The 57,671-nt window shown below is 43.6% G+C and carries 41 protein-coding genes and 1 pseudogene (1 of these 42 running past the window's edge); 24 read left to right on the forward strand and 18 right to left on the reverse strand.

Translation table 11 applies throughout. The annotated features are described in order from the left end of the window. The coding region (locus CH376_RS12085) for an SDR family NAD(P)-dependent oxidoreductase (protein ID WP_125232019.1) at window positions 1-339 on the forward strand (339 nt) is incomplete at its 5' end. A gap of 17 nt (window positions 340-356) precedes the next feature. On the opposite strand, the gene map is transcribed toward CH376_RS12085, so the two are convergent. Then, window positions 357-1,115, reverse strand: a complete 759-nt coding sequence (gene map, locus CH376_RS12090) for a type I methionyl aminopeptidase (protein ID WP_100787084.1) — start codon at window positions 1,113-1,115, stop codon at window positions 357-359. Window positions 1,116-1,332: 217 nt separating this feature from the next. Between map and CH376_RS12095 the strand changes: the two genes are divergently transcribed. Beyond that, window positions 1,333-2,355, forward strand: a complete 1,023-nt coding sequence (locus CH376_RS12095; protein WP_100787085.1) for a cyclic nucleotide-binding domain-containing protein — start codon at window positions 1,333-1,335, stop codon at window positions 2,353-2,355. Here the strand turns inward: CH376_RS12095 and amt are convergent. From amt to CH376_RS12110, 3 genes are all read right to left on the reverse strand, one after another. Further along, a complete protein-coding gene (gene amt / locus CH376_RS12100) occupies window positions 2,352-4,457 on the reverse strand; it encodes an ammonium transporter (RefSeq protein WP_100787086.1) in 2,106 nt (701 codons plus the stop codon). The genes CH376_RS12095 and amt overlap by 4 nt on opposite strands. A gap of 379 nt (window positions 4,458-4,836) precedes the next feature. After that, complete coding sequence (locus CH376_RS12105; protein ID WP_100787087.1) at window positions 4,837-5,931, reverse strand: MltA domain-containing protein; 1,095 nt, start codon at window positions 5,929-5,931, stop codon at window positions 4,837-4,839. After that, the gene (locus tag CH376_RS12110) at window positions 5,931-7,544 is read right to left on the reverse strand and encodes a 7TM diverse intracellular signaling domain-containing protein (protein WP_100787088.1); all 1,614 of its coding nucleotides are present in this window, start codon (window positions 7,542-7,544) and stop codon (window positions 5,931-5,933) included. Before CH376_RS12110 ends, CH376_RS12105 begins: the two co-directional genes overlap by 1 nt. 427 nt (window positions 7,545-7,971) lie before the next feature. Here CH376_RS12110 and CH376_RS12115 point away from each other — a divergent pair, with 427 nt between their 5' ends. Both CH376_RS12115 and CH376_RS12120 read left to right on the forward strand, forming a co-directional pair. Then, the gene (locus CH376_RS12115) at window positions 7,972-8,583 is read left to right on the forward strand and encodes a TetR/AcrR family transcriptional regulator (RefSeq protein ID WP_100787089.1); all 612 of its coding nucleotides are present in this window, start codon (window positions 7,972-7,974) and stop codon (window positions 8,581-8,583) included. After that, window positions 8,552-9,055: a PaaI family thioesterase gene (locus CH376_RS12120; protein WP_100787090.1), complete on the forward strand. Its 504-nt coding sequence runs from the start codon at window positions 8,552-8,554 to the stop codon at window positions 9,053-9,055. Before CH376_RS12115 ends, CH376_RS12120 begins: the two co-directional genes overlap by 32 nt. Window positions 9,056-9,284: 229 nt before the next feature. Here CH376_RS12120 and CH376_RS12125 read toward each other — a convergent pair whose 3' ends face one another. Continuing rightward, window positions 9,285-10,217 (reverse strand): cation diffusion facilitator family transporter, encoded by a 933-nt coding sequence (locus CH376_RS12125; protein ID WP_100787091.1) that lies wholly within the window; start codon window positions 10,215-10,217, stop codon window positions 9,285-9,287. Window positions 10,218-10,457: 240 nt separating this feature from the next. Continuing rightward, on the reverse strand, window positions 10,458-12,977 hold the full coding sequence (locus tag CH376_RS12130; RefSeq protein WP_100787092.1) for a SpoIIE family protein phosphatase: 2,520 nt from the start codon (window positions 12,975-12,977) through the stop codon (window positions 10,458-10,460). 369 nt (window positions 12,978-13,346) lie between these two features. Here CH376_RS12130 and CH376_RS12140 point away from each other — a divergent pair, with 369 nt between their 5' ends. The 4 genes from CH376_RS12140 to CH376_RS12155 all read left to right on the forward strand — a co-directional run bounded on the left by CH376_RS12140 (window position 13,347) and on the right by CH376_RS12155 (window position 20,835). Then, entirely contained in the window at window positions 13,347-14,351 is a 1,005-nt protein-coding gene (locus CH376_RS12140; RefSeq protein WP_100787094.1) for a hypothetical protein, read from the forward strand. After that, window positions 14,345-14,776 (forward strand): hypothetical protein, encoded by a 432-nt coding sequence (locus tag CH376_RS12145; protein WP_100787095.1) that lies wholly within the window; start codon window positions 14,345-14,347, stop codon window positions 14,774-14,776. The genes CH376_RS12140 and CH376_RS12145 overlap by 7 nt, the downstream gene beginning before the upstream one ends. Before the next feature lie 27 nt (window positions 14,777-14,803). Continuing rightward, a complete protein-coding gene (locus CH376_RS12150) occupies window positions 14,804-16,528 on the forward strand; it encodes a GMC oxidoreductase (RefSeq protein WP_100787096.1) in 1,725 nt (574 codons plus the stop codon). A 116-nt stretch (window positions 16,529-16,644) separates the two neighbouring features. Next, window positions 16,645-20,835 (forward strand): adenylate/guanylate cyclase domain-containing protein, encoded by a 4,191-nt coding sequence (locus CH376_RS12155; protein WP_100787097.1) that lies wholly within the window; start codon window positions 16,645-16,647, stop codon window positions 20,833-20,835. Between the two features lie 134 nt (window positions 20,836-20,969). Here CH376_RS12155 and CH376_RS12160 read toward each other — a convergent pair whose 3' ends face one another. The 3 genes from CH376_RS12160 to CH376_RS12170 form a co-directional block, all read right to left on the reverse strand. Further along, a complete protein-coding gene (locus tag CH376_RS12160) occupies window positions 20,970-21,680 on the reverse strand; it encodes a class I SAM-dependent methyltransferase (RefSeq protein ID WP_100787098.1) in 711 nt (236 codons plus the stop codon). 268 nt (window positions 21,681-21,948) lie between these two features. Then, window positions 21,949-23,520, reverse strand: coding sequence for a GMC oxidoreductase (locus tag CH376_RS12165; RefSeq protein WP_100787099.1), 1,572 nt, complete (start codon window positions 23,518-23,520; stop codon window positions 21,949-21,951). A 49-nt stretch (window positions 23,521-23,569) separates the two neighbouring features. Continuing rightward, window positions 23,570-26,986, reverse strand: coding sequence for an alpha/beta fold hydrolase (locus CH376_RS12170; protein ID WP_100787100.1), 3,417 nt, complete (start codon window positions 26,984-26,986; stop codon window positions 23,570-23,572). A gap of 408 nt (window positions 26,987-27,394) precedes the next feature. On the opposite strand from CH376_RS12170, the gene rsgA reads away from it, so the two are divergent. The 4 genes from rsgA to CH376_RS12195 all read left to right on the forward strand — a co-directional run bounded on the left by rsgA (window position 27,395) and on the right by CH376_RS12195 (window position 32,450). Further along, window positions 27,395-28,468: a ribosome small subunit-dependent GTPase A gene (gene rsgA / locus CH376_RS12180; protein WP_100787102.1), complete on the forward strand. Its 1,074-nt coding sequence runs from the start codon at window positions 27,395-27,397 to the stop codon at window positions 28,466-28,468. Between the two features lie 114 nt (window positions 28,469-28,582). Beyond that, window positions 28,583-29,161, forward strand: a complete 579-nt coding sequence (locus tag CH376_RS12185) for an RNA polymerase sigma factor (protein ID WP_100787103.1) — start codon at window positions 28,583-28,585, stop codon at window positions 29,159-29,161. A gap of 9 nt (window positions 29,162-29,170) precedes the next feature. Continuing rightward, complete coding sequence (locus tag CH376_RS12190; RefSeq protein ID WP_100787104.1) at window positions 29,171-29,737, forward strand: ClpP family protease; 567 nt, start codon at window positions 29,171-29,173, stop codon at window positions 29,735-29,737. A 247-nt stretch (window positions 29,738-29,984) separates the two neighbouring features. After that, window positions 29,985-32,450, forward strand: a complete 2,466-nt coding sequence (locus CH376_RS12195; protein WP_100787105.1) for a hybrid sensor histidine kinase/response regulator — start codon at window positions 29,985-29,987, stop codon at window positions 32,448-32,450. Window positions 32,451-32,475: 25 nt separating this feature from the next. On the opposite strand, the gene CH376_RS12200 is transcribed toward CH376_RS12195, so the two are convergent. The 4 genes from CH376_RS12200 to CH376_RS12215 all read right to left on the reverse strand — a co-directional run bounded on the left by CH376_RS12200 (window position 32,476) and on the right by CH376_RS12215 (window position 38,007). After that, entirely contained in the window at window positions 32,476-33,795 is a 1,320-nt protein-coding gene (locus CH376_RS12200) for a phthiocerol/phthiodiolone dimycocerosyl transferase family protein (RefSeq protein ID WP_100787106.1), read from the reverse strand. A 19-nt stretch (window positions 33,796-33,814) separates the two neighbouring features. Then, on the reverse strand, window positions 33,815-34,906 hold the full coding sequence (locus CH376_RS12205) for a fatty acid desaturase (protein WP_100787107.1): 1,092 nt from the start codon (window positions 34,904-34,906) through the stop codon (window positions 33,815-33,817). A 122-nt stretch (window positions 34,907-35,028) separates the two neighbouring features. After that, window positions 35,029-36,138, reverse strand: a complete 1,110-nt coding sequence (locus CH376_RS12210) for an AraC family transcriptional regulator (protein ID WP_100787108.1) — start codon at window positions 36,136-36,138, stop codon at window positions 35,029-35,031. 165 nt (window positions 36,139-36,303) lie between these two features. Continuing rightward, complete coding sequence (locus tag CH376_RS12215; RefSeq protein ID WP_100787109.1) at window positions 36,304-38,007, reverse strand: B12-binding domain-containing radical SAM protein; 1,704 nt, start codon at window positions 38,005-38,007, stop codon at window positions 36,304-36,306. A 133-nt stretch (window positions 38,008-38,140) separates the two neighbouring features. On the opposite strand from CH376_RS12215, the gene CH376_RS12220 reads away from it, so the two are divergent. Together CH376_RS12220 and CH376_RS12225 are read left to right on the forward strand one after the other, a co-directional pair. Continuing rightward, a complete protein-coding gene (locus CH376_RS12220; RefSeq protein WP_100787133.1) occupies window positions 38,141-39,400 on the forward strand; it encodes an esterase/lipase family protein in 1,260 nt (419 codons plus the stop codon). A gap of 85 nt (window positions 39,401-39,485) precedes the next feature. Further along, window positions 39,486-39,965: a GyrI-like domain-containing protein gene (locus CH376_RS12225; RefSeq protein WP_100787110.1), complete on the forward strand. Its 480-nt coding sequence runs from the start codon at window positions 39,486-39,488 to the stop codon at window positions 39,963-39,965. 197 nt (window positions 39,966-40,162) lie between these two features. On the opposite strand, the gene CH376_RS12230 is transcribed toward CH376_RS12225, so the two are convergent. Together CH376_RS12230 and CH376_RS12235 are read right to left on the reverse strand one after the other, a co-directional pair. Beyond that, window positions 40,163-40,603 carry an ABA4-like family protein gene (locus tag CH376_RS12230; RefSeq protein ID WP_100787111.1) on the reverse strand — a complete coding sequence of 147 codons (441 nt, stop codon included), beginning with the start codon at window positions 40,601-40,603 and terminating at the stop codon, window positions 40,163-40,165. Between the two features lie 2 nt (window positions 40,604-40,605). Next, the gene (locus CH376_RS12235; RefSeq protein ID WP_125232020.1) at window positions 40,606-41,652 is read right to left on the reverse strand and encodes a hypothetical protein; all 1,047 of its coding nucleotides are present in this window, start codon (window positions 41,650-41,652) and stop codon (window positions 40,606-40,608) included. A 2-nt stretch (window positions 41,653-41,654) separates the two neighbouring features. On the opposite strand from CH376_RS12235, the gene CH376_RS12240 reads away from it, so the two are divergent. The 4 genes from CH376_RS12240 to CH376_RS12255 all read left to right on the forward strand — a co-directional run bounded on the left by CH376_RS12240 (window position 41,655) and on the right by CH376_RS12255 (window position 44,529). After that, window positions 41,655-42,305, forward strand: coding sequence for a TetR/AcrR family transcriptional regulator (locus tag CH376_RS12240; protein WP_100787113.1), 651 nt, complete (start codon window positions 41,655-41,657; stop codon window positions 42,303-42,305). Window positions 42,306-42,383: 78 nt separating this feature from the next. Continuing rightward, entirely contained in the window at window positions 42,384-43,676 is a 1,293-nt protein-coding gene (locus tag CH376_RS12245; RefSeq protein WP_100787114.1) for an alanine racemase, read from the forward strand. Window positions 43,677-43,803: 127 nt separating this feature from the next. Further along, a complete protein-coding gene (locus CH376_RS12250; RefSeq protein WP_100787115.1) occupies window positions 43,804-44,253 on the forward strand; it encodes a GNAT family N-acetyltransferase in 450 nt (149 codons plus the stop codon). 75 nt (window positions 44,254-44,328) lie between these two features. Then, a complete protein-coding gene (locus CH376_RS12255) occupies window positions 44,329-44,529 on the forward strand; it encodes a cysteine-rich CWC family protein (RefSeq protein ID WP_100787116.1) in 201 nt (66 codons plus the stop codon). A gap of 46 nt (window positions 44,530-44,575) precedes the next feature. On the opposite strand, the gene CH376_RS12260 is transcribed toward CH376_RS12255, so the two are convergent. Beyond that, entirely contained in the window at window positions 44,576-46,924 is a 2,349-nt protein-coding gene (locus CH376_RS12260; protein ID WP_100787117.1) for an ATP-binding protein, read from the reverse strand. A gap of 485 nt (window positions 46,925-47,409) precedes the next feature. Between CH376_RS12260 and CH376_RS12265 the strand changes: the two genes are divergently transcribed. The 4 genes and pseudogenes from CH376_RS12265 to CH376_RS12280 all read left to right on the forward strand — a co-directional run bounded on the left by CH376_RS12265 (window position 47,410) and on the right by CH376_RS12280 (window position 54,580). Continuing rightward, window positions 47,410-50,631, forward strand: a complete 3,222-nt coding sequence (locus CH376_RS12265; RefSeq protein ID WP_100787118.1) for an efflux RND transporter permease subunit — start codon at window positions 47,410-47,412, stop codon at window positions 50,629-50,631. A 185-nt stretch (window positions 50,632-50,816) separates the two neighbouring features. Further along, a pseudogene (locus CH376_RS12270) lies at window positions 50,817-52,196 on the forward strand (TolC family protein); the annotation flags it as partial. Between the two features lie 72 nt (window positions 52,197-52,268). Beyond that, a complete protein-coding gene (locus CH376_RS12275) occupies window positions 52,269-54,029 on the forward strand; it encodes an acyl-CoA dehydrogenase family protein (RefSeq protein ID WP_100787120.1) in 1,761 nt (586 codons plus the stop codon). A 53-nt stretch (window positions 54,030-54,082) separates the two neighbouring features. Further along, complete coding sequence (locus CH376_RS12280; protein WP_125231971.1) at window positions 54,083-54,580, forward strand: hypothetical protein; 498 nt, start codon at window positions 54,083-54,085, stop codon at window positions 54,578-54,580. Window positions 54,581-54,652: 72 nt separating this feature from the next. Here CH376_RS12280 and CH376_RS12285 read toward each other — a convergent pair whose 3' ends face one another. Then, on the reverse strand, window positions 54,653-55,108 hold the full coding sequence (locus CH376_RS12285) for a PaaI family thioesterase (protein ID WP_100787122.1): 456 nt from the start codon (window positions 55,106-55,108) through the stop codon (window positions 54,653-54,655). 491 nt (window positions 55,109-55,599) lie between these two features. Beyond that, on the reverse strand, window positions 55,600-55,962 hold the full coding sequence (gene lfb1 / locus CH376_RS12295) for an LIC10280 family protein (protein WP_100787124.1): 363 nt from the start codon (window positions 55,960-55,962) through the stop codon (window positions 55,600-55,602). A gap of 245 nt (window positions 55,963-56,207) precedes the next feature. Here lfb1 and CH376_RS12300 point away from each other — a divergent pair, with 245 nt between their 5' ends. Beyond that, window positions 56,208-57,245 (forward strand): SPFH domain-containing protein, encoded by a 1,038-nt coding sequence (locus CH376_RS12300; RefSeq protein WP_243394801.1) that lies wholly within the window; start codon window positions 56,208-56,210, stop codon window positions 57,243-57,245. Further along, window positions 57,242-57,671, forward strand: the 5' portion of a protein-coding gene (locus CH376_RS12305) for a diacylglycerol kinase catalytic domain-containing protein (RefSeq protein ID WP_100787126.1). The gene runs 494 nt beyond the window's last position; only the first 430 of its 924 coding nucleotides appear in the window; it begins with the start codon at window positions 57,242-57,244; its stop codon lies off the right edge, out of view. The genes CH376_RS12300 and CH376_RS12305 overlap by 4 nt, the downstream gene beginning before the upstream one ends.

Below are 57,671 nucleotides of genomic sequence, written 5' to 3' on the forward strand. Positions count from 1 at the left end.
TACGCAGCGAGTAAGGTTTTTGTTTTGTATTTTACGGACGGATTGAGTTACGAACTCAAAGGAACCGGAGTCAGCGTTCACGCCGTTTCGCCAGGACCGATTCGAACTCCTTTTTTCGGAAAAGCTTTTCCGAAAGGGTTTCAATCTCCGGATCTATTCTGGCTGACTCCGACCAAGGTGGTAAAGACAGCTCTTGCCGGTATGGAAAGAGGAAAGACGATCATCGTAGTAGGCTGGGTAAATCGTATTCAGCAAATTCTTACTTCGATTCTTCCGCGAAGAACGGCCGCGTGGATCGGATCGATCGTTTTTTCCATCGGAAAAAAAAGAGAAAATTAGAATTTTAGAATATTCTTTTAAACTCCGTTACTCGCGGTGAGAAGGATGGGTTCGTTTTCGGTCACCACGATCGTATGTTCCTGTTGTGCGACGTAGCTTCCGTCTCTGGTTACGAGCGTCCATCCGTCCGAAGTTTCTATCGCGATTTCGGATTTGGTCGAGATAAAAGTTTCTATCGCAAGCACCATTCCGGATTTCAATTTCTGCGAATATTTTTTGTCTTCGTAACAAGGGATATATTTCGGAGCTTCGTGAAGACTTCCTCCCGTTCCATGTCCCATTAAATTTTTGATAACGGTGAAGCCGTATGATTTTGCTTCTTCGTGAATCGCTTTTCCTATGTCGCTGATTCGATTTCCTGCTTTTGCTGCGGAGACACCTTTGTAAAGCGATGTTCTGGAACAATCGACGAGCGAGGTAAGAATCGGATGTCCTCCTCCCAGAATGAAAGAACTTCCGTTGTCTCCGAAATATCCACCGAGCTCGGCGGATACGTCGATGTTAATGAGATCGCCGTCTTTTAGGATTTTTTTTACGGAAGGAATTCCGTGCGCGATCTCTCGATTTACGCTGATACAAGTCGCACCGGGAAAGTTATAAGTGATCGAAGGGGCCGATCTCGCCCCGTATTTTTTAAGAAGATTCAGTCCAAAGTCGTCCAGTTCTTTTGTGGACATTCCCGATTTTGCGAAAGATTTCATTTCCTTCAACACGAGCCCTACGATTTTTCCGATCGTTTTCAATCCGATCAGATCTTTTTCAGTTTCAATGGACATTATCTTTCTCCGATTCGATTTTTTTCGTTCGATTATTGTAGTCAATGGATTCTCCGTTCGCTTTTTAAACGATTCCGGAAAATCCCCATGTTATCATTCGAAAACAATTAATCCAAAAGGACTAATTGCCGTTTGGTTCTTCTTTTTTTTCTTTTCATTTAAGAATCCTTTCAATCCTTTCGTCTCTTGATTCTAAATTATAAAAGAATAGTAGCAAATGCCTCCTGAATCACCTAACTTACTCAACCACATTCAGCCGATCGAATACAACAAAGGTCAGATCATTTTCCGTCAGGGAGATCCGTCCAAAGACCAGATGTTTTTTATTTCTAAGGGTTCCGTCGTCTTATCCGAAACCGTAGACGGAAAAGAACGCGCGATTTGTCGCATTAACGAAAATAACTTTTTCGGAGAAATGGCTTTGTTGACCGGCGGGAAAAGAACTGCGTCGGCGATATCCGCGGTCGACGGGGTTCGTTTGATTTCGTTGGACAGCAGCATCATCGAAAACATGATTCATAAAAATCCGAAGTTTATGTTTCGGATGCTTTTAACCGCGGCGAGTCGTCACTACCGTGAAGAACTCAATTTTACCCAATTACAACGTTTTGTAAAAATTGATCCTTCCAATCTGGAGTTTGCTAACGACTACGAAAATTGCAGAATTCATAACCTCGGCGTAATCAGCAGAATCTACGGCCATCTGAGCAGTTATTTTCCTCCCGGAAAATATCTCTTTCGTTCCGGCGAACCCGCTTCGGAAAAACTTTGGTTCGTTCTACAGGGTAAATTAGTACTTTGTAAAGTTGCAAGAGACGGGGCGGAATCGGAAGTCAGAGATTATCATCCGGGGGACTTATTGGATCTTTCGTCGCTCATCGGTTCCAATCCGAGAGTTTTTTCGATCAAGTCCGTCGAAGATACGGCCGTGGTTACATCGATCGATAGAAACCTTTTGTATCGAGTTCTGACCTTAAATCCAAAATTATTCTTCAACGTGTTTAAGACGATCGTCTATGATTTTACGATTCTCAACAATTGTTTTAAGATGAGTAAAGTGGCGGAAGCGAACTTCGGCAACGGAGTCGTTCACGTTCCGGAAACGGAAGAAGTCAAAGGTGAAAGCGGAGAAGGGCTGGATCACCTTGCGGAACAGGCTTCTTCCGCCGCTGTCGACGCGCAAGAAGGCGCGGACTCCGAACCGCAAACGGCCGGAGCTGCGAACAAGGAAAATTCTTAAGGTCTGAATCCGAAAAAGAGTTCCTCGGACGGAAGATTTTTCCGTCCGGTTAGAATGAATGTGCTGATCTTACCTTTTCCCTTGATTTCCACATCTTCCCTTTTTTCCATCGAAAATTCTTCTGAGATCAAATCGGCAGTGGAAGGGGTCACTTGGATTTGTCCGCTCAAGCCGTGTGATTCCATTCTACTTGCAACGTTAACCGCATCGCCCCAGATATCGTAGATAAACTTTTTGGTTCCGATCACTCCGGCCACGACGGGTCCAGTATTGATCCCGATCCTCATGTCGAGTTTAAGATTGCCTTCTCGAATTCTAAACCTTTTGAGCATGTCCATCATTTCCCAAGCCATATGAGCAATTGCTAATGTATGATCCTTTCTTGGTTGAGGAAGCCCGCCCACGACCATGTATGCGTCTCCGATCGTCTTGATCTTTTCGAGACCGTATTTTTCGGCCATAAGATCGAACGCGGAAAATACCTTGTTCAAAATTCGAACGACTTTTTCGGGATGAAACTTTCCCGCGATTTCCGTAAAACCTACGATATCGGCAAACAGTATGCTCGCCTCGCTAAAACTCTGAGCGATGACCGAACTGTCTTTTTTTAGTTTATCTGCGATGGATTTAGGAAGTACGTTTAACAAAAGTTTTTCGGCTCTTTCCTGTTCCTTTTGTACCTTGGCGTACGCTTTTGCCAGTTCCTTTCTCGCTTTTTCATTTTCGTCCAAAGTGATCCGGACCGTACCAAGAACTTGATTGTATCGATCCGCAATTTGACCTACTTCGGTAAAGGGTTCGACGGGAACGTTGTAACTCAAGTCTCCGGTTTTTTTCTGATGCTCCATCACTAAAAAAAGATCGATCAATTCGGTTGTCGCCCGATGTTCGGAAATGTTTAGTCCTTGGTATTCTTCTTCCGGATCGACCCTTAACTGAAAGAATCGATTGATCGTACGAAAAATGAGATAAGAAGTTCCGAAAGCAAAGGCTCCGATCGAAACGATTCCTAATAGCTGGATTTGGATCTGCTGCCATCGTGTAAGACCCGAATTAAGAATTTCAAGATTCCCGAAAACGCCAACGCAGATCGTTCCGAAAATCCCCATTCCTAAGTGGACCGGAACCGCACCGACAGCGTCGTCAATTTTAAATTTTTCTAATATATCTTCGATCGGCGATACGAGAATTCCGGCAAGAACCCCGATCAATCCGGCTTCCATCGCATTGACTACGTTCGCACAAGCGGTGATCGCGACAAGACCGCCTAAGGAGCCGTTCAAGGGAAGGACGGCGTCGGGATAACCTTTTCTGAACCAACCCACAAACAATCCGGAAAACATCGCGGCGCCAGAGGCAAGAACCGTGTTTAAAAGAACGGTTGGAACGTGTTTATCAAAAGCGAGAGTGCTTCCTCCGTTGAATCCGAACCACCCGACCCAGAGTATGATTCCGCCTAACATCGCTAAGGGGAGATTGCTTCCTGTCACCTTTCGGGGAAGTTCTCCATCCACGAATCTTCCGGTCCGTGGACCCACCACGAGTAAGAATGCGAGCGCGACCCAGCCGCCAACACTATGAACGACCGAAGATCCGGCGAAATCCCTAAAACCTAAAACCGATAACCAGCCGTGAGTTTCAGACTGATAAAGTCCCGCCCAAACCCAATGTCCCGCAATCGGATAAATGAAACCGGATATAAGAATCGTAGAGATGATATAGGAAACGAATTTGAGTCTTTCCGCGATCGCGCCCGATACGATCGTGGCTGCGGTTCCGCAAAACACCAACTGAAATAAAAAGAAGGCCGGACTCCAGATATCATCGGGAGGAAAGACCGGTAAAAACCAAGACATGCCGAAAATTCCTTTCCAAGAATTTCCGAACATAAGACCGAAACCGATAAACCAGAATAGGACCGTTGCGATTCCGAAGTCCGCGATGTTTTTGATCGCGACGTTGATCGAATTTTTAGCTCTTGTCAAACCGGATTCTAAGATTAAAAATCCGCCTTGCATCAAAAGAACAAGTCCGGAGCAGAGTAAGATCCACAAAACGTCGGTAAGTGATTTTTCAGTCGAGCCCATAAACATTAAATGCATGCATACTTCCTGTAAAATTGAATCCCAAATTTTTTCGCTCTTAGAATTTTCCCAAATTCGTTATCTCATAGAGAGAAGCAGGTATACAGACGTATCGAGTTCTTCAGTCGAATCGAAAAGATAACTTAGGGGACAGTCTTTTTATTTTTATAATCGGTCCGTTACGAATCTATTTTTAACTTTAATAATGATAGAATTAGAACGATTCTTCTCTTGGAATAAGAAACAGATCTGCATAACGTTGTAAAACGATTTATTAGAATTCTTTTCAGAATGATTGTTACGTCTTTGCGGGACAAAGACTATGATCAAAATTGAATGCACTTTTTAATACGAAGAGCGCATTTGATACAATTTGCAGTTTCTTTGAATAAAATGTCTACTTCTTCGGCAGGATTAAAAAGATTCTTCCGGGAGTTTGAATTCGTCCCGCCTGCTCTTCAGCTTTCTTGCCGGTTCCCAAAAAGTAATCCAATCGTCCGTGTCCGGTTATCTTCGATCCACGATCGTGGACAAAAACCAAGCGGTTCTCTTCCGTTACGGCGGGAGACTCAAAGGAAATCAGCGCGGGAATGCCCAACGGTATATTCGGGTCCATCGCGACCGATCTTTTCGGAATGAGTTCGATTCCCCCGCTTCCTCTAGGCGCAGAAGTCTCTTTTTGAAAGAAAACATAACGCGGATTTTTTAGGATTGCGGTTCTCACTTCTTGGGGGTGATCGACGATGCAGTTTCTCAGATCGGACGGGATCAAGCTCGGACAAACGCCGTTTAGAGATTCGGAAGGACTGATATATCTTTTTCCGTTATCGGAAGAATACGTTATGCGAAATGGATTTTGTCCGGGAATACGGACGATCGCCGATCCTTCAAGCTGAGCCAAATGAAGATCCACGATCTTGACGTAGCCGATCGATTTTGTTCTATTCTTCCAAGAGGATGGATCTTCCAATTCGATTCTACTATCGTAAGGAATAAAGTTGCCGTTGAGAATTTTCCCCACGATTTTTTCCGAGCCTTGTTTTTTTACGATTAGGTCGGAAGGTGTTTCTAAAATCGGTTCGGAAAATTCCGCGTCCGGTCGGTATTTGGCTTCAATAATAACTTCGTAATATCCGGTTATTTTGCCTTCGTTCGGATCGGCGGTTTCCAAAAGTAAGAACGATTTCTGAAATTCGATTTTTCTTTTTTTAACGTCGCGTTCTTTCAAAAGGGTTTTTAATCGTTTTAAGGAATTCAAAAATTCTTTTTTATTGTAGGAATTTTTATGAAACTTTATTTTCCAATCCGCGGGCAGTCTCTCGAAATAGGATTTCGATTCTTGAAAAGCTAGTTCCAGCGTTTTGAAGTCTTCGGTTCTTTGTAGTATCGGCGTTTTTTTTACGGGAATAAAACCGGATTCTTCCAATTCTTTTGAATCCAATTTTGGAGAATTAGAAAGAAAGAATATGCAAAAAAATAGAAATACTCTCATCAAATGGATTCCGGATATAGCATCAACTTGTATTCCGATGGTGTCATTCCGGTTAAGGTTTTAAAGGATTTTTCCATTTCTCTTGCGGAAAGAAAACCAGATCTTCTGGCAATGTCCAGATGTTTTAGATCCTTTCTTGTTTTTAGAAGATGTTTGGCTTCTTCGACCCGATGATGATTCGTATAACTTTCAAAAGACTGAAATTTGGTGGAGGTCTGAATGTAACGTTCAAGGTCTGCAGGAGTGATTTTTAAAATACTCGCCAAGTCCTCTTTCGTTAACTCCGGGTTTTTGAAAATCCTTTCAACTTTAAAAAGATGGTCTATGCTGAATTCTATGGACGGCGCCTTGTTGTCCGATTTCGGATCCGCAATCTGATCCGGCTTTCTTAACTTTTCCTGTAATTGTTGGATGTCATAGGCTCGACTCAGGGTTTTTCTTCTTACGAATTTTTCGCGATCGGACAGGCTAATCATCACGACAATATATACCGTTGGAAGCGCGACCACATACGCGTGAACCGTGAGTTCGTTGTATTGAATCACGTCCATGAAATAAAGTAGGGTGATCATCACGCTTCCCACTATCGGAATCATACAAAGAGCGATTTTTCTCGCGGGTCTAAACGAACGAAATACGATGGTCGTGCATACGATGATCAACGAGCAAGAAACGATATATGTCCAAGCGAATATTTTTACCGCAAGCGGACGATACGGAAGAAAGGATGTATAGATCGCAAGAAATAGGACGAGGAAGGATCCTCCGAGCAATAATCTTTTGAAGAATTTAGGAAGGGACGACGGTGAAAGAAATTGATACATGAAATATACAGAACAGGCGAGTGCGAGTAACGCGAAAAGGGGCGGTGTGATATTCTGAAATTCCGGAAGCATAGGCCAAAGATATTTATATCCGCTTGCAAAACACGCCCATCCTTCCAGGGAAACGAATATTAAAAATCCGACGATATATAAATAAATCGGATCCAAAGTCTGACGATAGACGAAACCGGTGAGCAAGGTTATAAAAAGGCTCAGAACTAACGTAAAAAGGATGATTAGATTTCTATAATAGTTTCCTTTTTCATATTCCAATCCGGATTCCAAAAGCAGGGGAAAATTGATAATCGAAGAGGTTTGGACCCAGAGATAGTAGATCTTTTCGGCGCTTTGATCTTCCGAAGGCTCTAAATGAAAAACGGGATAATAATCGTCCACGGATCTTTCGGAGTATGGAAATCGATCCCCGGAAATCTGGATGGATGATTTGGAAAACATCGCGGCTGCGTCCAAAGTAACTTGAGGGATTCTGAGAAAACATCTGGATCTCGGATATTCTTTGATGCTGAATCTTATCCAAATCTCTTCTTTGATAAAACCGAATTTTAAAAACGCTCTTTTGAGTTCCGAATACGAAAGATCCGTTTTCGGTTTTGACGGAATCGAATTGGAAGGATTCTGATTCGTTGCAAATTCGATCTTGCCGAATTCGCATATTTCCATCGGAGGATTTGAATATAATAAATTCGGCGATAGGAAAGTTAAAAATAATAAAAGAGGAAGAACCCGAACTCTTACTTTGTTATTTGATTTTGTGAAGCGACAGAACATTCTAATAAAAATCTTATTTAATTAAAGTTCTGCGAAAATTGGAAACGTTTGAAAACGGCGTTAGTCTATGTTTTCGTTGCATTTGTCTTAGCCGAGAACCCAAGCGGTCTAATATTATCAAGAGCGGTAATTCCAGTCAAGAGTTCCAAATAATTAGGCGGACTTTTTCTATTCTTCTTAAGATCGAAATCGGATTCGTTGGATTCGAAATTTTTACTCATTCTATAATTCTAATTTTTGCTAATCCGATTTCGATTAAGCGAAGTGAAAATTTAGCACCGTTTCGTCGAGCCTTCGGCAATTCTTTTGACTGAAAAAAGAATCGATTTCCACACGGAGTTTTATCGCTTTCGAACGAAAATTTTCATAGTAATTTAGTACGAAACCGTTGACTGCCTACCTACCAGTAGGTAGGTTTGGTCTAAAGATGAAACTCGTCGGAGATACGAAAGAAAAGATCGTTAACTTGGCGAGAGGTTATTTTCAAAGCGTTGGATTTCAATCCTTCAGCTTTCAAAATCTCGCGGACGATCTCGGAATTAAAAAATCCAGCGTTCACTATCACTATTCTTCGAAAGAGGAATTGGGTTTGGAACTTTTGGAAATCTTCTACAAAGATTTTGAGGAATACACTGAAAATCTCAAAGAAAGACCTCCGCGAGTTCGTTTGTTCGGCCTGTTTAAACTCTACGAGGCTTATACGGGAGAGAACGGAAAAATTTGTCCCTTCGGCGTAGTTGGAAGCGAATACCACGTTCTTAAGCAACCGATTCGGGATAAAGCGCTCGTTCTCCACAACCAGCATCGCGATTTTCTCATTCAAACGTTAAGCGACGGAGTGAAAGACGGCTCCTTCGTTCTTGCGTTAACTTCGAAAGAAACTGCGGATTTGTTTATGTCCGCGATTCAAGGCGCGATGCAGATAGCAAGAATTCGCAAGGATAGGGAATATTTTCCCAGAATAATCAAAAGTCTTAAATCGATGATTCAAATAAAGGAGCATAAAAATGCCGGCCACCGATACGATTACAAAAGTTAACGACGAACTCGACAAGATGTCCGCGAAAATGGCGAAAGAATTCGGCATCAGCCTCGAGGTTCCACCGAAGTCTTTTAAGGAAATGAAAGGAGAATTTCTGGAAATAGAATCGAAGAGAATTTTGGTCCGCTTTCCGTATGACGCGCGTTTTGCGAATCCTATCGGAATGTTTCAGGGAGGAATGCTCTGTACCGCATTGGACAACACATTCGGTCCGCTTTCTTATATCACTGCAAAAAGACCTTGCGTTACCACCGATCTCTCCACTCAGTTTTTTAGATCCTTTGCTCCTCAGGACGAATACATCGAAATAGAAGCAAGAGTCGTCGCGAAATCTCCTGCGATGCTCACTATGCTCGCGGAAGTTCGAAATCCGAAAAAGAAACTCATCGCGACCTCCACGACGAGCATGTTGATTTTACAGGATTCTATGTTGAAACGAATGAGCGGGAGACAAGATCAGGAAGAATAGAATTTAGGGTTTTGTCCTAAAACCAGAAAATTGTGGGAACTCTTACGTTCTCGCAATGATGGGGAACAATCCGAAATCATACAAAAAGCCTGATGAGACGTAATTTGTAGGAACTCACACGAAGATCGGAATTTAAAAAACAAGGTCTTTTCCGCTTTGTGAGGGTTTTAGGACGTACTCTTTAAAGCCGCCGTTAAAATCCGAGCCGATAGGAATCGATCGCAGTTATTTAACTGCAATCCACCTGGGCGCAGTTGTCCCTTTCTTCTTCGGTTTCCAAGGTTGCGTGGGCGATTTTAAGTTCCTTCAGAATCGCTCTCGCTTCCGATTTGATCATTCTCCTTCTTTCGGAAGTGAGATCGTTTTGTAAAACAAGATGGGCCGTGAGCGCGTTTTCGGTCGTGCTCAAAGACCAGATATGAATATGATGAATATTTAATACTCCGTCGATCGATTTGAGTTGTTTTTCCACCGCCTCCGAGTGGATCGAATCCGGAGCCGAATCCAAACTCAAACGCAGACTTTCCTTAAAAAGAGGAATGTTTCCGTATAAAATGATAAGACCGATGATAAGGCCGGTCACGGGATCGATCCAAAAAATTCCTTTCCATTGAATCAAAAGACCGGAGACGATAACTCCCAAAGAAACCAAGCCGTCCGCGAGTAAATGCAGATAAGCTCCCTTTAAGTTTAAGTCATTGTCCTTATTCTTATGAAATAAAAAAGAAGTGGAGAAGTTTACAAAAACCCCCGCAAGCGCCACGACCGCGATCATTCCTCCGGAGACGGGACTCGGTCTGGAAAGTTTTTCGATCGATTCGTAAACGATAAAAGCAAAGGTTCCAAAAAGAAGAATGGAGTTGAGAAGGCTGACTAAGATCGAAGACTTCTTCAAGCCGTATGTAAAACCTCGGGAAGGAGCCCTTTGTTGAAGTTTGATCGCAATCCACGCGAGAAATAAAGAACTGACATCCATTAGATTGTGTCCGGCATCCGATAACAAAGCGAGAGATCCCGACCAAAGTCCGATCCCCGCTTCGATCGCCGCGTACAAAAGATTGAATGACATCGCGATCACTAAGGCCTTGCTCGAGCTCCTATGATGGTCATGGGTGTGATGAGAATGATCGTGAGAATGGTGATGCGCGTGATGATGACCCATGTTTATTCCCGAATTAAATTTCTATTCCCAGATTAGAAGTTCTACCGGTATGTAAATAGAAAAATAATTTTGTTGTTGAGAATGGATTCTCTCATAAAAATTTTTTCGAATTTTATTTTTCGAGAATTGTTTCTATTAGACTTTTCTAAAAGAAGCTCAAGCTCTTTGAAATTGATTTCCTATTATCAGAAAAATTCTCTTAAAAATCGCGTCCCTGATTTCCGTTTTTCGAGCGAGGAATCAAAATGAAATCGACTTCGTATTATTTTTTTGGGTTTTCGTCGTGCTTAGGATTTCCTCCAGCTTGACGATTCTTTCCGCGTTGTTCAATCCTCGGTAAGCTCGAATGAGGTTTCTGAGATTTCGGACGTTTTTCGGATCTCTGATTCTCAGACGTTCTCCGACGTCCACGGATTGATTCATATCTCCGGCCTTTCTCAACATTCTCGAAGTATATCCTAACATCGCGTCGTCCGAAGGAACCGCCTTCAAATATTCGTGCGCGCAAAAGGAGGCTTTGTCGTATTCTCTCAAACGAAAGTAAGCCAAGCTGAGTTCTTTCAAAGCCGCCGGATGCGCTTGTCTCCCTTCTCTGAATTCGGCAAAGAATTTATCCAAAGACTTTTTATCTTTTTTTGCGAGTTTGATTTTTACTTTTTTAGGAACGGTTCCGTTCCATTCGATTCTCATGATGGAAAGATCGTCCGTAAGAACTCCTTCTCTTTCTAGCTGCGAATTGATTCTTTCCAAGTCGCCTTTGGATTCTTCTACGATGCGAAGAATTCTGGTCTCATCGTAGTTCATATTTTTTTTGCCGTCTATGTTTTCCAAAAGGATATCGTCTCTTCCGTCGGATCCGTTAAAGAGTACGTCGCCTGGCATAAACTGGAACGTCTGAACGGAAAGAGTTCCTTCCACGAGTTGTGATCCGAGTTTTCTGTAAAAAACGTTCTCACCCAAAAAAGAAGCGATTCCGTCTCTATAAAGAATGGAATAGGGATGCTCCGCGTTCATATAATAAGTGAAGCCCGTGTCGTCTTCGATAACTCCGAGAACGATCGAGACCAACATGGAACCTTCGAAACTTTCGAAAACTCTATGCAATTCTATGAATGCGTTTTTCAACCATCTTTCCGGATAAAGATCCTTCATAAAAGCGCTGAAGCGGGTTCTTTCTATGATCGATTTAAAAACCGCTCCCAATACCAAGGCGCCTCCGGCTCCTTGCATTGATTTTCCCATCGCATCCGCGTTAAAAAAAACGGTGACTCTTCTTCCCTTGAGAACGATACTTTCCGTTTTACAGAGATCTCCTCCGATTTCGTTTCGGAGATTCTTAAAATGAAACTGTTTCTTTTGTTTGATAAAAAATTCGATCTTAACGTTTTCACTCTCGGCGTTGTTTTGTCCGAGCGGATTGATGAGCAGGGAAGTAAGAAAATAATCCCCGTCCTGCTGATCCTTCAGTTTGCTCATCTTATCCAAAGTGTCCGTAAGTTCGCGCGTTCTCTCCTCGACTCTTTGTTCCAGATTTGCGTTGAGCTCCTCCGTTTTTGCGTGAAGTTCGCTGAATCTTTCCGCGAGAATCGTCGCGATTCCCATAACGTAAAAGAAAAATCCGTATTTGCTGAGCGCGAGTCCGGTATTAAAAAACAAAGAATCTAAAACGTCGAAGATCGCGGTGAAAGTGATGACTACGGTTCCTAAGAATAATCTTTTCGCCGCGGGAAGTTTCAGTCGAATCCCTTTGATCAAAACGTAAAAGTTTACGGGAACGGCGTAAAAGATCGCTCCCATCTGCCAAAGCCGGAGCACATACTCGGAAAAATACATCGGCGCAAAAAAAGTCGGTATCGCCAAAAGAACGTTGAAGACGGAATAATACCGGATGGCGGAAATCGTCTTTCCGTAGAAAAGCTGACTCATGAAAGTGAAATAGCTGGAGATACAAATATAGAGGGCGATCAATTCGATCCTTTGAATGAGCGTGGAATCGATCGGATATTCGAAGACCGCCGACGATCTCGTGTAGATATAAAGTCCAAGCAGAAGCGCGAAAAGACCGAAGGAGAAATTATGCCTTTCCTTTCTTCGTTTTAAAAAGAGAAAAAGATGATAAAGTCCCGTGGTGATATAAATTCCTATCAGAACGAGAGCGATGCGGTCTTGTTCTTGATATATTAAATTTTTATAATATCCTATTTCGTAGCCGGAAGTAAGATAAAATCCTGTATGATCGTATTTAGGATCTCCGGACAATTTGATCACAAGCCGGTTTCCTTTTTGTTTGAGAATTTCCCGACCGATTTCGTAGACCTGTCCTCGAACGGTTCTGTGGAAAACCACTTTGTCCTTCGATATCTCACCTTCTTTTGCGATGAGCTTTCCGTTGATGTAAATTTCGAACGTTTCTCCGATTTCTCCGAAACGGATTCCAGGTTCCAGAGGGCTTTCCAGAAAACGGTTCGGTAGATCGAATTCGGTATAAAAAGTAAACGTATGAAGCGAAGAATTATGAGCGTAGAGTTTATTCACCCAAATCGGAAAGGTTCGAACATTCTTCCAGCCGGAATCGGGAACAAAATTCTCCTTTAAAAAATCGTTTTCAAACCGATCTAGAATTTTCCATTCCTTTGATTGGCAGCGTTCCTCCGAGTCGCAACTCTTAAAAAGATCGATCGAGTTTTGAGAATACGAAGTTGATTGAACGAAAAGTAGAAGGAAAAAAATATATGCGAAAGTTCTAAACTGTTGATTCATTTGTTTTTTGAAAAAGCTCCTACGCGCGAGCCGTTAAAAGTTCGGACTTCGAAAAAAAGATTCCAGACTTTTCTAATCGGAATGGTTACGGTATTTCGACCTCGGAAACGAATCGTTAAAGATCCATGGGAGAATGAAACGTTACATCGCATTTACAAGCATATTTTTTACCGGGAATTGTCCGGCATTTTTTCCCATTCTTTTTGAAAGACCGCGGTTTTTCTTTTTTGCAAGGCCGGATCAAAGTTTTGGATTCTCTATTTTTGAAATCTTCAGAATTCGATCTTTTCTCAAAAAATGTCAGGAAAGAGGGCAAGGATATAAACTATTGTTGCAATTGTTGTTAAAAGGTGCATTTATTGTCGATTTATGTTTGGGAAGAAATTGACTAAATCGATTCTTATCGTTCTTTTTTTGTTATGTCACGGCCTCGGCGCGTATCAGGAAGACGGTCACTTTTATACGGTTCAAACCGTTTTAAATAATTTTCATACTCCTTCTCCTTTGACGAAGGAGGAAACCGCGCTCGTAGCCTTTTGCGCGCAACTTCCGGATGAAGTGCCGGAGCTGGACGCGATCGGCGTTTATAGAAAGTTGGCGATCGATCATCCTTTTCAATATCTACTTTGGGTTTTTACCGATCAAGGTTCTCGTTACACGCTCGGTAGAATGGCCGAAGTGCAGCAGCTTCTCCACGGATTGACCGGCGGAAATAGCGAACATCTCAGAAATGTCGCGATCGTCACTCTGGATCGTTTGAGAAACGAGCTTACGTCAAAAAAAGAAAAACAACCGGAGAAACTTTGCGCGTTGGGATTCGCTTTTCATCTTTTAGGCGATTCATTCGCACATCGTAAATTATATAATTCTAATAAAATGTATCCTACGGGAAGAGGACACGCGTCCGATATGACTCTTCCCGATCATCCGGTTCACAGCGACAATCGAGTTTCGGAATGGGAAAAATACGCGCAGGGGATTCCCAACCTGTTCCGTTCCAAACTTAAAGAGATCGTCGTTAAAGACGACTTTCCGAAAGTGAGAGAACTTACCGGAAACGACAATCCCTGGCACTGTATTTTCGGAACGAAGTGCGAAGACAATATGCGGAAAATATTATTGAATCGTCTGAGAATTTCGAATTCTTTTCCGAAATACGATCCCATTCAGAAGGATCGGTACAAAGCAAATAATTGTCAGGAGTACGTGCAAAAAGTCGTAGCGTTGAGAGATATTCCGATCACCCCGAATTGTGAAGGATCCTGGAAAACTTACAAGACAGCTTCCCTTGGAGTCTGGAAAACCCTCGGTTATTTTCAGAACGAGGATTCCCGAAAACAAATCGAACTTTATAACGGAGACGACTTATGGTAGAAGCAACGAACGAGGATCCTCGTAAAAAAAGAAAACGTAAGGTAAAACGAAACTCGATTTGGGGCGAGATTCTGATCGTTTTCGCCGGGCTGCCCATTTTGATAGTTTGGGTCACGCTGCGGACGTTCGTATGCTGGGGAAATCTGGGTTTCTTCGGCGAGTTGTTTTGCAGAGTTTCCGGCTTTATAAAACCGATACTTTTGATTTCCACGCTCGTTCTTTTGGCGATCACTGTTTTTGATCTTCATAAGCTCGGAGACGAATTGGAGGATCTGCCGAAATGGGCCTGGAAACGGAGTTACAAAGGATTTCGCTCTTTGGATAACTGGGAAAAATTTCATTTTCTATTTTCTTTTTTCTCGTTTCTGGGAGCGTTGATCATCGGATTTTATCTTTTGCATAAATTTGAGTTTAGTTTATTTTAATATATTAATATAATCATCGGGGTTGTAATGAAAAAATTCGAAGCGGTTGTGATTGGCACCGGTTTCGGCGGAGCCGTAAACGGTTGTAGATTGAGTAAAAAATGGCCTGGACAGGTTTTGATCCTGGAACGGGGTAAACGTTATCCAAAGGGCTCTTTCCCGCGGTCTCCGCACGATATGGCCAAAAATTTCTGGAACGTTCCCGAAGAGAACAAAACTAAAATACGTCCGGGAAAGTTGTCCAAGCTGAATCAGACGGGTTTGTTCGATATAAGAAATTATCCGAATATGGACGTGGTTTTATCCGCGGGACTCGGCGGCGGATCTTTGATCTACGCTAACGTTTTTTTGGAACCGCCCGATCATATCTTCGACGAGAGATGGCCGGCGACCGTAAAAAAGAAAAGCCTCACATCGTATTATAAAATCGTAAAGGAAGTTTTGGGTTCGAGACCGATTCCTCTCAACGACGATCCAAGAAGAAGAATCGTTCGTACCGAACTCTATCAGAAATTCGCGAAGTCTCAGGGAAGAGAATCCAAACTCGCCGATATCAACGTATTTTTCGGAAACGATTTTAAGAAGCCGACCGAAATCGGTCTTCAGGAAAAAAACCGTTACGGGGCGGTACAAACTTCCTGTACGTATTGTGCGGAATGCGATATCGGATGTAATTCCCATTCTAAAAATACCTTGGACCTGAATTATCTGTTCGTCGCCGAGAACAAATACAAAGCCGATATCCGCACGGAACATCTCGTTCAAAAAATCGTACCGGTTTCTTCGGAAGGAAACGACGATCCTTCCGCGCACGGAGAACACGGTTATAGAATCTATTTTTTGGATCTATCCTCAACAAATCGAGGACTCGAATCCGTCCTTACAAAGAGGGTCGTGGTTTCCGCGGGCACGTTAGGAACCACCGAACTTCTTCTCAAATGTAAGGAAGAATACAAAACCCTTCCCGATATTTCGGAACACATCGGAAAACAATTTTCCGGAAACGGGGACTTTTTATCCTTTGCCACCAAGGGAACACAACCCGCGGATCCGAACTACGGACCGGTCATTACTCAATACACGGATTATAATCTTTTTAAGAATTTCGATCCGAAAAAGGCGTTCGTTCTGGAGGATGCGAGTTATCCGGTCTTTGCGGCTTATTTTGCCGAAGCGGCGATTCCGTTTATTTTTAGAATCGGATTTTTCTTTCACATGATCGGCGAACTTTTCAAACGTTTTTTTACGGGAAAAATATTCGGAAAGGTCGGTTATCTCATGAGCGAAGTGATGAAAGGGGACGTTTCTTACACGTCCTTGGTTCTTCTTTGTATGGGAGTGGATCGTTCGGATGGAAGAATGGTTTTGGACAGAAAACGCGGAGTCCAAGTGCAGTGGCCTCAGAAAAATAGTATGCCGCTTTACGAGGCGATTTTGGAAGTAACGAAGAATTTTGCTTCTTACATAAAAGCCAAAGCGCACTTTGCGATGCCGACTTGGGCGTGGCCGATACGAAATAACGTCTCCGTACATCCGTTAGGCGGTTGTATCCTCGGAAATTCCAAGGCAAACGCGGTAACGTCGGCCGAGCCGAAGACGTTCGGCCAGGTTTTTTCCTACCAGGGGCTTTACGTAGCCGATGGAAGTCTTTCTCCGACTGCGATCGGAGCGAATCCTTCGATGACGATCGCGGCGCTTTCGGAACGGGTCGCCGAAGGAATTACGGGGATCAAGCCGACGCCAAAACTTTAATAAAAATTACAATTCTGCAAGTTAATAGACAATACCGCGAATAAATGGTCAAAATTCTTCGTCTAACAGCCTTGCGGAATTGATAAAACAAAAATAACATTCGATTTAGGATTATTATGAATAGTGCAACGGAATCCATCAAAGACACACTGGAACTGATCAGACCTTATCTACCGTCTGCAGTTGTCCGAAAATTGGCAGATTCCAACGAGTCGAAACTTCAGCGTTCTCAGACTTTCGAGGGCGCAGTTCTCTTTTTTGACGTGGTGGGTTTTACGCCGACAACTTTGGCGCTCGCGGCGAAGGGAACGAGAGGCATCGACGCTTTACAAACCGTGCTTTCCAATTATTATACCGCTCTCTTAGAACACTTGAATCAGTGGGGAGGAGCCGTGTATCAATTTGCGGGAGACTCCGTTCTCGTAAGTTTTGAAAAGAAGGAAGACGAAACGGATTCCGACGCGGCGTTACGAGTTGCGAATTGTGCATTAGGAATTTTTAATTCGATTTCCGAATACAGTTCCAATCAACTCCTGGGGGAAAACGTAAATCTTCCGGCGAGGGTCGGTCTCGGCTACGGAGAATACAACGAGTTCATTCTTGGAGATCCGGACCGTTTTTTAAGAGCGGTGATCGCCGGGAATCCGGTTGATGATTCCATTTCGGCCGAAAAATTAGCGTTAGGCGGAGAAATCATTCTCAGCTCTAAACTCTGGGACTTGTTGCCTGATTCGAAAGCCGGCGAAAGTATCAACGCCAATTTCGTACGTCTGATCGATTGTGAAAGGATCGACAATAACTACGTTCCTCCTTCTCGATCGGCCTCGGATAGAATTTCATCGGAACGTTTTTTCAAACGTTGCAAACGTTTTATAGTTCCTGAGTTATATCAAAGAATTACAAACGTTCACAGGGCTTTTTCCGGAGATTATCGGGAAGTGGCCGCCGCCTTCGTTCACATCGATTCTCCTTTGGAATCGAGTACGGATTCTAAAAACTTTAACGACTTTTTTGTTTATGTTCAGAGTATCGTCGCCGCTTGTTCGGGAACTTTCGTTCTGACGGATTTATCCGATAAGGGCGCGCTCTTTTTGATTCTATTCGGCGCGCCTGCGGCGTTGGAAAATAAGGAAGCCCTGGCCGCGCGTTTTGCGATTCGTCTAACGGAGGGAGCGTCCGTCTTTCCGGCTGCAAAAAATCTTCAGACCGGAATCTCGACGGGAATGGCTTATTGCGGCGATTTGGGCGCTCCCTTTAGAAAGGACTTTACGGCGATCGGAGAGATGATGAACATCGCCGCCCGTCTTTCCACGTTAGCCGGTCAAACCGGAATTCTGATCGATTCGCAGACAAAAAGCAAATTAAGTAAGAATTTCACCTTTCATGAAATCGGAGACATCGAACTCAAGGGCGTGACCGGAGTCAAAAAAGTTTTTCAACTCACGGGAGAGCAGAAAAATATCCCGGGTTTACTCATTCAATACAGAGATCCGATGATCGGAAGAAAGGAAGAGATCGATCGTCTTCACAAGATGCTCGATACTTCTATGGAAAAAGGCGGGGTCGTCTGCAGAGTTATCGCCGACGCGGGATTGGGAAAGTCAAGATTGACCAATACGTTTATCGATCAGGCTTATGATCGAGAAGTCGAGATTCTGATAGGGTATTGTTATCCTTACGAGAAGTTTACCCCATTCTACCCGTGGAAAGAATTACTCAGTTTGTTTTTGGGAATTTTCGAAGACGATTCGATCGAAACGAGAGTTACAAAGGCCGAAAAAGCATTAGAAAAATTGAATTCGTTTGATATCGCCTGGGCCAAGGCTCTCGTCGCGCTGATGGGAGTTCCGGTGGAAGAGGATCCTTTGACAAGGGAGATCGACAGGAAGCAAAAGAACGAAAGACTTTTCGAAATCATAATTTCATTATTGCAGGAGCGCGCCGAGAGAAAACCGCTTCTACTGATCTTCGAAGACGTTCACTGGATCGACGAACTTTCCAGCCGTCTTTTGGAAAAATTGGCCGCGAGACTTCCGTCGATGAAAGCGATGTTGATCCTGGTTTCGAGACCTGAGGGACAGTTTGCGGAAGAATCGGTCGCTCCGAACGAGGAACTCATTCGTCTGAAAGAGTTCAAACCGGAAGAAGCAAGGGATTTTCTCGTTCATAAATTCAAAATGGATACGAGCCAGGAAGAATTTTTGGATCAGATTCTCAATCGATCCAGCGGAAATCCGTTCTTCTTGGAATCGATCGTTCACAATTTGATCGAAGAAGGGACTTTGAAAAAATTGGAGAATGGAACCCTTTCTCCTTCGGAAACCACGAGGGATATTCAAATACCGAATACGCTCAACGACGTGCTGCTCGCCCGCGTGGATCGTCTGCAAGAACGGGAAAAGATCGTCTTAAAAACGGCGTCTGTGATCGGACGTCTGATCAATGTGCAGACGCTCAACCACCTTCTTCCCGTGGAATTCCGCTCCGAGATTCAGAACATTCTTCAGAGCTTGGAAGGATTGGATCTGACTCCTCTGGAGATTACGGATCCTCTAACGTATATTTTCAAACATATAGTAATCAGAGACATCGTGTACAATACGCTTCTTCATTCGACGCGGGAGGATTTACACAAACGAATCGCCTCCTTTATTGAAGAGGAAAACGAGGATAATATCGTAGAGATGGCGGATATTCTTGCGTTTCACTATCAGCAATGCGCAGACTACGAAAAGGCCTCCAAGTATTCTTTGATGGCCGCTCGTAAGGCGAGAAGCAGATATGCGAACCGGGATGCGATCTATCACTACGGTCAAGTTTTGGAAATGATCACTCAAGCCGGTAAAAACAAAAGTGATCTGTATTACGAAATCACGCAGGAGTTGGCGCACGTTCATAGACAGCTCGGGGAATATTCCAAAGCGGAAGCCCTTTTCAGAGACTGTTTGGAAAACAAGTCCACTTTCAATTTGATTCGTTCTTATACCGGTTTGGGTCAGGTTTATCAGGAACAAGACGACATTCCTCGCGCAATGGATGCGTTGGAAACGGCGCTTCGTTTCACCGGAATTCGGGCGCCAGGAAGCAGACCGGATACGATATTTAAAATCGTATTACAAATTCCTTTCGTTCTTCGGTTCTCTCTTTTGGGGCCTTCCTACACTTCTTCGAACAAGGCGGAAAGATTGCGTTTGAGATGTATCATCTTGGTTACCCTCGCCAAATTGTATATCATGAAGGATATCAAGAAGTTCGGCTGGTCGGTTTTTACCCAGTACAACGCCACTCAGAGGTTCGACGATCCGGTTCGTCAATCCCTCGCCGAATGCGCGTTAGGTCAGGTTTTCTTCGGTTTAAATCTTTTCGGACCTTCCAAACACTTTTTGAGCAAAGGAATGGAACTCGCCGAAAAAACCGGGGATCCTTACGCGAGGGCGATCGGCTTTCTCGTTCATGGAATCTATTATATGATGCAGAATCGTCCGGACTTGGGTCTTCCGTATCTTCACGATTCGGTTGCGATCTATAGACAAGTCGGCGAAAAGTGGGATCTGCTTTCCGCGCTTTCTTCGGGCGGATTTCTTTATTATTTCCAATCGGATTTTAGGACCGCTAAAAAATACTTTGACGATATAGGCGAGTTGGCGAGCGATCTCGGCGCCCAGCTTCAGTTGAGATGGACTCGTATCTGGTCTCCGTATTTCGGATATCTTCTCGGAGAAGTGGATCCCCTGGACTTGGAAAAAAGACTGATGGTGGAAGCGGAAAGAGCCGCGTCCGAAAACGACGTGATGAACGAACTTTCCACGATCAATAAACTTCTCAAGCTGACGATCTACGAGGGTTGGGCGGAAAAGGCCGCTTATTGGTCGAGAAGAAGTTACGAGGGATTTTTAAGATGCGAAGTTAAATTTCCCCAACTTCAAATCGGAAACGTTTATCTCGCTGAGGCCGCGCTTTTTGCCCAAAGAGAAACCGGCGATAAGAGTCTGAACAAAATGATTCAATACGGTTTAAAAAACGGATTGAAATTGGGAAAATCCTTACCCTATCTTTACGGCCCGGCATTGGTCCTCAAAGGAAAATTAAAATTTTATTCCGGAAATATTCAGAAGGCGGAAACGATCTTTAAAGAAGCGGAACTTTTTCTGTCCAATACCCTCAATCGCTGGGAATACGCAACCGCGTTGTATGAAATCGGTCAACTTCTCAAGGATCAAGGACGTATCTCGGCGGCCAAAAGAATTTTTCAGGAACTGGACGCTAAAAGGGATTTAAAAAGATTGGAAGCGGATTCGATCCTCTGAAATTCCGAAATCGAAAAAATATTCAATATTCTGAATATTTTGTTTTTTGAATCGACTTGAAATCGGACTTAGGTCCGATTTCAAGGGGTTTTTTTGAAAATATTTTTAAAAAAAAGAAGAATCGAATTCTTACTTTATTTCGCTTTTTTTCCGGCAAAAAATGCGATCGCTCCGATTACATATAACTCGTAGTCCTTAAAGTTCTCTTTGAGGGCGGCTTCTAAATCGGCAAAAGTGTCTTGGGTATTGTGAAAGACTCCTCTTCGGTTTAAATTATTCATTCCTCTGCGGGAAAGGTAATGGGTTTGACCCAGATCGTGCAATGCCGTGGATCCGAAAATCACCCCGTCCGCCGTTCGGATTTTCAGAAGATTTTTAAATGCAGTCGACGCTTTTTCGCGGATCGCTCCCGGAACACAATGAAACAAAAAACTCATTCCGATGGAATCGAATTTTTCTTGGGTATTGATCGGCTCTAGGATATTGGCTCGATACGCGTTGAATGTGCCGGCGAGATGGGATAAACGTCTTCGTGCTTCTATAAGGCTGTTCGCGTTTAAGTCCATCACCGAAATGGTCGGCTTTGCAACCGGAAATTTCGCCTTTTGCAGGAGATAGCCGGTTCCGACTCCGATGTCGAGATGATTTGCGCTAAGATATTTATTGTAAAGTTGAACCATGTTCTGCGGAGGACAACGCCAGAACCACCGGCTAATGATGTGCAGAACCACGAGGTCATAAACTCTTAAAAAGCTAGTCGTATAGACCTGTTGTCCTTCGATCACTTCTTGACTGTATTTATCCTCAGACAATCCGAGATCGATATAAAGCTGATTTTGTTGCATTTACGTAAGTTCCTTTTTCTTACTTTTGTATTGACAGATGTTTGCTTGGATCTCGAAAGTCGACTCAATTGAATCTTCTAAACTCGCCTTTCGTTCCATTTGTATTTTTATTTTTCTGAATATCGAATGAACCAAGGAAAGTTCCGTTTCCTTGGACAAAGTAATATCAATATTTCTAAATTAGAATTTTAGAATGCTCTAATTGTGTCAATTGTTAAATCGGAGCATTCTAAGGTTCTTTTGTCCGGATCTCGCACCGATCTTGTTTCTAAAGATTGGAACAGATTGCGGCGGCGGTATGTTCGGCGACGGCCGAGATGGTCATTACCGGGTGAAATCCGATCGACGAAGGGATGACGGAGCCGTCGGCGATGAACAGATTCTTATAGCCGAAAACTTCTCCTGTTTCGGAAACAACTCCTTTATCCGGATTTGCTCCTAAATGACAACCGCCCATCGAGTGTACGGAAAGAATTCGATTGAACAAAAGAAATGTCGCGAGAGGCCCAAATTGTCCGCCGTAGGCGTCTCCGATTTGCTGCATGGAAGCGGTCATATTTTGGATCAGAGTTTGATTCTCTTTTGAATACTTCCATTTTACGTCGATGTCCTTTCCGCAACGAACGATTCTTCCGTTTGCGTTGTCCCTTCCGATCGCGAAGAGATTGCTCATGTATTTCGGATCGCCGGCTCCGGGAGCTCCGGGTGGTAAGGGTTTTGAAATCCATCCATTCTTAAAAATTAAAGGAAGAATCCACCTCAGACTTTTCCAAAAAAGAGGACCGATCATTCTCAAGAACCAATTCGGTTTAGCGATTCCTAACGACGCGAGAACCGTCATCACAGGTTCGTTGAACGTAGGCGCCGCCATCGTGTATTGAAATCCGTTCGGAAAATAATTGATGACCGTTGTAACGTCCGGTCCGTCCCAAGGTTTGAGATCCGTTTTGCTGGATTCGATTCCGCCTAAGAAGTCTCCGTTTCCGGAATATCCTTTTCCGAGACGTTTACTCAGATTCGGAAGAGTTTTGTAGTAATCTCTGCTGTTAAAAAGAATTCGGTTGGTCCCTAAGGTTCCCGCCGAAAGAACTACTCTTTTACCGCGGACGGATCGTTTTTCTCCTGTTTCCGTGTTTTCATAATAGACGATATATCCTCCCTGCGGGTCGGGGGCGATATGCGAAGCCAAAGAATCCGTCTGAAACACGGTTCCGTTTTTTTGAGCGTCGGCAATATAATTAAAATCTAATGTATTCTTAGCTCCGTGATTACAGCCAAATTCGCATTCCGCACAACGTTGACACGTGGACTGACCCGGTCTTGCCGCTTTTAACCAGCTTACCGCTTCGTCCGGATCAAAATGAGGATGGCGATTCAGGTCCGCAGCGGCTTTGAATTTATTTCTTTTCGGAAGATCCCATTCCTTAGGAACCGGTTTTACGTCGAGTTTGGAAGCGACCTTGTCGTAATAAGGATCTAGATATTTGCGATTGAAAGGAGCGGGCCATCTCGGATCTTGAAAGACCGCGTCGTCGGGTCGAATATGGATGTTCGCATAGATCAAGGAACCGCCGCCCAATCCGGAAGCCGTTACCGTCCCGAGTCCGCTGAAAAAATTAAGTTCGTAAAGTCCTAAGGATTTTTTCTTTTTGGGATAACGCCAGAGGAGATTGTTCACGTTCTGTACGTCTCTGGGAAACATCCCCGGAGAATATTTCTTACCGCGTTCCAAAACCAAAACTTTCTGACCTTTTTCCGACAGACGCAATGCGCTGATGGAACCGCCGAATCCGGACCCGATCACGACCGCGTCGTATTGTTGCACGTTGTTGTTTGACATTCTTTCTTCCGTAAGAGATAATTATAAAATTCTAATATATTCGTTCGTTTCAGTATTTTTTCAAAGCCTGAAGGATGAGCGGATATACGTCTTTGTGGGCGTTTTTCCCGAAAATACAATCGATATGTCCGTAGCCGGGTATAACGTGACGTGCATACTGGGACGGATTGAAACGATCGATCAGAGTTTGATAAGTTTGTTCGGTGCTTTCCGGAAGGTAACACTGGTTCTCCGCGCCGTGGATAAAGGTGATCGGAAGATTCAGACGTTCCATGTGTGTAACGTAATCATCGGCTCCCGTCGCAGTCACGACTTTATGTGCTCGGATCATCTTGGATAAGTGTTCGAACGCCTTGATGTTCGCGACCCCGAACATTTCTCCGAGTCCGTATCTGTAAGTCTCTTCATTCAAATTATCCAATTTGTATAAACTTCCATAAAGAAACGAGATTCTTCTACTCACCGGATTTACGTCGTGTGAAAAGAAGGACTGCGGTTGAAGCGCGAGAGCCGAATTGAAGAACTTATCCAACCAATCCGCGTGGTCGGTCGTATAAGCCGTCAGATCCTTGATTCCGATCAGATCCATCAACTCGGCCGTGTGAAGTCCCACTTTGATATCCATCGAGGTCGGAACTTCGACGTTAGCCGAAATCTGAGAAAGTACGACGGAGCGAACTCCCTCCAGCCCGGCGAGCAAGGCCATCGTAAACGTAGTCGCTCCGAAACAATGGGCAACCACTTGAATTTTATCCACACCGGTCAATTCCCGAACCTTTTTCACGGCTGCGGGATAATCCTTCGTCGCGATCACGTCTCCCGTATTCGGAAGAGGCGCCGAAGGAAGCGCGATCGAAGTTCTGTAATCGAACATCCAAACGTCGTATTTGTTTTCGAAAAGGTATTCGAGAAGATTGGTTTCGATCGTATCGATGCTGAAGATCAAACTGGAGACTCCGAGACCCGGAGACAAAAGAACCGGACCTTTGTTTCCGCCTTTATATCTCAGAAGTCTAAGATCGGCCCCATCGTCCGCTTTGAAAAAATAAGTTTCCGGAGTCGAAACACGAAGAGGTCTTTTGGTTCTAGGGCGCGCGTCTTTGTCCCAAGGAACGATCGCGCTCGCGACTCCTCCGTAAACGTCGTAGAGAGCCGCGGTAAAGAAGGCGCCGAATTTCGCCATTCCTTTGATAGAATCCGCAATCGATTTGGAATTGATGACTTTCATCGTTGTCATTTGTTTTGCGAAATCTTCGGGAAGAATGTGGAGAATTCCCTTTGCGTAAACAGGCGACGTTTCCGTTTCACCGTCGTAGATCGTAACAAAAAGCGTGCTCGTGTCCCTCCAGATGTTTGTGATCCCGTCGTTCTGAACCCATTTGGCTCCCACAAAAAGATAACGTTTGGATTCTTCGGTTTGGAGAATCATCTTATAAACCATGTTTCTAGTTTCGATTCGATCTTCTCTGTTTACAAAGAGCAGAAAATCCCCGTTTGTAACCGTGATCACGTCTTTGGAAATCATAGGAGCTCTTACGGTTCCGAATAACGTGGCCTTGTGTTCAGGATCCGAAACCATCCTTTCCAGGTCATTGCTTCGAATCGTAAGTAAGAATTCAAAGGAAGTTTTTTCGTCCTGACCGATCTGAAATCCTCTTTCGTAATCCTCTTTCGATTGAGTGGAATAAAATCCTTTCATACATTCGGTGAATTCGATTCCTAATGTGGAATCGTCCGCAACGTCCGTATTTTTCGGATGAGAGGGAAGGCTGTAATCGATCTTGCGTCCTTTTTTAGAGACGAGCTTTTCGCAGGCTCTTTCGGAGATCGCACAGATCGTAAGAAGCGGATTGACTCCCAGCGATCGGGGAATCACAGATCCGTCCATCACATAAAGTCCGTTATGCGTCGCTTTTCCGTTTTTTCCCGAAAATACCTGACAGTTTTCGTTTACAACCGAAGACGACGCATCTTCTCCCATCGGACATCCTCCGAGAGGATGAACCGAGATCAAATCCTGATCGGTCAATTTATTCCATACGGGATTCTTAATATAGGTTCCCTCAAGAGGAATGGTGGACTCTTTTAAAATTTTGCTGATTTCTTCAAAGATCGGTTTTTTGCCGACATTCGGCCAGGAAATTCGGAGGCGATCGTCTTTTAAAAACATCTTTCCGTCGTTGCCGTCGTGCGCCATCACAAGATAAGTCTGCGTATTACGAACGGCGCCGTGGAACGGACCGAGGATAAAACTTAAGAAAATTCTAATCTTTTCAAAGATCCAGCTTACAAAACCTTTTTTGGTTTTAACTCCGGTGAGTTTGGAACCCAACGCAAACACCGCGGGCAATTGGGCGCGGATCGCACCCGGAATCGATCCTTCTTCTATGATCATTCCGTCTTTGAGTTCTGGAGCGCCTTTTCGAGTATCGATCACTCCCGTGATACAAGGACCGACCGGACCGTTTCCATTCTGTTTCTTACTTCCGAAACCGATTCCGTTGATCTTTGCGGTTCCATTATAAGAAAAACCTAACATATCTCCGTTTCCGCTAAACCGAACTCCGACTTGGTCCGAAAGATCGAGTCCCTTTTCCTTGGATCTAAGAAGAATTTCCGTGGAACCCAAGGCACCCGCCGCGAGAACGATCGTGTTCGCCCGAATGAAAAGTTCGTCCTTGCTGAATTTTTCCCGATCCACGCCGAGAGGAATGAAGTGAACCAACCAGTAGCCTTCTTTTTTCTCAAGGTAATTGACTTTGACTTCGGTAAAGATCTGGGCGCCGAAATTCGCGGCGTCGGGAAGATAGTTCATCAAGGTTGTGTTTTTGGAAGAGACGTTGCAACCCGTTACGCAGTCGCCGCAGTTTGTGCAGGCCTCTTGTTGAACTCCGACGTGGTTGACCTTGGATTCGAACGTGACATTGATCGGAGTCGGATAAAAATCCTTTCCCATAAAAGCCGCGGATTTTTTGAGAGCTTCGTGTTTGGGAAGATTGGAATATTTTTTCGGAATCGTATTCGGTCGAAGCATTTCTTCGGCTCTGGAATAGTAAGGATCCAGTCCGTGATCCTTTGCTTCTTTACGAATGTTCGCGGGCCAGCATTCGTCCTGAAAAACTTCAGGCACCGCGCGGAGACTAACGTTCGCGTTGATAAGCGAAGTTCCGCCCAAACCGCATCCGACGAGGACGTTGATATCCTTGTTGAAGTGAAAATCATAAAGTCCGTTTTGACTGCCGACGTGTTTGTCCTCGTAGTTTGCTTGGACTTCCTCGAATGCATGGATTTCTTTATTAGGAAATTCTCCAGGACGAATTTCTTTGCCTCTTTCTAAAAGGCAGACTTCGATTCCCGCTCTGGAAAGACGGGATGCGGCGATCGCTCCGCCGTAACCGGAACCGATAACGATCGTATCGTATTGACCTTTGATCTTCTCTATGGACTGTGAAATTTTTTTAATCAATGTTTTTGCCTGGGTTAAATTGGCAAAATATTTCCAAAAAAGGAAAATATTGCAAGAAAAATAGTAAGATCAGAGCCTGAGAATCGATAATATTTTGACAAACCGCGCGGATATTAACGAAAAAGAAAGATTCAGCTCGTTCGTAAATTTCATGTCTAACGCGTGAATTTTACGAATACAAACCGGTTCAAAAAAACTCGTATCGGACGGGAATCGATCCTCCCTCTTTTTAGAATTCGGCGCTTTCGGCAAGATCCGTTCTTTGATTGACTTTTACGCGGGATTTATCTATAATGAAATTCAGAAAACTGAATATGATTGTTTGATTTCATTCTTAACTTCTAACTCCCGGCGTTCCTGAAAAAGGGAAGGGAGTTCCGTATCCATTTCGAAATAAGAAGGAATCAAATGTCACAATCAAATTCACTGCTCACCTCGTACGGCTGGGATCCCGAGTCGTTTCTCTCCGAACCCTTGGCCGACCTCGTTCCCGCGCGGGTCATCTCCGTTTATGGAGAATATTCTAAAATTCTAACATACCGGGGAGAACGAAAAGGAATCTCTTCAGGAGTTTTACTATCCTCCGGAGAATCGCCTGTCGCCGGAGATTGGATTCTCGTTCGAGAAATCGAAGGGGACGATCTTTGTATCGTGGAAAAAATTCTTCCTAGGAAAACGTTTTTAAAAAGGGCGGATCCGGGAAAACGGAATCAATCCCAGGCGATCGCGTCGAACATAGATCTTTTACTCGTGATCATGGGTCTTGACAACGACTACAGTCCGAGAAGAATCGAACGTTATCTCTTTTTGGCTAAGACGAGCGGCGCGGAAGTTGCGATCGTCTTAAACAAAAGAGACCTTTGCGAAGATCCCGAAACAAAATTCTCCGAAATCAAAAAGATAGCCGGAGATGTTCCCGTATTGATGATATCGGCATTGGATGATTCACAAACACAGGGTTTGATGGAATGGATTCGACCCGGAAAGACGATCGCTTTTTTGGGTTCGTCCGGAGCCGGCAAATCTACAATCATCAATTCGCTGTTAGGCGCTGAAGTTCAAAAAACGAATACTCTCAAGGTAAGCGACGGAACCGGAAGACATACCACGACTCATAGGGAACTATTTCTCCTGCCTCAAGGCGGAATTTTGATGGACAATCCAGGAATTCGGGAGGTGGGGCTTTTTTCCGGAGGAGACGAGAACGAGATCGAACTCGTATTTCCCGAGATCGCTTCCGCGGCTATGGAATGCCATTTTAGAGATTGTACGCATCGGGAGGAACCGGGTTGTGCCGTTCTGGCTGCGATCTCAGAAGGAAAAATCGAGGAAGAACGTTATGCGTCTTATCGAAAACTTCTGAAAGAATTGCAGGCTCATAAGGTCCTTACGGATCCGATCGAGGCTCGAAAGCGAAAGCAATGGGACAAACAGATGTCGAAAGCGATCAAAAGTAGGCTAAAAGACAAAGGAAGAACGTAGAATTTCGATTTCCTCCGGGCGCTTTAACGAAAGAAAAATACTTTTTTTCAAAAATCCCCGGAGGAAGATCGTTTTTTTAGAACCAAAAAGGCCGCGGCGGGGACTTTAGATCGTATGAAAGACAAATCCTATATCGAACTTTTGGACAAAGCGAAGTCCGGAGATTTACAAGCCTGGACCGTTTTGCAAAAACGTTTCTCGCGCTTTGCGACGAAATTTGCCGCGAAGATTCTCAAAGACGAGGATCTTTCTCAAGACGTGGTTCAGGAATCTTTTTGGGATCTCTATCGAAATCTCGAAAAGATCACAACACCCGCAGCGTTTCCTTCCTTGCTCAAAAGAGCCTTGATCAAACACGTGGATCGGATTCTTAGAAAGAAGGAACACAGAGCCTTGGTTTTTGTGGATCCGAATCGTATGGATCAAAATTCGAAAGAGTTGCATTCCTCGTTTTTTGAAAAGGAATGTTATGAGACGATTCTTAAAAACGTAAAAAAGCTGGATCCGTCAGATCAAAAGTTGATCGAGATGTATTATTACAAGAATTTTACGTTAGACGAAATTTCTAAGTCCGAAGGAAAGACTCTTTCTTTTATCAAAAAAAGGCATCTCCGTCTGAAAAACATTCTGAGAGACGGAATCGGCGAAGCGTTTAGACCGGAAGCCCGTTTGCGGCTCGCGCTTGCGGCATAGGAGAAGAATTTGGAAGCGACTCAATTCAATCCGAATTCGCAGATCGAAAACGTATATCTCGAACATAGAAAGGTTTTTCTCTGGGGTGAAGTGAACGATAACTCGGCGAGATATCTCATCGATCGATTCTTATATTTGGAAACGGTGGATCCGACGCGACCGGTCACTCTTTTTATACATTCTCCCGGCGGATCGACTTACGCAGGTTTGGCGATCTTGGACGTGATGAAGAGCGTTCGAAATCCGGTTTACACCGTTTGTCTTGGAATGGCCATGTCTTTCGGCGCGGTTTTACTTCTTTGCGGAGACAAGGGAAATCGAGCAGCGTATCCTCACAGTAAAATTCTGATTCACCAACCGCACGTTATGGGAGAATTCAAAGGTCCGGCGGAGGACATCCGGATTTTTGCGGAATCGGTCAAAAGGGAAAAGGATTTGTTAAACGAAATCATGGCGAAGGCTACCGGCCAACCTTTGGAAAGAATGGTGAAGGACACGGATCGTGATTCTTGGTTTTCCGCAAAAGAGGCTCTGGAATACGGTATGATCGATAAAATCATCGGAGCCGAATTCTAAAATTCTTCCGGATTTCCGGATCTCGGAAATTCCGTCTAAAAAATCCGGCCTTTATCTTAAGAACTCGTTTTGGATCGAGATGGAAAAGATCTTAGGCTAAACCGCCGGAATTTTCTAAATTAGATCGTCTCTTTTTATAAGTATTCGTAAAAGGAATTTCCAATGAAAAAACCTTTTTACTCATAGAACGGATACGAGAATATATATCAAAATTACCTGTTTTCTAATTCGGTTTTTTGAATTCAAAATGAAATTTTTTTTAGTCCTCGGCGCGGCCTTGCTGCTCAATTTTTCCGTGTTCGGGGATTCCTCGGTTCGAGAGAACGGAAAAATTTCTCAACTCCAAAAACTCGACAGCCTTAGAACGTTCGTCCATTATTTTAAAGACGCGAGCGGTAAAGAATTCAAAGAACAAATCTTTTCGAAGCCGCAAGGATTGGATTTTCAGAATATTCCTTCCGAACTTCTTTCTCTCGGTTTTTCAAAGGAGACGGTCTGGTTTTATATTCCTCTGGAGAACGATACCGAAAACGAGTTTAACGGAGAATTCGAAATCTACAATCCTTATCTGGAAGAAGTCGACATCCATTATAAATACGGACATGAACAGATAACGCGCGAAATTTCCGCGGGCGCCAACCGAAAGTACGAAGAAAATTTTCCGTCGCTCGATTTTTATCTCAGGCCAGGAGAATCGATACAAATCGCGGTTCGTATCAAAAGCGGAACTCCTCTCAGGATCCCGCTCCTTTTGGAATCGGAAAAAAAGTTCGGCGTTACGAAACAGTTTAGACTTGTCGTGGTCGGATTGACTCTCGGTTTCGGAATCGCGATGAGTTTGTACAATCTTTCCCTTTACTTTTTCTTTAGGACAAGGTCCTACTTATATTACTTTTTAATGATATCATTTTTTACCGTATATCTGACTTCCTGGGACGGATTGTTTCTCAATTCGTTCAAACCCGAATACGGAAAATACTACCTTACGGCTACTCTCGTTCTCGTTTATACTGCGAGCTTATTCATATTTTTGTTTTCGTTGGAATTTTTATATCCGGAACAAAAAAGCAAAAGAGCGAAAATCGTAACCACTCTTTATACTATCTTCAATTTGGCTTTGATTCCGGCGGCGACGATCGCCCCGATTCAATTGAATCAATTTTCGTATTACTGGATTCTTATAAACAATCTGATCATCGTATATTTTTGTTTTTTAAGAATTCAAGAAGGTTTTAAGTCCGCGAAAACTCTTTTATTGATCCATCTGATTTTTCCTACGGCCGGGATCGTAATGAATCTAAGCGCGACCGGAGTTCTTACGATAAACTTTATTTCCCTTCACGTTCTAAAATTGGCTTTTATTTCGCAGTCGATTCTATTCTCCATTATGCTCGTACAAAGAATTAAAGATTTGGAATTTAGACTCAAAGAAGGTCTTCAAACGGAAATTCATAAGAATATCGTACTTCTTAAAAAAGAGATTCAGCAGAGAAGGGAGACCGAGTGGGAATTGATCCAAGCGAAGGAAGTAGCCGAAAAGGCTTCGAAGGTCAAGAGCAGTTTTCTTGCGAACATGAGTCATGAAATTAGAACGCCGATGAACGGGGTGCTCGGTATGGTTCAGTTGTTGAGTACGACCAAGCTGAACGACGAACAAAAAGAATATACGAAAATTCTTTCAGGTTCCGCTAAATCGCTTTTGCAGATCATAAACGATATTCTTGACTTCTCAAAGATTGAAGCCGGCAAGATCGTTCTCGATAAGGAAGTTTTTTCGATCCGTTCCGTTTTGGACGAAATTCACGATCTTCTTCGTCCTTTGGCAAAACGAAAACAGATAGAATTCAATCTGGAAGGCAAATACGACATTCAAGAATTTGTGTCCGGCGATCAACTGAGACTTAGACAAATTTTATGGAATCTCGCTGGTAACGGTATCAAGTTCACCAGTCAAGGAGGCGTGGTTCTGAAAGTCTCCGAAAAGAAAATCTCCTCCAATCAGGTTTCCATCGAATTTGCGGTTTCCGATACAGGAATCGGAATACCGAAAGATAAACAGAAACAGGTTTTCGACGCCTTCTCTCAGAGCGATTCTTCCACTGCAAGAAAGTTCGGCGGTTCGGGGCTTGGATTGAGTATCACGAAACAACTCATCGAACTTCAAGGCGGAAACTTATCTTTGGAAAGTAAGGAAGGAAAGGGTTCCAAGTTTACTTTTTCGATTGTTTACGATATCGCTTCTCAATCCGAAATGGATTCGATCTTGGAACCCGAAACGACGAGGGGACTCGACGAGGTTTATTTGAATGTGGTTCCGAAAAAAATGCGCATCCTCGTTGCGGAAGACAATGAGACGAATTGTCTTTTGATCGAAAGATCCTTAAAAAAACTCGGCTACGATCCGGTCGTCGTTCACAACGGCCGCGAAGTAATTGAAAGAATGCAGTTGGACGTTTTCGATATCGTCCTTATGGATATCCACATGCCCGAAGTCGACGGCATTGAAGCGACGGGATGGATCCGTTCCAGAAAAGAAACCTCGGAATTTCCGGTCATCATAGCTTTGACGGCGGACGCGATCGAAAGTAGTAAGGAAAAATACGTCTCCTTGGGTATGAATGATTGTTTGATTAAACCTCTTGATCTAGTCGGTCTCAAATCTACTTTGGATCATTGGTCCGATCATATAGAGTCTTCCAGGAAAAAACTTTAAAAAAGAAGAATATTCAAATTTTCTGTTAAATCCGATTCCCCCTCAGAAATCCCTCGAATTTTTCCTTAAAAACTTCGAATTTCCCGGGAACCCATCGATTGGAATCGTAATTGAGAAGGATCGTGAGTGTTTCCCGATATGTGGATGCGGAAACGAACACCGATTGGGAAAAAGCCGGATGGACAGTAAAAGAAAGATTCGAAACGTCGAAGTGGTCGAATTTCGGTAAGTCGGGTAAAATACCCACGTTACTCAGAACGCTGGATTGCGGAAATCTTTGCAGAAGCGCCGAAAGCGCTTTGACGCCGTTCGGTCTGCTCAAGATCTGATCGGCGGGAGGAATGAGATCGTAAAAGGAAACGTCGTTGTATCCGTTTCCAATCCGCGTCTTCAGTCCAGAGGAGATTTCCTTTGCGATCTCCCAGAGATCCGATTTTTCTCGAACGACGACTCCCAGAGTAAGAAGTGTAATATAAAGTCCTAATGTTTCCGCAGGGACTTTTTCGGTTAAATCCTTTTTTAGATCCGCGGGGTTGGAGAGGTTTAAAAGAATCGGATCCGTCGTTTCGAATAAGGAATACAACGATACGAGCTGCGCCGCACCGATGATTCCGTGAAGAGTGGTTTCGTTGTTTCTGCAAAGGCGGAGTAAATTTTGTAATTCTTCTTTTGCAAGTTGAAAACGAGTCACGACGGGATTTGAATCTTGATTCTTTTTGGAAAAAGCAGGTAGGGAAGCTGTTTTTACCGTAATTTCTTCGGACAAATTCGGTTTTTTAAATTTTTCCGGATTTTCATTTCCGGTTTTTAGCAAAGAAAGAACGGAATCCGGTATTTTTTTAAAATTAATAATATTATAATTATCTAAATTTCTTGAACATTCCCGCAGAATCTCCGCAAGAAACGAAAAGCCCGATCGTCCGTCGGCGATGCTATGGTGAAAGACGACGACGAATATCCAGTTTCCGGATTCCGAACGAAAAAATATCGCTCGTATAAGAGGAGATTCCTCTTCCAAAAAAGGGATCATAACTTCTTCCGCTATTTTTTTCTTCCAATCCGGATTCTCTAATTTGAAAATTTTGAGACGGATTTTATTTTCGGTCGCGGTTTGAAAACTAAGGCGGAACTCCTTTTCGAGTTTCACTTTGACGTTTGCAAGAGGGTGTTTTGTTTGAACAAAATCCAACGCCTTCCGAATCGTATCCGGATTTAAGTCGCCTTCGCCTTCTGCGATTACGGCGAAGTTCATAGAAGAAATCCGATCTAAGAGCCAAAACGCGGATTCGGCCTTATCAAGAAGTCGTGCTTGTTTTTCTTCGTAAGAATTTACGTTGTTTTGCATTTACATTGATCGGTTTGTTTTAAGTTTGAGGTTTGAAAGCGGACGCTTCCGAAAATTCGGAGGAGGTTTCCATACTATTCTTGGTATTTCCTTTGAGCATACTTTTGAAATCGTTAAAGCGAATTCCATAACGTTTCATAGCGGGAAGAACAAAATACGAAGCCAATTGTCTCAGGTAAAAAGGTTGATTGACGACGAAATGATGGATCCCGTGAGTCGCTCCAAAGTTAAAGCAGAAAAGATGAAAAGGGAAAACAAACCAAGAATTTAGAACCTGAATTTGATTATATACGTTGGTAATGCCTCCGTAGTAGTGCATATTGGAGGAAACAATCTGAATCGAAGTTTGACGGATCCAGTTCGGTATGAGATAAACTACGGCGATCGTGTCGAGCGTCGAAATGACCGGATTTAAAAACGACAATTGTCCGAACGGAGAGCCCGCAAATAAATTCAAAAAATGGAATGTATTGAGAATCAAAAAAAGATACCAGAGTAAAAAGAAAGTCTCCCTGTAAGGACCGATGATTCTAGGAGCTTTTATTTTTCGGAGATAAGAATACGCGTCCTTTCCTACCTTTCTGCCTTGGAGGATTAAGGCCATATTTCCGTCGATCATCGTGAACAACCTTCTCCAACCGAATGACATCCCGTTTCCGATCATTCTTTCCTCAACATCTTCCTTATTTCCGGAAACCTTGTGGTGTAAAAGATGAATCTCTTTTCGAAACCATGGGTTTACCGTGTTGGTCCGAAAGAGCCATACCACCCAGAACATAAAATTTTGAATTTTAGAATTTCCTTTGTAATAAAGGTTATGGATCAGATCGTGTTCGATCTCGTGCAAAAAAGACGCAAGGATCGCGTTAGACAAAATACAAAGCCAAAACGGAATTCGACCGGTTATATAAAGTCCCGCGAATACGATCATCAAAGAAGATGAACAGAGAGTGATTCCCAGACCGATCGTATCTTGGTGTTTCGTAAAAAAAGGAAATCGAGTCCGGATTTTCGAATCCCAGAATCGAATCCATCGTATAATTTTCTGAGTCCTTTCTTTTTCCGAAAGAACTTCATAGTTTCTGTTTGCGGTTTTCAATTGCACACTCATGATGACGATCTTGTTTCCGATTTTATGAATTCGGCTTCATGCTAACTCGGTTCTTAGAACCCGTCGTCCCAGTTTATAAACCGGGCCCGGCCTCACCGAAAATTCTAACCTAGATTTCGAAATTAAAAAACTTTTTTCCTATTTTGTTCCCGGTATTCGGAAGGTGGAAGTCCCACTCCCTTGAGAAAAGAACGATGAAACGAGGTTTTACTTCGAAATCCGACTTCGTAAGCGATGTCTAAGATCGAACGTTCCGGTTCGTTTATCAAAAGCGCGCAGGCGTCTTCGATTCTATAATCGTTTACGAGCGCCGCAAAATTCTTTCCCATCTCTTGATTGATAAATTCGGAAAGTTGATGCGGTGTGAGTGCGAGTTCTTCGGCTAAGATCGATAAGGTGAGATCTTCGTCCCGAAAAATTTTTTCTTTTTCAAAACAGATCAAAAGGTTTTGCCGAATCACGTTTAGATTCAAACCCTGCAACAGGGAACGCGCGTATTTTTTTGCGGATTCTTTCGCGACACTCTGAAGATTTTGAAAATACTGCGGATATTTTCTTCCTATGAGATAGGAAACACAAAGACTAAGAGCCATCAAAGAAGAACTTAGTTGAAGGAATATTCCATTTTTATGAAATAGAAAAAGCGCGGCCGTAAAATGATTGATCGTAGTCGCGAAAATTATGTAAAGAAGAACTCTCGCTGTCCACTCGTTCCGTAGAACCGCGATTTGAAAAAGTATTCTGCTACCTTTAATGATCGCGAAAAGATAGGCGATAAGGATCCCTAAAGGGAAAAGACAAATCCAATTCGGCGCTTCCGGGCTCGTTAGAAAAAATCGAATTCCTCCCCGGATCGTAGTTCTCGGAAATAGGGAACTTGTGAAATAAAGGATCCAAAGGATTCCGGGAAGAATCCAGTGTTTCGTTTTTAATCCGAACTTGCTCTCCTCGAAATTCGGATCCTGTATGATTTTATGGATTCCGTATAGGATAGGTCCTATCGTTCCCAAAACCGGAAGATAAAGAAGAACGAGAAACGGGAACGATTCTTCACCTTTTGTTAAGATGCAAAGAACGCTGATTTGCAAACTAGCCAATCCTAAGAATAACGTCGCCAGCAATCGATTGAGCGCGGTTTTTTTTTCGAGAACGAGTTGTCCGAAACAGAGCAAAACTCCGAGATAGGATCCGAAGATAGTAAACGAAAATAAGAACGAGGATAGAATATTCATAAAAGATTTGGAATCGACGAAGAATCCGTATCGGATTTCAAAAATCTGTCAAGGAATTACGGCGCTCGCTTTCTTCATTCGAACAAGAATAGAAGAAAAAGAATTTCGTCTCTATTAAATTCAAATCCGTTTTCTTAACGTTTAGAAATACGTATTTCGGATTTTTTAAACCGAACTCGAACGAGCATTCCAATCGGCGGTCAGTAAGGATTCTATTTGTTCCCAATCGGGAATAAGAATTGTTCCTCCGGAAAGCGTTGTGATTCTTTTTAATCCGCCGAAAACTCTCTCCAATATGCGGTATCGAAACTTCTCCAGAGGAATTTCTTCGCGACTCGTGAAAGCATAAAGAATTTTTTCCTTTATAAGTTTTTGAAAAAGTTTTACTCCAATCGAGGATCGAACTCCCGCTTTTTCTAAAATCAAAAGTGTTTCCGAAAGGGAACACGTTTCTTTTTCAGGAATCTGCGCGCTCTTTAGGAAGTTTAAAATGCGGGTAACGATAAATAGAGAATAAATATCTTCTCTCTCAAAATGTTCGGAAGGAATCGCCATCGAAGTCAACCTGGAAAGAAATACGTCCGATTCGTTTCTGTCGGGAAAATCAGCGGCGATCGGAGAATTGGGCGTGAGATAAAAAAGTGAAGCTCCCATCAGAACCGGTTGTTCCGCGTTGAACTGAAGAGTTTGTATCATGGAATCCAAAGTTTCCATCGGCAGCCCGAGAATCTGATAAGATGTGATGTTAAAACCGAGAGCAAACCCCTCCTGTACGATCTGCAGATATTTTTCGATCGTGTGCGGTCTTTTGGTGGTTTCTCTAACTAGTTTATCCGAGCTGACTAACGCAAGATTTAGATTGGTAAATCCGGCTTCCTTCATCAAATGCAAAAGTTCCGAGTCCAGGCTGATATAGGAAATTCCGTTCATCGCTACGAATTGAACGTCTTTTTGCGGGAAGGTCCGAATTAATTCTTCGCAGAGTTGTTTCATCTCCGGTTTGAAAAAGGTAAGGTTGTCGTCCTCAAAATCGAAAACTCTATAGCCGAGTTTATAAGATTCCTTGATTTCGTTTAACACGTTTTCGACGGTGTTTCTTCTATACTTGGTTCCGAATGTGGTATGAACCGAACAAAAACTGCATCGATGCGGACAACTTCTCGAGGTGATGATAAAACGCATCGGCTTTCCTTCGAAAAGATAGTGTTCTTTTGAAAGCGAAGATATATCCGGAGGTGCGAGTTCGCTGATCGAAAAGTTTTCTCCGATCGGATTGAGAATCATCTTTCCGTTTTCTTTCCATCCGAGAGAAGGAACGGTCGCATAACGTTTCTCGTTTTTGAATTCTTTCAGCAGATCGCAGATCGGTTTTTCACCTTCTCCTCGAATGATAAAGTCGACGTTCGGATCGGAAAGCATCAACTCCGGACAGGCCGAAACGTGAGAACCGCCCATAATAATCGGAACGTCCATAATTTCTTTGATCGTCGCCGCCGTTTTTAAGGCTTCCCGATAATAAGGCGAAAACAAAGACGATATTCCGATCAGATCCGGTCGAAGCAATTCTGCTTCCTTGGCTATGTCTTCGTAAGACGCGCCGAAGCGAAAGTATTCGAAAAAAGTGGAGAACGGACTTTTATCCGCGACCGGATAATATTCTCTTAAGTACTTGAGTTCCTTAGGAACGGGAAGCGTTCTTCTTCCCGCAAGTTTGTTTCCGTTGCCTCTGTGAAAATCACGAATGATCACTTCGACATCCGGTAAGAATTTTTGTACGGCCCCCTTGAGATAACAAAGACCGATTGGTTGCAATCGGATATCAGTATCGTAAAAATCTTCCACCGGCGGTTGAATGAGCAAAAGCCGCATGACACCATAGAAACCGAAACGACTTCAAGAGCAAGCGACTTCGGTCGGAGCGAAAGCTCTATTCCTGAATTTTATACATTGACCGAAGAGTGATTTCGGATTATAATGCGCGAGCGTGAAAGGAGAAGCGGAAATGCCTTACAAACCTACGAAGCCTGCGATGGATCTGAGTAAACTTTTGGTGAAACTTGCTAAAGACACTTCAGTAGGAACTTTGGAAGGAGTTCGCTCGATTTTGACCGAATCCTTCGATTGGTCTTCTAAGCAGCTCTCTCAACTTTCGGACATTCCTCTGATTCAAGATACGAGCTTCGCCGAGTTTCTTTCTAAGTCCGGAGAATCTCTGAAAAGCGCCGGTGAAAAAACGGAACAAGGACTTACTCAGGCGCTCGCTTCCACCGCAAAAGCGATGCACCAAGCGTTAGACGCGCTTGATATGGCGGACGTTGTTGTTAAACGAACTCTTTTCGAAAATATTCCCGTTTCCAGCATCGTCGGGGAATCCTTTGCCGGGATGGTCACCACTTCTCACATTAAAGCGTCCTTTCGTATCAACGGAGCCGATGTCGGTTATCAAGACGTCATAGACGATTGGAAAAAATCCGAACTTCCTCATCTGATACTTTGTATTCCCGGACTTTTTTGCGACGAAGGGTTATGGAATGCGAAGGGAGAGGTCCCCATTTCCGAAACTATGAAAGAATCCGGATACTACCCGGTCTATCTTCGATTCAATCCGGGGATTCACATTTCCACCAACGCAAGCGCGATGTTGGATCTTTTGAAGCCTCTGTTGAATTCTCCGGAACTTTCCGGAAATACGTTAGACGTCATTTCTTATAGTCAAGGCGGTCTGATTTTTAGAAGCGCTCTCTATCAATCAAAACAAAAGGACGGCGACTTCGGAAAAAGAATAAGACACGCGCTTGTAATCAATTCTCCCGACGGCGGTTCTTACATTGAAAAGATAGGTTTTTGGCTCGGGTTGGGTGCGGAATCGCTTCCGATCCTTCCGGTGAGCATCGTCGGTTTTATCGGAAATCAGAGAAGCGACGCGATCAAGGATCTTTCTCACGGAATCATCCGAGAGGAGGATTGGATTCAAAACAAACAGATTGAGAGATACGTAAACGATTCTTATTTTGGAGAATTGGACGATATCGACGCGACTCAGATTTACAGTCTTGTTACGGAAGAAGAATCCAAATGGTCCTCTTGGATCGGCGACGGGATCGTAGAAAAACCTAGTCTCACTTTGTTAAGCGACAAGGTCTTTCGGAAAAAATCGAATCCGACGTCCAGAGTGTTTTGTCTTATGGAAACCTCCCACTATCAAGTGATCACACATCCGCGGACAAAAGAAATTTTAAAGAACGTTTTGAAAAAACACTGAAGCCGCTTTTTCTTTTTAGGAATGAGTTGCTTCCATTCCTAGTCCGAGTTGTTTATGAATGTAATAAAAAAAATCGGGAAAATAAATGAGTTTAGATATCGTTTCTAAGGAAGAAATTCAAGTTATCGGAATTTCGGAAGTTACCAACAATCAAGATGAAATGTCCGGAACCGGAAAGATCGGCGGACTTTGGAATCGTTTTTTTGCGGATGGAATTTTGGACAAAATTCCTAACAAAAAAGAACCCGCGAATATTTTTGCGGTTTATACCGACTATGAATTGGATGAAACAGGAAATTATAGAATTCTAATCGGAGCCGAGGTTAAGGACGTAAGCTCCGTACCGGAAGGAATGATTTTGCGCAAGATTCCGAAGGGAAGTTATTCTAAGTTCACAAGCGGGAACGGAAAGATCGCTGAAGTTGCGGTTGCGGTCTGGCAAAAAATTTGGGCAAACGTCGAACTAAAATCGAAAAGGGCTTATTTAGCCGACTATGAACTTTACGACCAACGATCTTCAAATCCGGAAACCGCTCAAATCGACGTTTTTATCGGTGTAAAATAGATCTAAAGTTTGGAGTTTCAAAATTGAAATTCTTTTTTAGACCCCGAACGATGTGGCGAAAACAAATCGGATCGTGATCGATCTGTCGACCATTGCATCTTTATACTTCGGAAAGACGCAATGGTCGTTGAGCTTGCGGTTTCATTCTATTTCGCATAACGTGTTTCGCGAAGAACGTTGCGAAGGTGCGACTTTTTTTATCCGAAAGGCTGATCCGATAAGATCGGTTTTTTAAGAATCAGCCTTAACAATAGATAACTGAGAAGTCCTAACGGCCCGAATAAAAAAGTCGCGATCTGACAAGGAATCACAAACCAGCGCGAAATTCCCAATTTCTGCGCGTTGGCGCTTTCCCAGGTTCCCACAAAAAGATCGAAGGCGAGATAATGGATCCAGCCGGCGACCAACACGGTCGGGTTCTGAAATAAAAGCGTAACACCTTCTAAGGATCCGAAGCTGCCTTGCGTTTTTCCGAAACCGGATATTAGCAAGAAAGAATATAGTCCTCCGAACAAAAATGTGCCGAGGATTCCGGTTGTGATCCAACTTGTGTACTTCCAGTTAGGAAAAACGATCAGAAGAATCCATCCCGCCAGTGCGACATTGTTTACAATTTTGAAAAGTAACGATAGTTCCACGATTATGCTCCTTTTATCGAGGTCTTGAGGACTTTTTTAGAAAAAAACGGAACGATAAAACTTCCCAACATCCCGATGGTACAGATATAAAATCCGATTTGAATTTTGATCGAGGGATTTAAGAGACTTTCCCCGTCAAGGGCCTGCGCGGTAAGAATTAAAATTAATCCGATTAAGAATACGGAAAAATTCCGAATAGATCTTACAATATTCATTTCCGAAATATGCAAACTTCCTAATATTACTGCGAGCATCGGTATCAACTGCATCGCGTGAATTCCAATGAAGTGCGGGATTCTCATATCTCCCGCGATCGTACTCCAGCCTAAGACCGGCAAGCCGGGTCCTCCGTCTTCCGCTCCGAAGGTATGTCCCCCGTTCGCCTTTAAGATTCCTAATTTCATCGCTTCGATCTGGTCGGGTCTTGGGGCCGTCATAAAAAAACCGAGAATCATTCCTAATGCCGCGATGCCCATTCCCCAGCGAAAGGATTCCAACAGCGATTTATTTTCGATTTTTTGGCGGAACAGATAAAATGCGATTACTATATGAGCAAACCATAAAATAGTAATTGCGGTTCCCATAATGCTAAAAATCATTCCGTTTAACGGAGACGTTATGTTGAAGTGGCTCGACTCGCCGCGGAATGCCTGTCCGTAGATCGCTAAATTTTCGATCGTTAGCATGATCGTGATGATCCAGGAAAGTCTTCGAACCGCTTTTTCCTTTCCTCGGATATATTGAAGAATCCAAACGAGAGTAAAAGAATACGTGGAAGTGGAAAGCGCGAACTTAATCGGCTTGAGCCAAATCGGCGAGTTTGTGACCTGCCTCGGGTCGATTAATAACGCTGGAATGAGGATAAAAAGGCTGATAGCGACTATAATACCGTTCCAAAATAAGGGAGGATTTGTCTCAGCCTGTTGAAAGAATTTGCTCACGATTCTCATAAAACCTCTAAAAAGGGGGTTGACCCCTTTGATTTCTATGTTATCACTGTAAACATATATGTTGATTCTGTCAACATATAAAGTAGCCACCGTCAACATTTATGAAAAAGAAAATTCCATCTAAAAAGAAAGTTTTGGAAAAGCAGACTTCGGATTCTTATCATCACGGAGATCTCAAAAAGGCGATCATTCTCAAATCCGAAGAAATTTTGGAAAAGACGGGAATCGAAGGTTTAAGTCTTCGAGATATCGCCGCCGATTTGGGAGTTAGTCACGCCGCGCCTTACAGACATTTTCCTAAAAAGGTAGATCTTCTTTTTAATCTTGCGATTCGAGGTTTTGCGGATCTTGCGGAACAAATGCGTCTCGCATGGGATAGCAGCGAAGATCCGGTGGAAAGACTTCGTTCCTCCGGAACACGTTATGTGAAACTGGCACTCAAACATCCTAGGAGAACCGAACTCATGTTTGGCGGTACTCTTGCTTGTGAAGCCGAAGTTCCGGAAGAACTTCAGTCGATCAGCAAAGAATCTTTTATGGGCCTTTTTAAAATCATCGAAGACGGACAGAGCAAAGGAGTTTTTCGAGACGGCGACACTCTAGGTTTGTCTTTTACTCTCTGGAGTCTCGTTCACGGATTTGCGGTTTTGACCAACGGAAAACAGATTCCTCCGCAAGTGTTTCAAGAACGTTCTTTGGATACGATTTTAGAATCTTCGCTTTCCTCCATTCTCGAAGGCGTCGTTCTTTGAGGTTCGTTTTTATTTTTCGAGAAAAGACTTGTAAGCAATTTTCATTCTTATTCAGTGAAGTCGTTTAGGAATTGAAGAATGAAAATTACAAAAATCAAATGGATCCTTCTTGGGAGCGCGTTTCTCCTTTCACTTTTTTTATTTTTTATAAAACCCAGGGACTTGGGAAAACAGTACGACTCTTATTTCCGAATTCTAAACGAAGAATTAAAAGCACACGGCCCCGGGAAACCCGTACTTCTGCTCGACCTGGATCGTCTGGACGAGAATCTAAGAATTCTCAAACAGAATCTTACGCCTCCCTTACACTATCGAATCGTCGTGAAATCTCTTCCTTCTTTGGATCTGCTTCGATATATCGTACGTTCCACCGGCAGCGATCGGCTGATGGTTTTTCATTCCGGAGACCTTGTGATGCTTTTGGGAGATCCTGAATTTAAGAATTTCGACATTCTTCTGGGCAAACCGATGCCGCTTAACGCACTCAAAGACATCCTTTCCAGAACGAACGCATCCGATTTTCAAAAAATTCATTGGCTCGTTGATACTTCGGAAAGATTAAACGAATACCTTCGGTTTGCGAAAAGTGAAAATCTAAAACTCTCCGTAAATTTAGAAATCGATATCGGACTTCATAGAGGAGGTTTTCCGGATCCAAATACGATTCTTCCATCATTGGAATTGATAAAAAACCAATCCCGGCACCTTCAATTTTCAGGTTTTATGGGATATGAACCGCACGTCGCTTCCGTTCCCGTTATTTTCGGAGATAAAAACGAAGCGATTCGGAAATCATTAAAGGATTCTCTGGAAGTATATTCAACTTTTATCAAGTTCTCTAAGGAGAAATATCCGGATCTTTTCGGAAAGGAAACCATTCGGAACGGAGGAGGAAGTAAGACATACCGTTTTTACCAGAAATTCGGAAACGAAATCGTAAACGACGTTTCGGTAGGTTCGGCGTTAGTAAAACCTACCGACTTCGATGTAGTCAGTTTGGAGGAACATTCTCCCGCAGTTTTTATCGCGGCTCCGATTTTGAAAAGAATCGAAGGCACTAAAATTCCTTTTCTGGAATCGTTTTCTTTTTTGTTTCCTCTCTGGGATCCCAATCAACAACTTACTTATTTCACGTATGGCGGAGCATTCTCGGCAAAAAAAGAATCTCCTTCGGGTCTTCAGGATAATTCCCTTTTTGGAATTAGTACGAATCAGGGAATTCTAAACGGTTCTTTTCAAACGGGACTCTTTCCGAACGACTTCGTGTTTTTCAGGCCGACACAAAGTGAAAAGGTTATGGCGGAATTGGGTGAAATTCATCTCATCCGCAAAGGCAGACTTTCGGGAAAATGGAAAACGTTTGTGAATTGATGTTTTATTAAGAATTTAGAATATTGTTGAAAGGAAGAATCGAACGTCTGAGCTCGGTCGGTTTTTGAAATCGGAATCTTCTTTCGGATGATTCTTACCTTGCGAACGGAAAACATAGGAACTAACAATGTGGAATATTAGAGAAGCTGCAATTACGGATTTGGATCAAGTCGCTCGTCTTTTCGACGAATACCGTCAGTTTTATAAAAAAGAATCGGATCTTTCCGGCGCTTCAAAATTTATCCGGGAAAGAGTTTTAAAGGGAGAATCCAGGATCTACGTCGCCGTGGACGACGATGAGAAACGCTTTTACGGGTTTACCCAATTGTATCCCTCTTTTACCTCCCTTTCCATGAAACGAATTTGGATTTTGAACGATCTTTTTGTTCGGCCGGAATTCAGGAAACAAGGAGTTGCAAAGGCTTTGATCGAACGAACGACGACTTTAGCGAGAAGTATGGACGCGAAGTATGTTTCGCTTTCCACTGCGATCGATAATAAGAATGCGCAGAAACTGTATGAGTCTCTTGGTTTTATCAGAGATGAGGAATTCTATCATTATTCGCTTATCGTTTGATCTCCCTTTTTCTGAGCGGAAGTTTTTGGGAATCGACAAAACGTTCCGCTTTGATCGGATAGATCCGTGACTGAAATGGATTCTTTAAAATTGAAAGTCGTTCACAAACCCTGTCCTCGTTGCGGATCTCAATTCGAGTGCGGGGCCGCGGCTCTTACCTGCGATTGTTTTTCCGTAAGTCTTTCTCCGAAAACGAAAGATTTTATTCGGGAAAATTACCGGGATTGCCTTTGTGTTTCTTGTTTGCTCGAGTTAAATTCTCAAAATCCGGAATAGTAAAAGCGGTTTCGAAACCGGTCTTACCGAAACAAATTCAAAAATTCTAATCTATTTTTAGAAACACTCGAAATAAGGTTCGACCGGGAACGCTGGACCATTCTATTCTTCCTTCGTTTTTGAGAAGAAGTTTTCGAACAAGATCGAGCCCGAGTCCGCTCCCTTCGCCGGCTCCTTTTGTGGTGAAGAACGGTTCGAAGATTCTATCGCCGATTTCTTCCGGTATTCCCGGTCCGTCGTCTTCGATTTCCACGACGGCTTCTTTACCGTTTTGAAAAAGTCTTACCGAAAGTTTTCCTTTGAACTGCATCGCCTGTAATGCGTTGTAGACGATATGGGTCCAGATCTGTACGATTTCTTCCTTAACGCAAAGTACGGGAGGCACTTCTCCGATATCGGCAACAAGCTCCACACCTTTTCTGATGTAGTGTTGATAGACCGTAAAAACCGTATCCAATGTTTCTTTGAGATGAACTTTTTTATAGGAAGTTTCGCCGCCGACTTCGGAATAACTTCTCAATTCGAAAAGAATCTTGGAAGCCCTGTCGACCGAAACTTGGATCGTGTCCGAGTTTCGAAAATAAATTTCTTCCAAGTAGACGTATTCCAAAAGAGTTTCCCGGTTCGGCATCTGGAAAAGCGGCCTAAAGGCTTCGTTTATACTTTCGACTCCCATGTCCGCGATCGTATCCGCGAGCGCTTCCGGTTTCGGAATTCCCCATTCTTGCAGAATTTTACTGATATTCTTTCTTCTTTTTCTGATTTCTAAACCCGCGATCCCTGCGTCTCCGTTTCTACAAGTTTCAATAAATTGAATATACAGCATTCTTTCCTCGGGCGTCGCGGAAGAAAGTATGGAATGAACCGCAGGCAGCATCGATCTCATTTTAGGAACCGATGCGAGCAACGTTTGGTTGGAGGCTTTAATGGCGCCTAACGGATTGTTGAGCTCGTGACTGATTCCGGCGGATAATTGTCCGAGGGTTGCCATTCTGACCGAATGTAAGAGTTGATTTTGTGCCTTTCTGAGATTTTCAAGAGCTTCTTCCAGATGTGTTTTTTGCGCTTCAATCAGTTCGTTTCTTTTTTTTATTTCATCGCTTTCTCTTAGAGCGGCTTGAGTGAGGATCCTTTCCTCCAGATACATCGAAAGATCCTCGCGCATCTTGTCCATCGCACTCAAAAGCGCGCCGATCTCGTCCTCCCTTGGATAATATGCCCTCGCGGACAGATTTCCTTTTGCGATCTCTTCGGAATAGGAAATCGCTTTTGAAAGTCCGCGCAAGACGTAACGATCGAAAGAGAACCTAAGCGCAAGCAGAATTATACTGAGTATCGCCAGGGTTGAAACGAGGGAGATGATCCAAAGATAAATTAAATCCCCATAATATAATGAATCTGGAATGGAGACTCTGACGGCCCAAGGTTTCGGGGAATCTCCGAGTAATACGGGGTAGTAATAGTGGGTAAAATTTTCTTTGGATTCCAGGAAAGGTTTACCCGAGGCGATCCCTCGGGTGATTCTTTTTCTTTCGAGATCGTCGTCGATCAGCATTCCTACCGTTTCCGGATTTTTCCCGTTTGCAGCAAAGGAGCCTTCCGGAGATAAGAAGGCGAGGTAACCTTGGTTTCTAAACGGTCGAATCGAACCAATTTTTGTCTGCATTCTTTCGATGGTTACGTCGACTCCCACAACTCCCGAAAATTTTGAATTTCTGAATACGGGAGCGACGATGGAAACCATAAGCGTTGGTTTTCCGGAGACGATATAACTGGTAGGTTCTGTTAAAAATTCCTTTTTTGTGTTTCTAGGAACCGAGTAATAAAGTCCTTTCGGACCTACGTCTTCGTAATTTACACAATTCTCATATACTAATTTTTCTTCGTCGATTGCGCGGTTTATGTAGGGAACGAATCTGCCGGAGGAGTCGTGCCCCTTTGTGTTTTTGTATTGAGAATCCAGTCCGTCGAACGCCTGAGGTTCGAACACGGCCCAAACACCGAAGTAGTCCGGTTGTATGTGCAGGAATTTTGCGAACGCCGATACGAATGCGACGCGATTCGGTCTTGTTTCCTCCAAAACCGCCTTGAAACTTCGGACGGCGCCCAAGCCTACATTCAAAAATTGTGATATTTCTCTCGTGTATTTTTCGGAAGCTAGTCGGGCTCCCGATTCGGCTTCCTGTTTTAATCTTTGATAAGCGACAATGGAATTGATAGTCGTGACCAAAATCGCGCCGACAAATAAGAGAACGGAAAGGATGATAGAAATTCGAGTCCGTATGCTTAACTTTTGTTTTTTGTCGATAAGTTTACTTTTAAAAAAACCGGAAGTCGGATCTCCACCCCGAACGTTTTCAAATGGATCATTGAAAAGAATATCGTTCTTTTTCATAAAGGGGACGAGCTTTGTTCGCCTTTTAGGAGAAGGCGAAGACGTCGGCTGCAAATTATTAGACTAAATCTTTGAATTGAAAGAAGTTTACTATTTATTAAGTAAATATTTTTCACATTTTGTGAACGCCGTTTAACTTAGAACCGCGAGACGGGGTAAAGAATATTCGAGAAGAAATGGATCTCGCGCAAAAAAAAAGAAATGTGACGATCGAACGATTTTAAAGTAAATATGTATTTTATATTTATAGTTTGTGTAATAATCTGTGGAATGAGGAGGATCTTGTTCTCCAATTGGGTTAGAAATGTTTAAAATTTAGGATCCTGCGCCTAAAAGTACGGTCGAACAAATATCCCAAAGGACGGTTTTTCGCATCGCTTGGATGGATTCGATTCTTCCATAGAAGCCGCCCAATAAACAAAAGTTTTAGATTGGAGTTCGTTTCAAGATCATCTCTTTGGACGAACTCAAGAAAGAGGTTCTACTTGCTTTCCGAAGTATCGATACGCAACCCGATTTTCTCTTGGATGATGATGGCCGCGATCATTCTTTTTGGATCGATCGGATTTTCAAGAATGGGTTTGTCTCAAATGCCGGACGTGGACTTTCCGGTGGTCAACGTTTCTTTAACGCTCGTCGGCGCGAACGCTCCCGTGATGGAAACCGACGTCGTTGATCCGATCGAAGAAGCTCTTATGGCGGTGGAAGGAGTCACCGAAGTTCGATCCATTTCTTCCGATGGTTCCGCGACGATCACCGTCGAGCTGGAACTCAGCAGAGACGTCGACGTTGCAGTTCAGGAGATCCAGACGAAGTTGGCTCAGGTCTCGAACAAACTTCCCGAAGAATTGGATCCCGCCGTGATCACAAAATCGAATCCGGACGATACGCCGATTATCTGGGTTTCGTTGACAGCAGTCGATAAGACCGAGCAGGAGAAGATGCTCTTCGTGAAGGATTTTCTGAAGGATAAGTTTCAGAAAATATCCGGAGTGGGCGAGATCATCTTGGGAGGATATGTCGATCGTACGATCAACGTTTATCTGGATCCTGCCAAACTTTCCAGAAGCGAAATCGCGGTGGACGATATCGTCAATACTCTCAAGGAACAAAACTTAGAAGTTCCCTCCGGAAAACTGGAAAATAGAACGAGTGAAATCAGTCTTCGCGCGGTTGGAGAGGTTCCAACCGCCGATCAGTTCGGCGGAATCTTATTAAATTCCAGAAGCGGCTCTCCTTTGTTCAGATCGATCCGATTAAAAGACATCGCGATCGTAGAAGACGGGTTAGGCGAAGTAAGAAGAATTTCTAGATTTAACGGAATATCCGCGGTAGGAATCGGTATCAAAAAACTCAAAGGCGCCAATGCGGTTCAAGTCGGCGATCTTGTAAAAGCGAAAGTGAAAGAATTAAAACCGAGACTGCCGAAAGGTTACGATCTTACTGTTTCCAACGATAACACCGGTTATATCCGAGACAGCGTAAACGAGTTGGAATTTACCCTTATCTTCTCCGCGATTCTGACCGGATTTGTCTGTAGACTCTTTTTAGGAAATTGGAAGAGTACCGGAAACGTACTTCTTGCGATTCCGACTTCCGTGATCGGAACGTTTTTATTCTTATATTTCGCCGGGTTTACGATCAATACGTTTACGATGCTCGGTCTTTCTTTGGCTACGGGAATCGTCGTCGACGACGCGATCATGGTATTGGAAAATATTACGCGACATCGCGAGATGGGAAAATCCTGGTTCGCGGCTTCTTTGGAAGGAGCGTCCGAAATCCGTTTTGCCGCGTTGGCCGCCACGTTAGCCGTCGTTGCCATTTTTCTGCCGGTCGCTTTTATGAAAGGAATCATCGGAAGATACTTTTTGGAATTCGGCGTCACGATTTCCGTCGCGGTTCTCCTTTCTCTTTTTGAAGCGTTGAGTTTTACTCCGATGCGTTCTTCGTTGTATTCGGAGGATAAGAAGAATCAGGAATCGAAATTTTCCCGTTATAATCCTTTTTCGCTCAACGCGAAGGAGAAATGGAATCTCTGGATCGATCGGATTTCTTTTTTTAAGAAAATGGATCCTCAGATAGAAAGATTTCTAGAATACGGCGCAAAACTTTATTCCAGATCCATCGACTTCGTATTAAAGCATCCCAAGACGATCGTCTACGGATCGACCGCTCTGTTTTTGGTTTCTCTCGGTTTTTTCTTTCTGTTGAAAAAAGAATTCATTCCTCCTCAGGATATGGGCCGTTTCATCATCCGGGCGCGTCTGCCTTTGGGTTCTTCTTTGCAAAGAACGGACGATGCGATGAGAAAGGTGGAACAGTATCTGATCGGAAGAAAAGAGATCGAAAAATACATGTCCAATATCGGAGGTTTCGGAGGAACTGAATCCAACACGGGAATGTTCTTTGTCACGATGAAAGAGATGGGACATCGCCCGAAAAATCCTAAGACCGGAAAGGAAATCACACAATCCGCTTTGTTTGGAATTCTTAGAAAAGATCTGAAAGAACTCGTTCCGGAGGCGACGTTTTCCGTTCAGGATCTTTCTCAGAGGGGATTTTCGGCGGGAAGAGGTTATCCCGTCGAACTCGTGTTAACCGGACCGGACTGGCAGAAGTTGTCCGCCTATTCGGTTCAGATTCTTGAAAGATTAAAGGAAAGCAAAGCAGTCCTCGACGTCGATACGGACTACGTCGCCGGACAAAAGGAACTCAGACTCGTTACCAATCGGGAAGCCGCCGCTCTCCGCGGAGTCAGTATGGCGAACGTCGGAAACACGATAGGAACGTTGATGGGCGGAAAGAACGTTAGTCGCTTTACCGAAAACGGAAGAAGTTACGATGTAAGAGTTAAGATTCAAAAGGACAAAGGAGAATCGGCTTCGGTCATCTCCGATATCGGAGTTCGAAATACGTTCGGAGAGTTCGTAAAATTGAGGGAAGTATTGAGCGTCCAGGAAAAGGAAGCGTTGAAAACGATCACCCGTATCAATCGAGAAAGGGCGATTCGTGTTTTCGGAAACCCGGCTCCTGCACTCGGTCAAACCGCTTCCACAGAGAAAGCTCTTCAGATCGCGAAGGAAATTCTTCCGGACGGTTATAGCGTTTCAGTGACCGGCTCCGCGAAAACGGCGAAAGAATCCGGGAACAGTCTGACGCTCGCGCTTCTTTTCGGTATTCTTCTTTCGTATATGATTCTCGCGAGCCAGTTTAACAGTCTAAAACAGCCGCTCTATATTCTTCTTGCGATGCCTTTCAGTTTTACGGGTGCGTTAGTCGCTCTTTATCTATTCGGCCAGTCGTTCAATATGTACAGCTTTATAGGACTCATTCTTCTTTTAGGTTTGGTAAAGAAGAATTCGATTCTGCTCGTCGAGTTTGTGAATCACGTTCGTTCGGAAGGGAAGGATATCAAAGAGGCGATCAAGGAAGGATGTCCGATCCGTTTAAGACCGGTGCTCATGACTTCCTTTTGTTCGATCGCCGCGGCGATACCTCCTGCCTTGGCCCTCGGACCCGGAGCCGAAACTCGGATTCCGATGGCGGTTACGATTTTGGGAGGGATGACTCTTTCCACTCTCATTACGTTGCTCGTCGTTCCCGCGGCCTACTACTTGGGCGAGAAAGAAAAGGAAAAGAATCCGGAGGAGAACACGATCCTTTTTCCGGAACCGGCGATTAAAAACAAAAAATCAAAAAGATGATTCTAAGAAATATTATAAAAAAAGAATATATTATGCCTTTTTCCGTTTTTGTTCGAAACGTCGCCTTTGCGACGTTTTGTTTTTCACGGAATTCCTCCGAGGTCCGATCGAATTCTAACTCGGAAGTTCGCGGAAAATTTTATCTCCTTTCGATGATTCTTCTTCTATCGTTTTTATTTGCGGATTGCACGGACGATTCCGCGATTCGCGCGAACGACGGAGTCGTGGAACCTCGACTGGAAGAAGTAAGCGGGGTCACCACCGAAAAGATTCGAAAGATTACGCCCGAACAGGAATTGAGCATAGAAGAATTGTACGCCTTTGCCGTGGAGAGAACGGAAAGAATCGCGCTCAAAGAAGAAGCGATTCAACAGGCCGATTCTCAAAAGATGGCGGCCTTTGCCTCTTTCTTTCCTTCGTTGTCTTTGGTTTATAATAAATTCTACAGAGTTCCCGGGCCGAATCACCAATTCAATCCGTATTATACCGAACCGAGTCCTTACAGTGGGTCCTCTTCCAGCAGTTTGCCGCCCACGGTCGGACCCGGAACGAGGCTTCTGCTTTCGGTTCCTATCTTAAACGGAGTGAGTCAATACACAACATACAAAGCTGCGGGCGCTCTTACTAAGGTGAGAATGAACGAAGCGCGATACGAATCCGGAAGACTGTATCTTGAGATTGCACAAGCATATTATAATGTTCTACAGTTGAAGGACGTCATTCAGTTGGAGGAGAAAAAGACGGATCTCGTCCGAAAAACCATTCAGGAAAGAAGGCGGCTTTTTTCCTTGGGAAGAATCACTCGAGGAGATCTGAGCGGGTCCGAAGCGGATTTTTCTAGGTCCGAAGCCTCCTTGGAAGATTTTCGATATCAGCTTAAACAAAGCGAGATGGCGTTGGAAAGTTTAGTCGGCGCGGGAGAAGGCGGATTGCGACTCGCTATTCCAAAGGAAGCAATCCCTATTCCGCAGAATCTTCTTCCCGAGGAAAGAATCGCAAAACGATACGACGTCATCGCGGCAAAAGAAAATTTGAAAATGGCCGAACTCAATCTTACAAAGGCATGGGGGGGACACCTTCCGTCCGTCACGTTGAACAACTATTATACGATCCCGGAACACAATACGACTCCGAATAAGGACATAACGATGCAGCTTTCAATCAACGTTCCTCTTTTATCCGCAGGTACGATCACAGCGGGAGTCAAACAAGCGGAGTCGGCCGTCAGACAGGCGGAATTGCAGTTGTCTCAAGCGAAAAGAATCGCCGTAGACGAGATTCGAAAGGCTTATGAAAGTTCTTTGAATTCTTCGCGGCTTCTGAACTTATATTCAAAGGCTCGAAATTCCGCGGAAGCAAATCTGAGCAGTCATAGAAGAGGGTTTAGTTTCAAATCGACTTCTCGTCTTGAGTTGCTCGTTTCGGAAACTTCCTTTTTGGATTCCGAAATCGCTTATCGAAAGGCTTATTATCAACATTCTCTCAATACGATTTGGTACGGAGTTGCGATCGGTGAACTGCCGAAATTAAAAAAAACTAGAGAAGAGGATAAGACCGGGGGTTAGTTTCGTTTGTACGCTTGACATCTCTTCTCAATGGTTTTAACTATTGAGCATATTCGAGAGGTAAGAACCCCCATGATTATCAGTAATTACTTTCAGGACAACGAAGATCTCAAACTCGTATTTGATGAGTTGATCGACTGGAATGAAATTGTCCACGCATTCGAACACAAATTCGAAGACGCAGAAGAATACAAAAAGACCGGAAATGAACGATTGGCGTACGCTCCCTCCAGCATCGAGGAAGCTAAAGAATACTATAAGTCCGTCTTGGACTCCTTAGGCGAAATTATGGGAGAATTTGTGGCTCCCCGAAGTAAGGAAATGGATCAGATCGGACTCAAATACGAGAACGGCAAAGTGACGTTTCCGAAAGCGCAGGAAGAATGTTATAAAACTCTGAGAGACGCCGGCTTGATGCCGATTTCCATCAGCAGAAAATACGGTGGAATGGGACTTCCCGCTACGGTTCAATCCTTTATGTGCGAAATTTCCGCCCGCGCAGACGCCGCGTTCTGTCTTGCATACGGAAACATCAACATCGTAGAAATTATGGAACGTTATGCGTCACCGGACATGTGCGAAAAATGGATTCCGGAAATAGCGGCCGGAAAATACAGCGCGGCCATGGCGTTGACCGAACCGAACTACGGATCCGATCTTCCGAACGTGCAGACTAAGGCCGTCCAAGATTCAAACGGAGTCTGGAGAATCACCGGGGCAAAACGTTTTATCACGCACGCCTGCGGATACGTCGACGCTCCTTCCGTAATTCTTACGTTAGCCAGAACCGGAACGCCGGAAAGCGGTGCGAGAGGACTTTCCTTTTTCCTGGTGAAAGGAAGCGACGTGCATGTCGCCGGAGTGGAACACAAGATGGGGCTTCATTGTTCTCCGACTTGCGAAGTCGTGTTCGAAAATTCCCCCGGTGAATTGATCGGTAAAACCGGATACGGTCTTGTGAAGTATTCTATGGGAATGATGAACGCGGCAAGACTTACGATCGCAACTCAGTCTTTAGGAATTGCGAGCGCCGCTTACTTCGAAGCCAAAAAATACGCTTCGGAAAGAATTCAATTCGGAAAGCCGATCGAACAAATTCCCGCGGTAAAAAAAATGTTGGATCGAATGGAAAGAGAAGTGTTGGCGACGAGAGTTCTCATCGCGGAAACCGGAAAGGCGATCGATCTCTATCACTGGCCTAAGGAGCATTTGATCAAGATCGAAGGTAAGACGGAAAGAGACGCCAATCAAGACGAGACAATTCGCCGATGGGAAAAACTCGCGGACCTTTTTACTCCTCTCAGTAAATACTACGCTTCCGAAGGATGTGTTTCCATCGCATCCGACGCGCTTCAGATTCACGGAGGAAGCGGTTACACCGAAGATTACGACGTGGCAAGAATCTACAGAGACAGTAGAATCACGACTATCTACGAAGGAACCACACAACTTCAAGTAGTAGCCGCGATCGGAGGCGTCGTATCGGGTATGTCTCCGAGCGGACATCTCAGACAATACGGCGAAGCGGAACTCGCGAAGTTCAAAGCATCGGACGATCTCAAAAAAGTTTGGAACGGTTTGGAAAACGCGGTCCTCGCTTACAAATCGATTCAAGACGGAAACGTAAAAGATTCTCTTGCGTTCGAAGTCGTCGAAATCGCTGCGAGATTTATCTGCGGAATGCTTTTAGAGAGATCTTTGAAAGTATTAAACGGAAAAGAACTCGATAAGAGAAAAACGATTTCTCAAGCGTATAATTTGGACAGTCTTGCGACCGCAAACGCGAATCTATTCAAGTTGGAAAGAGCTTCTAAACAAGCCGTTCCCGCCTAACACAAAAAGCCTCCGTCGAGTTGAAGTTCGGCTCGACGGAGATCTCGAAAAAAATGAAATTCTTATTTTATACAAACGTCTTCGTAGCGTTGATTTTATTTTCGGAAATTCTTTTCGCAGGAATCCAGGCTCCTCCGATTGAGAGAAAGCCGAAAAACAAAGATCAAATCAAAAGAATCTGCTGTTGTCAGATCGAAAAACAATACGAGGATTCGGTTGTTTTGGAAAGTATCTGTTTAGAACGGGATCGAACCGTGGTAAATTTCAGATATCTCTTTTCTAATACGATTTGTTCTTACGGGGATCGGTTGGAAATGAGAGATTCCAATTCAAATCGATATCGGTCTTTGGGGATGAATCAAATTCAGGAATGCCCAAAGCTGTCTAACGTTCCGAAAGGACATCGTTTTCAGTGGTATTTTGAACCTATGGAAGGTAAGCCGGAATTTGTCGATATAACGGAGGATCTAAACGCGGATCCTTTGACTCCCAATTGGAGATGGTGGCATTGGGAAAAAATAAATATGGCTCAGTGTCATTCGAAGCAGTAAAAGAAACCGTTATCAAAATCCTTTTCGATCTTTTGTTTACGTTCGATTCGATGCTTTGAGTTGAACATTTTCTCATTCGCCGCTGTACTGACTTCCGACGACCGCCAAAGTAACCGTTGCTTTCGCGACGTGTTTTTCCCGATTTTTATGGAGCGCGTAAACGTCAGAATCTACAACGATCACCGTGGCTCCGTGATAAAAGACCTTAGCTTCGCATCTAAGTCGGTTTCCGATTCCGGGTCTCAAAAGATTGATCTTAAATTCTAAAGTTAATACGACTTGTTTTTCTCCGACCAATGTTCCTGCGGCTCCTCCGGCGGAATGATCCGCAAGAGTGGAGATTACGCCCGCGTGAACGTAACCGTTTTGTTGGAGGTGTTTATCTTTGACGTCTACAAACGTTCTGACTTCGCCTAACGCAATCGATTCGATCTGGATTTCCAGAAGATTTATAAAATTTGCCCGATGAAAAATTTTACGGATCCGATTTTCGTATTCGGGATCTTTTGATTTGAATTCTTTACCCATGGAAACTAAGAATGAGCGAACGAAAGTAAAAAATCAAATGAATTTCACCGGAAATCAAATCTTTGTGAAAAGCCTCGTTTGATTCTTCCTGAAATTCGATTTAAATAAGAACCTGTCCCAAAACTGAGACAGAACCTTGCAGCTTGATCTTTCCGACAAAATAAAATAAGGTTTTGGGATGCGCTGTAAATCGAAATGTCGAGTTTCAAATTTTTATCTTTGTCTCGATTGAAATTTTAAAAAGTAAAATTCTTTTTCGTTTCAGGAGTCTTTTTTTCGGCCGATTTTATCGGCGAATCGCCGACTGCTTTGGTGTTCTTAGAAAGGAGGTTCGATTTTAAGATTCGGATCGTTTTAAAGGACGTATTATCCGAATGGGAAAAAGGAATCAAAGAAGAATCGAATTGGATTCTAAAAATAAAGGCCGGAGAAATCATCGCAGACGGACCGAAATATTTCGATCGATCTGCAATAAGAATATTCGTATATTATTATTTTCTCAAAGTCTCCGTGGCGCTTCCTCCGGCCCAAGTTCCTTCCAGAAGGCGTCCGCCATTCTTAACTTCGTAGATCACCGGGTCGTTTTGTCCCCAATCGACGGTAAGAGTGCTTCCGTCCAAAGAACCGGTTCCCGTAAAAGATTGTCCGGCTACGGTCCATGTAAAAAGATATTCCCCGTTAGATTGAGTGATCGTGACCGAACCTCCGTAAGAAGAGCCGTCAGGGTTCGTTCCGGCGACTCTATACTTGCCGCCGATGGAAGACGGGTTGATTTGACCGATTTGCGCGCTCGCACTTGAGATAAATCCGAACACGAAAGCAACGATGAAAAGCCTTGAAATGATTCGAAACATTTTCGTTTTTCTCCTTGAAGCTAAAAGAGTAAAATACTCTGTTTGGAAATTTTAAAAAGTCAATAAATTATTCAAAAAAATAAAAAGACTTCTTTCGATTTTCCGTTCGGAATCAGAAGAATCTTTGCAAATTCCGGAATTTGATCGTTTCGTTTTTACAAAATGATTTGATAAGATTCTCGCCTCGTGAATGATGCGAACCGGTTCGTTTTTTTGAGCGAGCCGAAAACGGATGCGGCGAGGGGATGAGCGTAAAAGTTATGTTTGGAATGAACTACATACAATTTGATTCGATGACTCATGTGATTCTTTATAAAAACGGAAAGGTCTCGAAAGAAGGAAGAGGACTTTCTTTTTTCTACTTTGCTCCAACGAGTTCGATCTCGGCGATTCCTCTCGGAAGTAACGATTTGCCGTTTATCTTTAGCGAATCGACAAACGACTATCAGACGGTTTCGATTCAGGGACAAATCACTTATAAAATTTCGAATCCGAAAGCCTTGTCAGAGCTCTTGGATTTTACGGTCGATTCAAAAGGAACTTACAAAAAGAATGAAATCGAAAAGCTCAATCAGAGAATCATCAACTACGCTCAAACTTCCACGTCTTCTTATATTCACGGAATCGGTTTAAAGGATTCGATTCGGTCCGCGAAGACGATTGAAACTCAGATTCTTCAAGGACTTCAATCTTCACCCGCGATTTCCACTTTGGGAATCGAAATTCTTAACGTTAATATTCTTGCGATCCGGCCCAACCCGGAGATGGAACGGGCTCTTGAGACGGAGACGAGAGAAAAGTTGCAGCAGGAAGCGGATCAGGCGATTTACGAAAGAAGAAATTTCGCAGTGGAACAAGAACGTAAGATCAAGGAAAGCGAATTGAATACGGAGATCGCTGTCGAAGAAAAGAAAAAACAAATCTCCGAAAAACAAATGGAAGCCAAGATCATGGAAGCGGATAACAAACGGAAACTCCGCGAAATGCAGATCCAAGCCGATATCGCAGTGGAAGAACAAAGAAAAAAATTCATCGATACTAAAACCGCAAATCAAAGAAAGGAAGCCGAGGCCCAGGGATTCGTAACGGAAACCACTTTGAAACCGTTTAGGGATATCGATTGGAGAACGTTAGTCGCCTTGAATAACAATCCGGATCCCCGATTCAACATTTCGCTCGCGTTTAGGCAACTCGCTGAAAACGCGGAAAAGATCGGAAGTCTTAATATAAGTCCCGATCTTTTGGAAAATCTTCTTCAGGAGAAAAAAGATTCTAAAAAATGAGTGTCGAGTATGCGATCATCGTAAAGAACAAAACTAGACTGGAAACTCTTGTCGAAAGATTCAATACGAAACAGCAGGCGAAGTTTTACATAGAAAGGCTGGGCGGAAAGTTCGAGGAATACGAAATTGAACACGAAGTCTTTCATCGATCTCTGGATACGATTCAAAAAATATTATCTAAGACGATCAAATATAAAATCGTAGAAAGGGTTTTCGTTTCTTCCTTTCTTTTTTCGGAGAAGAATCTAATCGTGACCGTCGGTCAGGACGGCCTCGTCGCAAATACCGCCAAATATTCCAAAGGTGTTCCCATCGTAGCGGTAAATCCAGACTCCGAAAGATACGACGGAGTGTTGCTCCCTTTTGATTCGCATAATTTTATTTCCGGAGTTGAAGACGTAATCGGAGGCGACTATTCGTCGAAGA

It is taken from the genome of Leptospira adleri (genome assembly GCF_002811985.1).
GTDB classification, from domain to species: Bacteria; Spirochaetota; Leptospiria; order Leptospirales; family Leptospiraceae; genus Leptospira; species Leptospira adleri.

Coding starts and splice junctions, on each gene's coding strand:
- map (WP_100787084.1), bottom strand. CDS start 1,115: ATGTCCATTGAAACTGAAAAAGATCTGATCGGATTGAAAACGATCGGA.
- CH376_RS12095 (WP_100787085.1), top strand. CDS start 1,333: ATGCCTCCTGAATCACCTAACTTACTCAACCACATTCAGCCGATCGAA.
- amt (WP_100787086.1), bottom strand. CDS start 4,457: ATGCATTTAATGTTTATGGGCTCGACTGAAAAATCACTTACCGACGTT.
- CH376_RS12105 (WP_100787087.1), bottom strand. CDS start 5,931: ATGAGAGTATTTCTATTTTTTTGCATATTCTTTCTTTCTAATTCTCCA.
- CH376_RS12110 (WP_100787088.1), bottom strand. CDS start 7,544: ATGTTCTGTCGCTTCACAAAATCAAATAACAAAGTAAGAGTTCGGGTT.
- CH376_RS12115 (WP_100787089.1), top strand. CDS start 7,972: ATGAAACTCGTCGGAGATACGAAAGAAAAGATCGTTAACTTGGCGAGA.
- CH376_RS12120 (WP_100787090.1), top strand. CDS start 8,552: ATGCCGGCCACCGATACGATTACAAAAGTTAACGACGAACTCGACAAG.
- CH376_RS12125 (WP_100787091.1), bottom strand. CDS start 10,217: ATGGGTCATCATCACGCGCATCACCATTCTCACGATCATTCTCATCAC.
- CH376_RS12130 (WP_100787092.1), bottom strand. CDS start 12,977: ATGAATCAACAGTTTAGAACTTTCGCATATATTTTTTTCCTTCTACTT.
- CH376_RS12140 (WP_100787094.1), top strand. CDS start 13,347: ATGTTTGGGAAGAAATTGACTAAATCGATTCTTATCGTTCTTTTTTTG.
- CH376_RS12145 (WP_100787095.1), top strand. CDS start 14,345: ATGGTAGAAGCAACGAACGAGGATCCTCGTAAAAAAAGAAAACGTAAG.
- CH376_RS12150 (WP_100787096.1), top strand. CDS start 14,804: ATGAAAAAATTCGAAGCGGTTGTGATTGGCACCGGTTTCGGCGGAGCC.
- CH376_RS12155 (WP_100787097.1), top strand. CDS start 16,645: ATGAATAGTGCAACGGAATCCATCAAAGACACACTGGAACTGATCAGA.
- CH376_RS12160 (WP_100787098.1), bottom strand. CDS start 21,680: ATGCAACAAAATCAGCTTTATATCGATCTCGGATTGTCTGAGGATAAA.
- CH376_RS12165 (WP_100787099.1), bottom strand. CDS start 23,520: ATGTCAAACAACAACGTGCAACAATACGACGCGGTCGTGATCGGGTCC.
- rsgA (WP_100787102.1), top strand. CDS start 27,395: ATGTCACAATCAAATTCACTGCTCACCTCGTACGGCTGGGATCCCGAG.
- CH376_RS12185 (WP_100787103.1), top strand. CDS start 28,583: ATGAAAGACAAATCCTATATCGAACTTTTGGACAAAGCGAAGTCCGGA.
- CH376_RS12195 (WP_100787105.1), top strand. CDS start 29,985: ATGAAATTTTTTTTAGTCCTCGGCGCGGCCTTGCTGCTCAATTTTTCC.
- CH376_RS12200 (WP_100787106.1), bottom strand. CDS start 33,795: ATGCAAAACAACGTAAATTCTTACGAAGAAAAACAAGCACGACTTCTT.
- CH376_RS12205 (WP_100787107.1), bottom strand. CDS start 34,906: ATGAGTGTGCAATTGAAAACCGCAAACAGAAACTATGAAGTTCTTTCG.
- CH376_RS12210 (WP_100787108.1), bottom strand. CDS start 36,138: ATGAATATTCTATCCTCGTTCTTATTTTCGTTTACTATCTTCGGATCC.
- CH376_RS12215 (WP_100787109.1), bottom strand. CDS start 38,007: ATGCGGCTTTTGCTCATTCAACCGCCGGTGGAAGATTTTTACGATACT.
- CH376_RS12220 (WP_100787133.1), top strand. CDS start 38,141: ATGCCTTACAAACCTACGAAGCCTGCGATGGATCTGAGTAAACTTTTG.
- CH376_RS12225 (WP_100787110.1), top strand. CDS start 39,486: ATGAGTTTAGATATCGTTTCTAAGGAAGAAATTCAAGTTATCGGAATT.
- CH376_RS12235 (WP_125232020.1), bottom strand. CDS start 41,652: ATGTTGACGGTGGCTACTTTATATGTTGACAGAATCAACATATATGTT.
- CH376_RS12240 (WP_100787113.1), top strand. CDS start 41,655: ATGAAAAAGAAAATTCCATCTAAAAAGAAAGTTTTGGAAAAGCAGACT.
- CH376_RS12245 (WP_100787114.1), top strand. CDS start 42,384: ATGAAAATTACAAAAATCAAATGGATCCTTCTTGGGAGCGCGTTTCTC.
- CH376_RS12250 (WP_100787115.1), top strand. CDS start 43,804: ATGTGGAATATTAGAGAAGCTGCAATTACGGATTTGGATCAAGTCGCT.
- CH376_RS12255 (WP_100787116.1), top strand. CDS start 44,329: ATGGATTCTTTAAAATTGAAAGTCGTTCACAAACCCTGTCCTCGTTGC.
- CH376_RS12260 (WP_100787117.1), bottom strand. CDS start 46,924: ATGAAAAAGAACGATATTCTTTTCAATGATCCATTTGAAAACGTTCGG.
- CH376_RS12275 (WP_100787120.1), top strand. CDS start 52,269: ATGATTATCAGTAATTACTTTCAGGACAACGAAGATCTCAAACTCGTA.
- CH376_RS12280 (WP_125231971.1), top strand. CDS start 54,083: ATGAAATTCTTATTTTATACAAACGTCTTCGTAGCGTTGATTTTATTT.
- CH376_RS12285 (WP_100787122.1), bottom strand. CDS start 55,108: ATGGGTAAAGAATTCAAATCAAAAGATCCCGAATACGAAAATCGGATC.
- lfb1 (WP_100787124.1), bottom strand. CDS start 55,962: ATGTTTCGAATCATTTCAAGGCTTTTCATCGTTGCTTTCGTGTTCGGA.
- CH376_RS12300 (WP_243394801.1), top strand. CDS start 56,208: ATGAGCGTAAAAGTTATGTTTGGAATGAACTACATACAATTTGATTCG.